54 protein-coding genes and 2 tRNA genes (2 of these 56 running past the window's edge) are annotated in these 56,131 nt (G+C 66.3%); 11 read left to right on the top strand and 45 right to left on the bottom strand.

Annotated elements, in window-relative coordinates:
- From JGR78_RS03690 to JGR78_RS03670, 5 genes are all read right to left on the bottom strand, one after another.
- Nucleotides 1-668 carry the 5' portion of a hydroxymethylglutaryl-CoA lyase gene (locus JGR78_RS03690; protein ID WP_182792320.1) on the bottom strand. Its footprint begins 184 nt before the window's first position, so only the first 668 of its 852 coding nucleotides appear in the window; its start codon is at nt 666-668; its stop codon lies beyond the left edge, outside the window.
- Nucleotides 661-1,365, bottom strand: coding sequence for a glutathione S-transferase family protein (locus JGR78_RS03685; protein WP_182803062.1), 705 nt, complete (start codon nt 1,363-1,365; stop codon nt 661-663). Before JGR78_RS03685 ends, JGR78_RS03690 begins: the two co-directional genes overlap by 8 nt.
- Nucleotides 1,365-1,571, bottom strand: coding sequence for a molybdopterin-binding protein (locus JGR78_RS03680; protein ID WP_182803059.1), 207 nt, complete (start codon nt 1,569-1,571; stop codon nt 1,365-1,367). Before JGR78_RS03680 ends, JGR78_RS03685 begins: the two co-directional genes overlap by 1 nt.
- A gap of 28 nt (nt 1,572-1,599) precedes the next feature.
- Nucleotides 1,600-3,531 carry an acetyl/propionyl/methylcrotonyl-CoA carboxylase subunit alpha gene (locus JGR78_RS03675; RefSeq protein WP_182803057.1) on the bottom strand — a complete coding sequence of 644 codons (1,932 nt, stop codon included), beginning with the start codon at nt 3,529-3,531 and terminating at the stop codon, nt 1,600-1,602.
- Between the two features lie 100 nt (nt 3,532-3,631).
- Entirely contained in the window at nt 3,632-5,236 is a 1,605-nt protein-coding gene (locus JGR78_RS03670; RefSeq protein ID WP_182792316.1) for a carboxyl transferase domain-containing protein, read from the bottom strand.
- 140 nt (nt 5,237-5,376) lie between these two features.
- Between JGR78_RS03670 and JGR78_RS03665 the strand changes: the two genes are divergently transcribed.
- Nucleotides 5,377-5,985, top strand: coding sequence for an OmpW family protein (locus JGR78_RS03665; protein ID WP_182792315.1), 609 nt, complete (start codon nt 5,377-5,379; stop codon nt 5,983-5,985).
- A 26-nt stretch (nt 5,986-6,011) separates the two neighbouring features.
- Here JGR78_RS03665 and JGR78_RS03660 read toward each other — a convergent pair whose 3' ends face one another.
- From JGR78_RS03660 to JGR78_RS03605, 12 genes are all read right to left on the bottom strand, one after another.
- Complete coding sequence (locus JGR78_RS03660; protein ID WP_182803054.1) at nt 6,012-7,559, bottom strand: AMP-binding protein; 1,548 nt, start codon at nt 7,557-7,559, stop codon at nt 6,012-6,014.
- Nucleotides 7,556-8,092, bottom strand: a complete 537-nt coding sequence (locus JGR78_RS03655) for a lysozyme inhibitor LprI family protein (protein ID WP_182792313.1) — start codon at nt 8,090-8,092, stop codon at nt 7,556-7,558. Before JGR78_RS03655 ends, JGR78_RS03660 begins: the two co-directional genes overlap by 4 nt.
- Entirely contained in the window at nt 8,089-8,541 is a 453-nt protein-coding gene (locus JGR78_RS03650; protein ID WP_182792312.1) for a lysozyme inhibitor LprI family protein, read from the bottom strand. Before JGR78_RS03650 ends, JGR78_RS03655 begins: the two co-directional genes overlap by 4 nt.
- The gene (locus tag JGR78_RS03645) at nt 8,538-9,698 is read right to left on the bottom strand and encodes an isovaleryl-CoA dehydrogenase (RefSeq protein ID WP_182803050.1); all 1,161 of its coding nucleotides are present in this window, start codon (nt 9,696-9,698) and stop codon (nt 8,538-8,540) included. The genes JGR78_RS03650 and JGR78_RS03645 overlap by 4 nt, the downstream gene beginning before the upstream one ends.
- 191 nt (nt 9,699-9,889) lie before the next feature.
- Nucleotides 9,890-10,252, bottom strand: coding sequence for a YigZ family protein (locus JGR78_RS03640; protein ID WP_234450846.1), 363 nt, complete (start codon nt 10,250-10,252; stop codon nt 9,890-9,892).
- On the bottom strand, nt 10,253-11,917 hold the full coding sequence (locus JGR78_RS03635) for a formate--tetrahydrofolate ligase (protein ID WP_182792310.1): 1,665 nt from the start codon (nt 11,915-11,917) through the stop codon (nt 10,253-10,255).
- 153 nt (nt 11,918-12,070) lie between these two features.
- Nucleotides 12,071-12,337 carry a hypothetical protein gene (locus tag JGR78_RS03630; RefSeq protein ID WP_182803219.1) on the bottom strand — a complete coding sequence of 89 codons (267 nt, stop codon included), beginning with the start codon at nt 12,335-12,337 and terminating at the stop codon, nt 12,071-12,073.
- A gap of 64 nt (nt 12,338-12,401) precedes the next feature.
- The gene (locus JGR78_RS03625; RefSeq protein WP_182792309.1) at nt 12,402-16,034 is read right to left on the bottom strand and encodes a vitamin B12-dependent ribonucleotide reductase; all 3,633 of its coding nucleotides are present in this window, start codon (nt 16,032-16,034) and stop codon (nt 12,402-12,404) included.
- A gap of 438 nt (nt 16,035-16,472) precedes the next feature.
- Nucleotides 16,473-17,027 (bottom strand): 5-formyltetrahydrofolate cyclo-ligase, encoded by a 555-nt coding sequence (locus tag JGR78_RS03620; RefSeq protein WP_182792308.1) that lies wholly within the window; start codon nt 17,025-17,027, stop codon nt 16,473-16,475.
- On the bottom strand, nt 17,012-18,394 hold the full coding sequence (gene mgtE, locus JGR78_RS03615) for a magnesium transporter (RefSeq protein WP_182792307.1): 1,383 nt from the start codon (nt 18,392-18,394) through the stop codon (nt 17,012-17,014). Before mgtE ends, JGR78_RS03620 begins: the two co-directional genes overlap by 16 nt.
- Before the next feature lie 68 nt (nt 18,395-18,462).
- Nucleotides 18,463-19,269: an inositol monophosphatase family protein gene (locus JGR78_RS03610; protein WP_182792306.1), complete on the bottom strand. Its 807-nt coding sequence runs from the start codon at nt 19,267-19,269 to the stop codon at nt 18,463-18,465.
- 91 nt (nt 19,270-19,360) lie between these two features.
- A complete protein-coding gene (locus tag JGR78_RS03605) occupies nt 19,361-19,714 on the bottom strand; it encodes a helix-turn-helix transcriptional regulator (RefSeq protein WP_182792305.1) in 354 nt (117 codons plus the stop codon).
- 176 nt (nt 19,715-19,890) lie between these two features.
- On the opposite strand from JGR78_RS03605, the gene JGR78_RS03600 reads away from it, so the two are divergent.
- Together JGR78_RS03600 and JGR78_RS03595 are read left to right on the top strand one after the other, a co-directional pair.
- Entirely contained in the window at nt 19,891-20,871 is a 981-nt protein-coding gene (locus JGR78_RS03600; protein WP_182792304.1) for an NADPH:quinone oxidoreductase family protein, read from the top strand.
- A 145-nt stretch (nt 20,872-21,016) separates the two neighbouring features.
- A complete protein-coding gene (locus JGR78_RS03595) occupies nt 21,017-21,760 on the top strand; it encodes a Bax inhibitor-1/YccA family protein (RefSeq protein WP_182792303.1) in 744 nt (247 codons plus the stop codon).
- A gap of 91 nt (nt 21,761-21,851) precedes the next feature.
- Here JGR78_RS03595 and JGR78_RS03590 read toward each other — a convergent pair whose 3' ends face one another.
- The 5 genes from JGR78_RS03590 to JGR78_RS03570 all read right to left on the bottom strand — a co-directional run bounded on the left by JGR78_RS03590 (nt 21,852) and on the right by JGR78_RS03570 (nt 24,729).
- Nucleotides 21,852-22,721, bottom strand: coding sequence for a hypothetical protein (locus tag JGR78_RS03590; protein WP_182803048.1), 870 nt, complete (start codon nt 22,719-22,721; stop codon nt 21,852-21,854).
- Between the two features lie 20 nt (nt 22,722-22,741).
- A complete protein-coding gene (locus JGR78_RS03585) occupies nt 22,742-23,575 on the bottom strand; it encodes a hypothetical protein (protein WP_182803046.1) in 834 nt (277 codons plus the stop codon).
- 112 nt (nt 23,576-23,687) lie between these two features.
- Nucleotides 23,688-23,764, bottom strand: a tRNA-Arg gene (locus JGR78_RS03580).
- A gap of 53 nt (nt 23,765-23,817) precedes the next feature.
- Nucleotides 23,818-24,333 carry a GNAT family N-acetyltransferase gene (locus JGR78_RS03575; protein WP_370576520.1) on the bottom strand — a complete coding sequence of 172 codons (516 nt, stop codon included), beginning with the start codon at nt 24,331-24,333 and terminating at the stop codon, nt 23,818-23,820.
- Between the two features lie 84 nt (nt 24,334-24,417).
- Entirely contained in the window at nt 24,418-24,729 is a 312-nt protein-coding gene (locus tag JGR78_RS03570) for an ETC complex I subunit (RefSeq protein WP_182803043.1), read from the bottom strand.
- A gap of 154 nt (nt 24,730-24,883) precedes the next feature.
- Between JGR78_RS03570 and JGR78_RS03565 the strand changes: the two genes are divergently transcribed.
- On the top strand, nt 24,884-25,579 hold the full coding sequence (locus JGR78_RS03565; RefSeq protein ID WP_182792929.1) for a superoxide dismutase family protein: 696 nt from the start codon (nt 24,884-24,886) through the stop codon (nt 25,577-25,579).
- 115 nt (nt 25,580-25,694) lie between these two features.
- Nucleotides 25,695-27,884: an excinuclease ABC subunit UvrB gene (gene uvrB / locus JGR78_RS03560; RefSeq protein WP_304612824.1), complete on the top strand. Its 2,190-nt coding sequence runs from the start codon at nt 25,695-25,697 to the stop codon at nt 27,882-27,884.
- A 75-nt stretch (nt 27,885-27,959) separates the two neighbouring features.
- Here the strand turns inward: uvrB and JGR78_RS03555 are convergent, their stop codons facing one another.
- A complete protein-coding gene (locus JGR78_RS03555; RefSeq protein WP_182792930.1) occupies nt 27,960-28,691 on the bottom strand; it encodes a methyltransferase domain-containing protein in 732 nt (243 codons plus the stop codon).
- A gap of 48 nt (nt 28,692-28,739) precedes the next feature.
- Nucleotides 28,740-29,411 carry a ParA family partition ATPase gene (parA, locus tag JGR78_RS03550; protein WP_182792931.1) on the bottom strand — a complete coding sequence of 224 codons (672 nt, stop codon included), beginning with the start codon at nt 29,409-29,411 and terminating at the stop codon, nt 28,740-28,742.
- 128 nt (nt 29,412-29,539) lie between these two features.
- Here parA and JGR78_RS03545 point away from each other — a divergent pair, with 128 nt between their 5' ends.
- A complete protein-coding gene (locus tag JGR78_RS03545; RefSeq protein ID WP_182792978.1) occupies nt 29,540-30,589 on the top strand; it encodes a dipeptidase in 1,050 nt (349 codons plus the stop codon).
- Nucleotides 30,590-30,591: 2 nt separating this feature from the next.
- Here the strand turns inward: JGR78_RS03545 and JGR78_RS03540 are convergent.
- A tRNA-Thr gene (locus tag JGR78_RS03540) sits at nt 30,592-30,666 on the bottom strand.
- A 151-nt stretch (nt 30,667-30,817) separates the two neighbouring features.
- On the opposite strand from JGR78_RS03540, the gene JGR78_RS03535 reads away from it, so the two are divergent.
- The gene (locus JGR78_RS03535; protein WP_182792932.1) at nt 30,818-31,693 is read left to right on the top strand and encodes a hypothetical protein; all 876 of its coding nucleotides are present in this window, start codon (nt 30,818-30,820) and stop codon (nt 31,691-31,693) included.
- 192 nt (nt 31,694-31,885) lie between these two features.
- On the opposite strand, the gene JGR78_RS03530 is transcribed toward JGR78_RS03535, so the two are convergent.
- Nucleotides 31,886-32,134, bottom strand: a complete 249-nt coding sequence (locus JGR78_RS03530; RefSeq protein ID WP_182792933.1) for a DUF2312 domain-containing protein — start codon at nt 32,132-32,134, stop codon at nt 31,886-31,888.
- 101 nt (nt 32,135-32,235) lie between these two features.
- Between JGR78_RS03530 and JGR78_RS03525 the strand changes: the two genes are divergently transcribed.
- Both JGR78_RS03525 and dtd read left to right on the top strand, forming a co-directional pair.
- On the top strand, nt 32,236-32,460 hold the full coding sequence (locus tag JGR78_RS03525) for a hypothetical protein (protein ID WP_182792934.1): 225 nt from the start codon (nt 32,236-32,238) through the stop codon (nt 32,458-32,460).
- 9 nt (nt 32,461-32,469) lie between these two features.
- The gene (gene dtd / locus JGR78_RS03520; protein ID WP_182792935.1) at nt 32,470-32,910 is read left to right on the top strand and encodes a D-aminoacyl-tRNA deacylase; all 441 of its coding nucleotides are present in this window, start codon (nt 32,470-32,472) and stop codon (nt 32,908-32,910) included.
- 181 nt (nt 32,911-33,091) lie between these two features.
- Here the strand turns inward: dtd and JGR78_RS03515 are convergent, their stop codons facing one another.
- The 3 genes from JGR78_RS03515 to JGR78_RS03505 form a co-directional block, all read right to left on the bottom strand.
- Entirely contained in the window at nt 33,092-34,186 is a 1,095-nt protein-coding gene (locus JGR78_RS03515; protein WP_200559437.1) for an SPOR domain-containing protein, read from the bottom strand.
- Between the two features lie 70 nt (nt 34,187-34,256).
- Complete coding sequence (upp, locus tag JGR78_RS03510; RefSeq protein WP_182792937.1) at nt 34,257-34,895, bottom strand: uracil phosphoribosyltransferase; 639 nt, start codon at nt 34,893-34,895, stop codon at nt 34,257-34,259.
- 91 nt (nt 34,896-34,986) lie between these two features.
- A complete protein-coding gene (locus tag JGR78_RS03505; RefSeq protein ID WP_182803035.1) occupies nt 34,987-35,379 on the bottom strand; it encodes a cytidine deaminase in 393 nt (130 codons plus the stop codon).
- Between the two features lie 148 nt (nt 35,380-35,527).
- On the opposite strand from JGR78_RS03505, the gene JGR78_RS03500 reads away from it, so the two are divergent.
- Entirely contained in the window at nt 35,528-37,810 is a 2,283-nt protein-coding gene (locus JGR78_RS03500) for an NADP-dependent malic enzyme (protein ID WP_182803033.1), read from the top strand.
- 200 nt (nt 37,811-38,010) lie between these two features.
- Nucleotides 38,011-39,909, top strand: coding sequence for a propionyl-CoA synthetase (locus JGR78_RS03495; protein WP_182803031.1), 1,899 nt, complete (start codon nt 38,011-38,013; stop codon nt 39,907-39,909).
- A 190-nt stretch (nt 39,910-40,099) separates the two neighbouring features.
- Here JGR78_RS03495 and aroA read toward each other — a convergent pair whose 3' ends face one another.
- The 16 genes from aroA to nuoG all read right to left on the bottom strand — a co-directional run.
- Nucleotides 40,100-41,431: a 3-phosphoshikimate 1-carboxyvinyltransferase gene (gene aroA / locus JGR78_RS03490; RefSeq protein WP_182792941.1), complete on the bottom strand. Its 1,332-nt coding sequence runs from the start codon at nt 41,429-41,431 to the stop codon at nt 40,100-40,102.
- A gap of 93 nt (nt 41,432-41,524) precedes the next feature.
- Nucleotides 41,525-42,220: a tRNA (guanosine(46)-N(7))-methyltransferase TrmB gene (locus JGR78_RS03485; protein WP_182803029.1), complete on the bottom strand. Its 696-nt coding sequence runs from the start codon at nt 42,218-42,220 to the stop codon at nt 41,525-41,527.
- A 138-nt stretch (nt 42,221-42,358) separates the two neighbouring features.
- A complete protein-coding gene (locus JGR78_RS03480) occupies nt 42,359-44,032 on the bottom strand; it encodes a ribonuclease J (RefSeq protein WP_182792943.1) in 1,674 nt (557 codons plus the stop codon).
- Complete coding sequence (locus JGR78_RS03475) at nt 44,025-44,804, bottom strand: type III pantothenate kinase (protein WP_182792944.1); 780 nt, start codon at nt 44,802-44,804, stop codon at nt 44,025-44,027. The genes JGR78_RS03480 and JGR78_RS03475 overlap by 8 nt, the downstream gene beginning before the upstream one ends.
- Entirely contained in the window at nt 44,804-45,583 is a 780-nt protein-coding gene (locus JGR78_RS03470; protein ID WP_234450845.1) for a biotin--[acetyl-CoA-carboxylase] ligase, read from the bottom strand. Before JGR78_RS03470 ends, JGR78_RS03475 begins: the two co-directional genes overlap by 1 nt.
- Nucleotides 45,576-47,069 (bottom strand): NADH-quinone oxidoreductase subunit NuoN, encoded by a 1,494-nt coding sequence (gene nuoN, locus JGR78_RS03465; RefSeq protein WP_182803027.1) that lies wholly within the window; start codon nt 47,067-47,069, stop codon nt 45,576-45,578. The genes JGR78_RS03470 and nuoN overlap by 8 nt, the downstream gene beginning before the upstream one ends.
- Nucleotides 47,070-47,081: 12 nt before the next feature.
- Nucleotides 47,082-48,644, bottom strand: coding sequence for an NADH-quinone oxidoreductase subunit M (locus JGR78_RS03460; RefSeq protein WP_182803025.1), 1,563 nt, complete (start codon nt 48,642-48,644; stop codon nt 47,082-47,084).
- A gap of 1 nt (nt 48,645) precedes the next feature.
- A complete protein-coding gene (gene nuoL, locus JGR78_RS03455; RefSeq protein WP_182803023.1) occupies nt 48,646-50,901 on the bottom strand; it encodes an NADH-quinone oxidoreductase subunit L in 2,256 nt (751 codons plus the stop codon).
- A gap of 8 nt (nt 50,902-50,909) precedes the next feature.
- Complete coding sequence (gene nuoK, locus JGR78_RS03450) at nt 50,910-51,215, bottom strand: NADH-quinone oxidoreductase subunit NuoK (RefSeq protein WP_182792949.1); 306 nt, start codon at nt 51,213-51,215, stop codon at nt 50,910-50,912.
- Nucleotides 51,216-51,354: 139 nt separating this feature from the next.
- Nucleotides 51,355-51,960 (bottom strand): NADH-quinone oxidoreductase subunit J, encoded by a 606-nt coding sequence (locus JGR78_RS03445; RefSeq protein WP_182803021.1) that lies wholly within the window; start codon nt 51,958-51,960, stop codon nt 51,355-51,357.
- Nucleotides 51,957-52,364 carry a carboxymuconolactone decarboxylase family protein gene (locus JGR78_RS03440; RefSeq protein ID WP_182792951.1) on the bottom strand — a complete coding sequence of 136 codons (408 nt, stop codon included), beginning with the start codon at nt 52,362-52,364 and terminating at the stop codon, nt 51,957-51,959. The genes JGR78_RS03445 and JGR78_RS03440 overlap by 4 nt, the downstream gene beginning before the upstream one ends.
- Nucleotides 52,361-52,852 carry an NADH-quinone oxidoreductase subunit NuoI gene (nuoI, locus tag JGR78_RS03435; protein ID WP_182792952.1) on the bottom strand — a complete coding sequence of 164 codons (492 nt, stop codon included), beginning with the start codon at nt 52,850-52,852 and terminating at the stop codon, nt 52,361-52,363. Before nuoI ends, JGR78_RS03440 begins: the two co-directional genes overlap by 4 nt.
- Nucleotides 52,852-53,049 carry a hypothetical protein gene (locus JGR78_RS03430; protein WP_182792953.1) on the bottom strand — a complete coding sequence of 66 codons (198 nt, stop codon included), beginning with the start codon at nt 53,047-53,049 and terminating at the stop codon, nt 52,852-52,854. The genes nuoI and JGR78_RS03430 overlap by 1 nt, the downstream gene beginning before the upstream one ends.
- A gap of 3 nt (nt 53,050-53,052) precedes the next feature.
- A complete protein-coding gene (gene nuoH / locus JGR78_RS03425) occupies nt 53,053-54,117 on the bottom strand; it encodes an NADH-quinone oxidoreductase subunit NuoH (protein ID WP_182792954.1) in 1,065 nt (354 codons plus the stop codon).
- A gap of 18 nt (nt 54,118-54,135) precedes the next feature.
- Complete coding sequence (locus tag JGR78_RS03420) at nt 54,136-54,903, bottom strand: hypothetical protein (protein WP_182792955.1); 768 nt, start codon at nt 54,901-54,903, stop codon at nt 54,136-54,138.
- Between the two features lie 3 nt (nt 54,904-54,906).
- Nucleotides 54,907-56,131 carry the 3' portion of an NADH-quinone oxidoreductase subunit NuoG gene (gene nuoG / locus JGR78_RS03415; protein ID WP_182803018.1) on the bottom strand. Its footprint extends 806 nt past the window's final position, so the window shows 1,225 of its 2,031 coding nt (coding positions 807-2,031); its start codon lies off the right edge, out of view; its stop codon occupies nt 54,907-54,909.

The raw sequence follows: 56,131 nt of genomic DNA, 5'->3' as shown, positions 1-56,131 counted from the left end.
CGCGCGAGGCTCGCGTCGATGTTGTCCAGCGCGCGGCCGGACGTGTCGTGGTAATGCCCGGCCAGGATCGTCGCGGGCATCTCCTCCAGCACGGCGGCCAGCATGGCGTCGATCGCCTCGGGTACGGCCTGCCCGATGGTGTCGGCCAGGCTGATCTCATAGCAGCCCATGTCGCGCAGGGCGGTGGCAACGCGGACTACGTTTTCCGGGGGGATCCTGCCGTCGAAGGGGCAGTCGGTTGCGACGCTGACATAGCCGCGCACCGGAATTCCGTCGGCACGCGCGGCCTCCATCACCGGGGCGAAGCGTTCGAGGCTTTCGGCGATGGTGCAGTTCAGGTTGGCGCGGGCGAAGCCTTCCGAGGCGCTGGTGAAGACCGCCACCTCGGAGGCTTTGGCGTCCCGCGCGCCCTGGTAGCCCTTGAGGTTCGGGGTCAGGGCCGCGTAGCTGACGCCGGGGGCACGGGTGATGCCCGCCAGAACCTCGGCGGCGTCGGCCATCTGCGGCACCCATTTCGGGGATACGAAGCTGGTGACCTCGATCCGGCGGAAGCCTGCGCGCGACAGCAGATCCACCAGCGCGATCTTGTCGGCAGCGGGGATCAGGCGCTTTTCGTTCTGCAGCCCGTCGCGCGGGCCCATTTCGAAGATCTCGACGGTTTCAGGCATCTGACACCTCGTAGAAGTCGCGGTCGTAGAGCACCACCTCACCGTCCTTGGGCAAGGCGCGCTGGAAAGCTGGCCGTTCGGCGCAGCGGTCGGCATAGGCTTGCAGCGCAGGCGACAAAGGCACGAAGCGGCGGGCGGTCCAGACCGACCAGCCGACCGCGCAATCGACGCCCGAGAAGCCCCCGGCCATCAGCCAGTCCTGTTCCTCGACCGTCTGTTCGACCAGCCGCAGGGTGCGGGCCAGCCGCGCGGTTTCCAGCTTCATCACCGTCAGCGAGCGGGTTGCCGGATCGCGCAGCATCAGATGGCTCTGGGTGAGATTGGCAATGTGCTGGCCGATGGTTTCCGCAAAATGCAGCCAATCGAGCCAGCCGAGCCGCCCCTCCTCGCCCGGGGCACGTCCCAGATGCGGACCCCGCGTCTCGCACAGGTATTCGACCATCGCCCCGGATTCATGGATCACGCTGCCGTCGATCTGCAGGGCGGGGGCGCGGCCCACAGGGTGGATGGCCTCGTATTCCGCCTCGCGCATGTCCTTGCTGCGCAGGTCCATGACCCGCAGGCTGAAGGGCAGGTCCAGTTCGTTCAGCAGCCACAGGATGCGCATCGACCGCGACAGGGGCACGTGCCACAGGATGATGGCATCCTGATCGGCGTCCTTGACAGGGCCGCCGCTGGCGGGCGGGGTCTCGGCCATCAGTCGCGGCCCACCATGACGTCGCTGGCCTTGATGACGGCATAGGCCTGCTCGCCGACCTTCAGCCCCAGATCCTCGACCGCCGCATTGGTGATCGAGGACGTGATCACCGAACCGCCAACGTCGATGCGGACGATGGCGTTGACGGCGCCCTTGGTGATCTCGGTCACGGTGCCTCTGAGGACGTTGCGCGCGCTGAGTTTCATGGGGTTCTCCCTCGTTGATGCGGCCAGCCTAGGCCGGGGCGTGTTCGTCTTCCAGCCGGATCAGCGGGGCGCCCGCCTCGACCTGGTCGCCTGCAGCGGCCAGCACCTCGGCCACAGTGCCGTCGCGGGCGGCGGTCAGGGTGTGTTCCATCTTCATGGCCTCAAGGATCGCCAGCCGGTCGCCCGCCGAAACCTGCTGACCGGATTCCACGAAGACCGCCTTGACCAGCCCCGGCATGGGGGAAAGCGTGAGTCCGCCCCCCGCCGCCTCGGCCTGCCGGTCCAGCGGGTCCTGCGGCACCAGCGTCAGGCTGCGGCCGCCGAAGACGCTGACGCCCGCCGGATGGGTCACGATGCGAGAACGGCGGGGGGCGCCGTTCACCCACCAGCGTTCACCTTGCCAGAGGACGTCATGGGCGGTGCCATCCAGCGTGACGCGGGCGCGGCCGGGGCCGAGCACCTCGACGACGCCCTCACCGCCCTCCCATGTCACGGTGCGCCTGAGCGGTGACCAGAGCGTGACGCCGCCGCGCACCTTGGGGTCATGCAGTCCAGCCACGCCCAGCGCGGCAAGCGCGCGGGTCTCGGGGGACGGCTCGGCCTGATCGAGCAGTTGGTCGAGATCGCGGGCGATCAGGCCGGTATCGACCTCGCCCTTGCGGAAGCCCTGATGCCGGGTCAGGGCGATCAGGAAGTCGATGTTGGTGACGGTGCCCGCGACCTCGGTATCCACCAGAGCGGTTTCCAAAGCGCGCAGGGCAATGGCGCGGGTGGGGCCGTGGGTGATGACCTTGGCGATCATCGGGTCGTACCACGGGCTGATGCTGTCGCCCTGCCGCACGCCGGTCTCGTTGCGGGCGTTCTCGGCGAACCTGAGGTGCGCGAGCTTGCCCGTCGCCGGCAGGAAGCCTGCAGGCACGTCTTCGGCGTAAAGCCGCGCCTCGAAGGCGTGGCCGGTGATGGTCAGTTCGTCCTGCTGTTTGGGCAGCGGCTCGCCCGAGGCAACGCGAAGCTGCCATTCGACCAGATCGACGCCGGTGATGGCCTCGGTCACGGGATGCTCGACCTGCAGGCGGGTGTTCATCTCCATGAACCAGAAGCCATCGGAGCGCAGGCCGCGGCTTCCGTCCACGATGAACTCGATGGTGCCGGCGCCGGCATAGCCGATGGTCTCGGCGGCGCGGACGGCGGCGGCGCCCATCGCGGCGCGGACCTCGGGGGTCATGCCCGGGGCCGGGGCTTCCTCGATCACCTTCTGGTGGCGGCGCTGGAGGGAACAGTCCCGCTCGAACAGGTGGACGGCGATGGTGCCGTCGCCGAAGACCTGCACCTCGATATGGCGGGGGGCGGTGATGTATTTCTCGATCAGCACGGCAGGGTTGCCAAAGGCGGTCTGCGCCTCGCCCTGTGCGGATGCGAGCGCGTCCGCGAAGTCCTGCGCGCGCTCGACCAGCCGCATCCCCTTGCCGCCGCCACCCGCCACGGCCTTGATCAGCACGGGATAGCCGATCCGCTCGGCCTGATCGGCCAGAAAGGCCGCGTCCTGGTTCTTTCCATGATAGCCGGGGACGACCGGAACGCCCGCCTGTTCCATCAGCGCCTTGGCCGCATCCTTGAGGCCCATCGCGCGGATCGCCTTGGCCGAGGGGCCGATGAAGACCAGCCCGGCGGCCGTCACCGCATCCACGAAGTCGGGGTTTTCGGACAGGAAGCCATAGCCCGGATGGATCGCCTGCGCGCCGGTATCCAGCGCCGCCCGGATGATGGCGTCGCCGCGCAGGTAGCTGTCCTTGGGCGCGGGGCCGCCGATATGGACGGCCTCGTCGGCCATCGAGACATGGCGCGCACCCCGGTCGGCGTCGGAATAGACCGCGACGGTGCCGACGCCGAGCTTGCGGCAGGTGTCGATGACGCGGCAGGCGATCTCGCCCCGGTTGGCGATCAGGATCTTGCTGAACATGCGGTTGTCCCATGCTGCCCGGCCGCACCGGGGGTTTTCCACCCCCGGACCCCCGGAGGATATTTGTGCGATGAAGAAAGACCAGGGATGCTTTGCATCGTCACATCCTGAAGACGCCGAAGCGGGTGGGCTCGATGGGTGCATTCAGGCTGGCGCGCAGGGACAGCGACAGCACGTCGCGGGTCTTGCGCGGGTCGACGACGCCATCGTCCCAAAGCCGGGCCGAGGCGTAGAGGGGGTGCGACTGGCGGTCGAACATTTCGATCGTGGGGCGCTTGAACTCGGCTTCTTCTTCCGCGCTCCAAGTGCCGCCCTTGCGCTCGATCCCCTCGCGGCGGACGGTGGCGAGGACGCCAGCCGCCTGCTCGCCGCCCATGACGCTGATGCGCGAGTTGGGCCAGCTCCAGAGGAAGCGCGGGGAATAGGCGCGGCCGGCCATGCCGTAGTTGCCCGCGCCGAAGGAGCCTCCGACCAACATGGTGATCTTGGGGACCGAGGTCGTCGCCACCGCCGTCACCATCTTGGCGCCGTGGCGGGCGATGCCCTCATTCTCATATTTCCGGCCGACCATGAAGCCGGTGATGTTCTGCAGGAAGACCAGCGGGATCGACCGCTGAGAGCAAAGCTCGATGAAATGTGCGCCCTTGATGGCGGCTTCCGAGAACAGGACGCCGTTGTTGGCGATGATGCCGACAGGGCAGCCCTCGAGATGGGCGAAGCCGGTGACCAGCGTCTCGCCAAAGCGGGGTTTGAACTCGTCGAACCGGCTGCCGTCCACCGTGCGGGCGATGACCTCGCGGATGTCGTAGGGGGTGCGCAGGTCGGCGGGGACGACGCCCAGGATCTCCTCGGGGTCGTAGAGAGGCGCTTCCGGCGACTGCCAGACCACTGTCTGCGGCAGGCGGCGGTTCAGGTGGCTGACGGCGCGGCGGGCGAGCGCGAGGGCGTGGGAGTCGTCCTCGGCGAGATAGTCGGCCACGCCGGACAGCCGCGTGTGGACGTCGCCGCCGCCCAGGTCCTCGGCGCTGACGACCTCTCCGGTCGCGGCCTTCACCAGCGGCGGGCCGGCGAGGAAGATCGTGCCTTGGTTGCGGACGATGATGGTGACGTCCGACATGGCGGGGACATAGGCGCCGCCCGCCGTGCAGCTTCCCATCACCACGGCGATCTGGGGGATGCCCTTGGCGCTCATTTGCGCCTGATTATAGAAGATGCGGCCGAAATGGTCGCGGTCGGGGAAGACCTCGTCCTGATTGGGAAGGTTCGCGCCGCCCGAGTCCACCAGATAGACGCAGGGCAGATGGCAGGCTTCCGCGATCTCCTGCGCGCGGAGATGCTTTTTCACCGTCGTCGGGTAATAGGTGCCGCCCTTCACGGTGGCGTCGTTGGCGACGACCATCACGTCAAGGCCGTGCACCCGCCCGACGCCCGCGATCACGCCCGCGCCGGGGGCCGCGCCGTCATACATCCCGTGCGCGGCCGTCGCGCCGATTTCCAGAAAGGGCGAGCCGGGGTCGAGCAGGTTCGCCACCCGTTCCCGCGGGGGCATCTTGCCGCGCGAGGCGTGGCGGGCCAGCGCATCCGCGCCGCCGCCCTGGGCCGCGGCCTCGGCCGCCTGCCGGATTGTGTCCAGCATGGACAGATGCGCCTGCCGGTTGGTGCGGAAGGCGTCGGACGAGGTCAGGGCCGCCGATTTCAATTTCATGCCGGATGATCCTGTAAGGGCCAAGGGGTGCGGCGCGTTGTCGCGGGGGCGTTCACGCGGCGAAAGGTTTGATCTGGATCATGTGACTGTTCCGCGCGCGGGCGCAGGTCAGCGGCAGATGATCGAACGGGAGAACAGCGATGAAAACGATCAGCCTTGCCGCCCTTGTCGCCGCCCTGGCGATGCCCGCGCTTGCCCAGCAGGCAGGCGACTGGACCATCGGCCTGGGCCTGGGCAGCGTCATGCCCAAGGACGACAACGGCACCGTCGCCGGGAACCTTGACGTCGAGGTCGGCAACGACCTGCGCCCGACTCTGACGGTGGAATATTTCCTGCGCGACAACATCGGCATCGAGCTGCTGGCTGCCACGCCCTTCAAGCATGACATCGACATTGATGGTCTGGGCAAGGTCGGCTCGGTCAAGCACCTGCCGCCGACGCTGAGCGTCAACTATCACTGGGATACCGGTTCGGTCTTCAAGCCCTATGCGGGAATCGGGCTGAACTACACCAGCTTCTGGGATGAATCGACGAGTGGGGCGCTGGACGGCAACGACCTGGATATTGAGCATAGCTGGGGCCTTGCGCTGCAGGCGGGCGCCGACTGGTGGCTGAACGACAAGTCCGCCGTCCGCGCCACGGTCCGCTGGATCGACATCGATGCCGATGTGAAGCTGAACGGCGAGAAGATCGGCGAGGTCGAGATCGACCCCTTCGCCGTGCAGGCCACCTACGTCTTCAAGTTCTGACAGGGACGCATGGGGACTGGCGGAGATCATGTGCCCTCCGCCAGCTTGCGCAACTCGCGCCGCATGACCTTGCCCGTCACAGTCATCGGCAGCGCGTCGAGGAAGACCACCTCGCGCGGGTAGCTGTGCGCGGCGCAATGGGTGCGGGCGTGGTCCTGCAATTCCCTCGCCAAAGCGTCCGAGGGCGCGAAGCCTCGGCGAAGCACGACATAGGCCACGACGATTTCCGTCCGCAGCGGGTCGGGTTTGCCGATCACGCCCGCAGCGGCGACGGCGGGGTGCTTGATCAGCACGTCCTCGATTTCCGACGGGCCGATACGGTAGCCGGCGGATGTGATCACGTCGTCGTCGCGCCCGACGAAGCGGACATAGCCGTCCTCGATCACGCCGCGGTCGCCGGTGACCAGCCAGTCGCCGCGGAACTTCTCGGCCGTGGCTTCAGGGCGGTTCCAGTAACCCAGCATCATGGAGCCCGCGCCGCGGCGGATGGCGATGTCGCCCTCTCCGTCCGTGGGCTGGCCCTGCTCATCGATCACTTGCAGGTCGAAGCCGGGCACCGCCTTGCCGATGGAGCCGGGGCGCGCGGGAAACATCGACGAGGCCGAGGCGGCGACCATGTTGCATTCGGTCTGACCGTAGAACTCGTTGATCGTCAGGCCGAAGGCGCGGCGGCCCCAGTCGAGCATCTCGGCCCCCAGCGTCTCGCCGCCCGAGGCGACGGATCGCAGGCCAGGGACCGTCGCCTCCGCCGCCTTGAGCATCCGCAGCGCGGTCGGCGGCAGGAAAGTCGCCGTCACGCCGCAGTCTCGGATCAGCGCCACGCAGGTATCCACGTCGAATTTGGGCAGGCGCGCGGCCACGACTGGCACGCCGAGGGCAAAGGCCGGCATCGCCACGTCGAAAAGCCCCCCGATCCAGGCCCAGTCCGCCGGGGTCCACAGCACGTCGCGGCCGGGTTCCAGCAGGTCGTGGCTCATTTCCACCCCCGGCAGGTGGCCGGTCAGCATCCGGTGCCCGTGCAGCGCGCCCTTGGGGCTGCCGGTGGTGCCCGAGGTATAGATCATCACTGCAGGGTCTTCCGGGCTGGTCTCGGCTGTCGGGAAAGGTCCGGCGTCGGGCAGGTCGTCCTCCTCGGGGACGATCACGTTGAGGCCGGAGGGGGCCAGCATCGCGCGGCCCTCGGGGTCGGTGATGACCGTTCCGATCCCGGCATCGGTCAGGCGCAGGCGCAGCGCCTCGTCCCCGAACAGCTTGAACAGCGGGACCGAGATCGCGCCGGATTTCCAGACCGCGGCATGGGCGGCGGCGGTCCAGGCGGACTGGGTGCGGAACACCCCGATCCTCTCCCCCCGGATCGCCCCCAGCGCGTGGGCCAGGCGGTCCGCCCGCGCCGCAAGCTCGCCGTAGGTGATGGGGCGCGGCGTGCCGTCATATTCGATGATCGCCGTCCGCCCAGGCTCGGCCCGCGCCCAGTCGCCGACGGCCTGATCCGCCATGTTCAACCGCGCGGGCCAGTTCCAGCGGAACTCGCGGCGAAGCCGATCGTAATCGGTGCTGTCGAGCGTCGGGTTCATCGGGTCCGCTCCGCCAGATAGCCGTCGATCCGCAGGGATTGCAGCGCCGTCTCGCGCGTCAGGCAGGCAGGTCCGGCCATGTCACCTTCGGGCTGGCTCGCCCAGGATCGGGCTTCATAGGCACAAAGCGAATCGCGGAAGGCGATCCAGGCCCGCTCGGCCTGCCGCAAGGCATCGGCGCCCTCTCCCACCTCGGCCGCCATCAGGCGGGTGTAGCCGTCGTTCAGCTGCCCATCCCAATAGTCGCGTTCGGCGCCCAGGCAGGGGCCACGTCCGTCCACCGGGCCGACGTCCTTGTAGACCTGCTTCAGCCGCGCCACGCAGGCTGCCTGCTGGGTGCCGATGCAGGTGCTTGCCGTCACCATGTCGGGTGCCGCTGCGACGCAGGCATTCATCGCTTCGGCATCCACCCTGGCCTGATCGGCGGGCATGGCGATGCCGGGGGCGGCCAACCCGCAGGACAGCGTTGCAAGAACGGCGCGCAGCAGGTGCAGGGGCCACCTGCCCGCCTGCGCGATCTGCGAGCGGATCACCGTCCCCCCTCCTCCACATAGTCGCGCAGTTCCAAGGCGCGCTCGGCGGTGCGCTGCATCCGGCACGTCCCGCCGACTACGCCTGCAAGCGAGCCGCCCTCGTAGGCGCTGGCCTCATAGGTGCAGGCGGCGTCCACAAAGGCGATCCAGGCGCGCTGGGCGTCCCGCAGCGCCACCGCCCGCGCCTCCGGGGACTGGCGCAACTCGGCATAAGCGGCGTTCAGCATCTCATCCCATTGGGCGGTTTCGGGCGACAGGCAGCCGTGCATCCCGGCGGTCGTCTCTCCTCCAGCAGCGTTCATGCAGGCCTGAAAGGCGACGCCGATGCAGGCGCGCCGCGTAGTCTGGTCCGGGGCAGCGCCGAGGCAGGCGGGGATCAGCGCCGGATCATACTGCTGCGCCGAGGCGGGCAGCGCGGCCATGAACGCGAGGGCAAGGGCCCGGATCACTCCAGCGCCATCAGCTCGCGGCCGATCAGCATCCGGCGGATTTCGCTGGTGCCGGCCCCAATCTCCATCAGCTTGGCGTCGCGGAAGAGCCGGCTGACGGTAGAATCGTTCAGGAAGCCCGCGCCGCCCAGCGCCTGCACGGCCTGATGCGCCTGCGCCATCGCCTGCTCGGAGGCGTAAAGCACCGCCCCCGCCGCGTCCTGCCGCGTCACCTTGCCCGCGTCGCAGGCCCGTGCGACCTCGTAGACATAGGCGCGGGCGGTGTTCAGCGCGACATACATGTCGGCGATCTTGCCCTGCATCAACTGGAAGTTCCCGATGAACTGGCCGAACTGCTTGCGTTCACGCACATAGGGCATCACCTCGTCGAGGCAGGCGGCCATGATGCCGGTGCCGATGCCCGACAGGACCAGCCGTTCGTAATCGAGGCCGGACATCAGCACGCGCACGCCCCTGCCCTCCTCGCCCAGCACGTTCTCGAAGGGAATCTCGGCATCCTCGAAGATCAACTCGCCCGTGTTCGAGCCGCGCATCCCCAGCTTGTCGAAATGCGGCCCCTGGGTGAAGCCCTTGGTGCCCTTTTCCACGATGAAGGCGGTCATGCCCTTCGAGCCCGCCTCGGGGTCGGTCTTGGCATAGACCACCAGCACATCGGCATCGGGACCGTTGGTGATCCAGTATTTGCTGCCGTTCAGGACGTAGTAGCCGTTCCGCTTCTCGGCCCGCAGCTTCATGCCGACGACATCGGACCCCGCGCCTTCCTCGGACATCGCCAAGGCGCCGACATGCTCGCCGGAACACAGCTTCGGCAGGTATTTCCGCTTCTGCTCCTCGGAGCCGTTCAGCTTCAACTGGTTGAGGCAGAGATTCGAATGCGCCCCATAGGACAGGCTGACCGAGGCCGAGGCTCGCGCGATTTCCTCGACCGCAATGGTATGGGCAAGATAACCCATGCCGGTGCCGCCGTATTCCTCGGGTACCGTGATGCCCAGCAGGCCAAGCTCTCCCATTTCGCGCCAGAGGTCGGCGGGAAAGACGTTCTCGCGGTCCACCTGCGTGGCGATGGGCCTGATCCATTCCTGCGCCCAGCGGTGGACGAGGTCGCGCAGTGCGTTCACGTCCTCGCCAAGGTCGAATTCCATCCCCCGCGTGAACATTTCAACCCTCCCCCGGTTATTGAACGTTCGTTCAGTTAATTCGCCTTATGCCGCAGAGAGCAGGCGTCGGTCAACAGTAACCGCAATGCGGCGGCAGCGCGCAAGGCTGGTCTCCGGCGCAAGTCGATGGTCGGTGACGGGCGGCCTGCTGCGGCTCTCGGCCGCGACAACGCAAGATGAAGAAGGCCCCCTCAGACCGGCCGATGCGCGAGGTAGTGGCGCACCGCGCCGATCACATGGCGGAAGCGGTCGCCGCCAAGATTCTTGCCGCCATACCAGCGGGTGACGACGACGAGATGATCGTCCAGCCCCTCGCTTTCCAGCATCCGCAGGATGATCGCGCCGGCACCGGATTCGCCGTCATCGGCCTTCAGCCCCTCGCCGCCCAGCCGCGCGGCCCAACTGTTATGGGTGGCCTTGGCAAAGCGGCGGACGGATTTCAGTTCGGCCAGCCGCGCCTCGATCCCGGCCCGGTCGGCGACGGGTCCGCCCGAGACCGCATAGACCGAGCCGCGGTCCGAGATGATGCGGTCGAAGGTGGTAAGCCGGGACACTCAGAACAGCCCTTCGATCCGCCCCTCGGCGTCCAGCCCGATCCGGTTCGCCGCAGGTTCCCGCGGCAGGCCGGGCATGGTCATGATGTCGCCGCAGATGGCGACGATGAAGCCCGCGCCTGCCGCCAGTCGGACCTCTCGGATCGGGATGGTGAAGCCGCTGGGTGCCCCGAGCGCGGAAGGGTCCGCCGAGAAGCTGTAGGGCGTCTTGGCCATGCAGATGGGCAGGTGGCCGTAGTCCTCCTGCCAGGCGATCAGGCGGGCGCGGATGGAAGGCGGCGCCTCGACCCGCGCGGCGCCGTAGATGCGGGTGCAGATCATCTCGATCTTGTCCCACAGGTGCATCTCGTCGGGATAGAGCAGCCGGAAGCCCGAGGGTTCCGCCGAAAGCGCCGCCACCTCATGGGCAAGTTCCTCGGCCCCTGCCCCGCCCTCGGCCCAGTGGTGGCAGAGGATGGCGCGGACGCCTTCGCGGGCGGCTGCGTCTTGGACGGCGGCGATCTCGGCCGGGGTGTCGGTCGCGAAATGGTTGATGGCGACGACGAGCGGCAGGCCATAGGCGCGCAGGTTGCGGATATGGCGGATGAGGTTGGCGGAACCCGCGCGGACGGCACCCACGTCCTCGTTGGCAAGATCGGCGCGGCCGACGCCCCCGTTCATCTTCAGCGCCCGCACGGTCGCCACCAGCACCGCTGCGGCAGGCGCAAGACCGGCCTTGCGGCACTTGATGTCGAGGAATTTCTGCGCGCCCAGGTCGGCCCCGAACCCCGCCTCGGTCACGACGAAATCCGACAGCCGCAGCGCGGTGCGGGTCGCGATCACCGAGTTGCAGCCATGGGCGATATTGGCAAAGGGGCCGCCATGGACCAGCGCCGGGTTGTTTTCCAGCGTCTGCACAAGATTGGGCTGCAGCGCGTCCCGCAGCAGCACGGTCATCGCGCCGTCCGCCTGCAGGTCGCGGGCCGTGACCCACCTCCCGTCGCGGGTCTGCGCGACGATGATCCGCGCCAGCCGTTCCTGCAGGTCCTGAAGGTCGTCGGCAAGGCACAGGATCGCCATGACCTCGGAAGCGACGGTGATGTCGAAGCCCGTCTCGCGCGGCACCCCGTTGGCGGGACCTCCAAGCCCCACAACGGCGTCCCGCAGCACCCGGTCGTTCATGTCCATGACCCGCCGCCAGGTGATCCGGCGCGGGTCGATGTCCAGCGCATTGCCCCAGTGGATGTGATTGTCCAGCATCGCCGCCAGCAGGTTGTGGGCGCTGGTGATCGCGTGGAAATCGCCGGTGAAATGAAGGTTCATGTCCTCCATCGGCACAACCTGAGCGTGGCCCCCGCCTGCCGCGCCGCCCTTGATGCCGAAGTTCGGGCCAAGCGAGGCCTCGCGGATGCAGACGGTGGCAGGGTGGCCGATGCGGTTCAGGGCATCGCCGAGGCCGATGGTGGTGGTGGTCTTGCCCTCGCCCGCCGGCGTCGGGTTGATGGCGGTGACGAGGATCAGCTTGCCCTGCGGACGCCCGGCCAGCCCGTCGATGAAATCGCGCGGGATCTTCGCCTTGTCATGGCCATAGGGCAGAATATCGTCCGCCCCGATCCCCAGCTTTTCCGCGACCTGCCCGATCGGCAGCTTGGTCGCGGCGCGCGCGATCTCGATATCCGTCTTCATCCGCGTCCCCCTGTTGCGCCCCTTGGCCCGGCTTCGGCAAGCCATCAGCAAAAGGCATCGCCGCCCGGTGATACCGGGCGGCGACCTGTCATGTCCCTCGTCTTTCAGTCTTAAGCGCGCACCCATTTTCCGCGACGTTGCAAGTCGAGGCCGCTAGCGGCTGATCTGCTTCTTCTTATCAGGTGCCTGCGACAGTGCAGATCCGGCTGCAGTCTTGGAGTCCTTGCCGGTTCGCCCATCCTTCAACACACGCGATGCGGCGCTTGCCGCTTTCGGACTTTTTTTTCGTCCTTGGCCATTGTTGAAACCTCTCTGGTTATCCACACCATCGAAGTCGTGGATGATTGAGGCAGTTATCACGGCTTCCCGTCCGCTCAGGTTGCCACCGGCATGCGGCCTCTGATCGTAAAGCGCTCCCACGCGGTGCATTCGTGTGAGGCGGCGGGGGTGCAGAGCTTCCACTTCTGCGCCCCGACCAGATCTCTCAGCTGCAGCCCGACGTTCCGCCGCAGGTGTTGCACTTCATGCAGGTGCCGTTGCGGACCAGCGTGTAGTTGCCGCATTCGCCGCAGGGATCGCCCTCGTAGCCCTGCATCTTCGCCTTGGCGCGGGGGTCCAGCGTGACCGTCGCCACGCCGACCTCGAAGCTTGCCTGCGTCTCGGCCAGGCTTGACGCCACCGCCACCGCCGAGGTGCCGCCCTGCAGCACCATCAGGTCGTGCGGTAGGCGCTTTCTCAGGTAGCCGGTCGAGCTGATCTGGCGCAGCAGTTCCACCGACTTCGAGGCGGCGCTTTCATCCGCAGGCTCGGGCCGGCCCTCGTTCGCGCCGCCGCCCAGCGTGTCGAAGCTGGCGCCGTTCGGCTTCACATGGGCAAGGTCGGTGCGGTCCAGGTAGGACACGGCCAGTTCCCGGAAGATGTAGTCTAGGATCGAGGTCGCGTTCTTGATCGAGTCGTTGCCCTGCACCATGCCTGCGGGTTCAAAGCGGGTGAAGGTGAAGGCGTCCACGAACTCCTCCAGCGGCACACCGTATTGCAGGCCCACGGACACGGCGATGGCGAAGTTGTTCATCATCGCCCGGAAGCCCGCACCTTCCTTGTGCATGTCGATGAAGATTTCGCCCAGCCGGCCGTTGTCGTATTCGCCGGTGCGCAGGTAGACCTTGTGGCCGCCGATCAGGGCCTTCTGGGTATAGCCCTTGCGGCGGGACGGCAGCTTTTCGCGCTGGTTGCGGATGGCTTCCTTGACGATGATCTTCTCGACGATCTTTTCGGCAATGACCGCCACACGCTCCTGCGCGGTGCCGCTTTCCAGAATCTCGGCGGCTTCCTCGTCATCCTCGACCAGCGCCGAGGCCAGCGGCTGCGACAGCTTCGATCCGTCGCGGTAAAGTGCGTTGGCCTTGATGCCCAGGCTCCACGACAGTTCGTAAGCCGCCAGCGCGTCCTCGATCGTGGCCGAGTTCGGCATGTTGATCGTCTTGGAGATCGCGCCCGAGATGAAGCTCTGCGCCGCCGCCATCATGCGGATGTGGCTGTCCACCGACAGGTAGCGCGTGCCCTTCTTGCCGCAGGCATTGGCGCAGTCGAAGACGCTGTAATGCTCGGGCTTCAGGAACGGCGCGCCTTCCAGCGTCATCGTCCCGCAGACATGGTCATTGGCCGCGTCGATCTGCGCGCGGGTGAAGCCGAGATGCCGCAGCAGGTCGAAGCTGGGATCGTTGAGCTTCTCGGCGGGGATGCCGAGGGAGCCCTTGCAGAACTCTTCCCCCAGTGTCCACTGGTTGAAGACGAAGCGGATGTCGAAGGCCGAGGCCAGCGCCGCATCCACCTTTTCCAGTTCCCGCGGGCCGAAGCCGTGGCCGACCAGCGCGGCATGGTTGATGCCGGGGCAGTTGCCCAAGGATGCGTGGCCCACGGCATAGGCCACGATTTCCTCGATCTGCGCGCTCGGATAGCCTAATGTTTCCAGCGCCGCCGGCACCGACTGGTTGATGATCTTGAAATAGCCGCCGCCCGCGAGCTTCTTGAACTTGACCAGCGCGAAGTCGGGCTCGATCCCCGTGGTGTCGCAGTCCATGACCAGGCCGATGGTGCCGGTAGGCGCGATCACCGTGGTCTGGGCGTTGCGGAAGCCGTTTTCCTCGCCCAGCGCCAGCGCCTTGTCCCAGGCGCGCTGCGCCATGGTCGCCAGTTGCGGATCGGGGCAGTTGTCGACGTCCAGCGCGACCGGGTTGACGTTCACGGCCTCGTATTCGCCGGTCCCATGCGCCGCCGCGCGGTGGTTGCGGATCACCCGCAGCATGGCATCCGCATTGCGGGCATAGCCCGGGAATGGTCCAAGCTCGCCTGCCATCTCAGCGGACGTCGCATAGGAGACGCCGGTCATCAGTGCCGTCAGCGCGCCACACAGCGCCCGGCCCTCGTCGCTGTCATAACCAAGGCCGAGGTTCATCAAGAGGCCGCCGATATTGGCATAGCCGAGGCCCAGCGTGCGGAAGTCATAGGACCGCTGCGCGATCTCTTTTGAGGGAAACTGCGCCATCAGCACGCTGATCTCCAGCGTGACGGTCCACAGGCGGGTGGCGTGGACATAGCCCGCGGCGTCGAACTGGCCGTTCTGCAGGAAGGTCAGAAGGTTCATCGACGCAAGGTTGCAGGCCGTGTCGTCCAGGAACATGTATTCCGAGCAGGGGTTCGATCCCCGGATCGGCCCGTCCGCCGGGCAGGTGTGCCAGGCGTTCACCGTGTCGTGAAACTGGATGCCGGGGTCGGCGCAGGACCAGGCGGCATGGCCGATCTGGTCCCACAGCTCGCGCGCCTTGACGGTCCTGGCGGTCTTGCCGTCGGTGCGGCGGATCAGCGCCCAGTCGGCGCCGTCTTTCACGGCCTGCAGGAAGGCGTCGGTCACGCGGACCGAGTTGTTCGAGTTCTGGCCCGAAACGCTGGCATAGGCTTCCGAGTCCCAGTCGGTGTCATAGGTCGGGAACTCGATCGAGTCAAAGCCTTGACGGGCATATTGCAGAACCCGGTTGATGTAGGTTTCGGGGATCATCGCCTTCTTGGCGGACCGGATCGCGGATTTCAGCGCCTCGTTCTTTGCCGGATCGGTCGCGTCCCCGGCGCTGCCATCCCACTGTCGGATGGCGGCGAAGATCTCGTTCAGCTTCGTCTCGTGCTGCTTGGAACCGGCCACCAGCGAGGCGACCTTCTGCTCCTCGATGACCTTCCAGTTGATGAAAGCCTCGATGTCGGGGTGATCCATGTCGCAGATCACCATCTTGGCCGCGCGGCGCGTGGTGCCGCCCGACTTGATCGCGCCCGCCGCCCGGTCGCCGATCTTGAGGAAGCCCATCAGCCCCGAGGACTTGCCGCCGCCTGACAGCTTTTCCCCCTCGCCGCGCAGGGAGGAGAAGTTGGTGCCGGTGCCTGAGCCGTATTTGAAGAGCCGCGCTTCCCGGACCCACAGGTCCATGATGCCGCCCTCGTTCACCAGGTCGTCCGCGACGGACTGGATGAAGCAGGCATGGGGCTGGGGATGCTCATAGGCGCTGTTCGACTTGACCAGCTCGCCGGTCTGGAAATCGACGTAGAAGTGGCCCTGCGACGGCCCGTCGATGCCATAGGCCCAGTGCAACCCGGTGTTGAACCACTGCGGCGAGTTCGGCGCGCCCATCTGGCGGGCGAGCATGAAGCGCATCTCGTCGTAATAGGCGCGAGCGTCGGCTTCGGCGGTGAAATAGCCGCCCTTCCAGCCCCAGTAGGCCCAGGCGCCGGCGAGACGGTCAAAGACCTGCCGCGCCGAGGTCTCGCCCACGAAACGCTGGCCCTCGGGCAGCTTCGCCAGCGCGGATTCGTCGGGGACCGAGCGCCACAGGAAATCGGGGACGCCCTTTTCCTTCACGCGCTTCAGCGCGGCGGGGACGCCCGCCTTGCGGAAGTATTTCTGCGCGATGACGTCCGAGGCCACCTGGCTCCAGCCCTCGGGAACCTCGACCGAGTCGTTGCGGAAGACGACCGTGCCATCGGGATTGCGGATTTCCGAGGTGGTCGTGGTGAAGGAGACCTCGCCATAGGCCCCGCCCTTTTCCGTCGTGAAACGCCGTTCGATCTTCATGGTCCCGCCCTCTCTGTCCTTCGTTCCCACTGCGACTTGCGCCTGCCGTCGGACATGCCTCACCGACCCTGCGGATCACATCCGCAGGCCCGGCGAGCTGCCGGACACCCGGCAACATGTCTTGCTTTGTCCCTCGTCCCGTCACCACATCTAGTAGTGCGCGACTTACGCTCACACTAACTGCAGCGTGTCCTGCATGGTTTCAAGCAGTTTATTTGCGCCCGCAAGTTGCGTTAGGCGTTGACAAAAACCGGCTTCGTGATCCGCGCCAGCAAAGCCGGGCCGGGTTCGGGACCGGTCAGGAAATCTGCCGGGTGCGTCTTTTTCCAAGCATGGTGCAGGCTTGCGGCACCACGCCCCCGAGTTGTCCACAGGCTGTCCCCAGAGTCGGTCCGAGTCGCTTCTCGGCCCGGCCTTGCCGCCGGTGTCACCGGATAGTCACAGATCCCGCCGCCACGTTCCGGCGTCCGTGACGATCATGTCGAGCGGCTGGTCGAAGGACTCGGCCGGGATCGTGTCCAGACGCTGCGCTTCCCATGCCAAGCCGATGGCAAGGACCGGCCTGATTCTCCGCAGCGCCTCAAGCGTGCGGTCGTAATAGCCGCCGCCATAACCCAGCCGGTTCAACTGGCCGTCAAAGGCCACCAGCGGCACGATCAGCACCTCGGGGGTGATCTGGGGCAGCGACGCAGGCGGCTGGCTGGTGCCCAAGGGGCCGCGGTCCAGCGGCTCACCGGTCCAGCGACGGAAGATCAGCGGCACCGCGCGGCCCGGCACCACCGGCAGGCAGACAGGGCCGTCATGGCCCGCCATGGCTGGTCGCGGGTCCGGCTCTCCCTTCATCGGCCAGTAGCCGGCGAGGACACGGCCCGCATGGGGCGCCAGCGCCTCGGCCAGCCTGCGGTCCAGCGCCGCCTGATCGCCGCCCTGCGCCCGCGCCGCCAGCGCCTGCGCTCGCAGCGTGCGCTTCTCTTGGTTCAGATCAGTATCCATGTCGCCAGCCCCAGAAACGCAAAGAACCCCATCACATCGGTCAGCGTCGTCACGAATGTCCCCGAGGCCAGCGCCGGGTCCAGCCCCAGCCGGCTGAGCAGCAGCGGGACCAGCACGCCTGCAAGGGCCGCGACGATCTGGTTGACGATCATTGCCGAGCCCAGCACCACTCCCAGCAGCGGATCCCCGAACAGCAGGAACGCCCCCGAGGACAGCAGGAGCGCCAGCCCGATGCCGTTGAGCATCCCGGCCAGCAGTTCGCGGATGACCACGCGACGGGCATTGCCCATGTTCAGATCGCGCGTCGCCAGACCGCGCACAGCCACCGCCAGCGACTGCGTTCCGGCAATGCCCCCTGTCGAGGCGACGATGGGCATCAGGGCCGCCAGTGTGACCAGCGCCGCGATGGTGTTCTCGAACATTGTGATCACCATCGCCGACAGCGAAGCGGTGAACAGGTTGGCCACCAGCCACGGCAGGCGCTGGCGTGCGGTGCGGAGGGCGGTGTCGCTGACGTGGCTTTCCTCGCCGACGCCGGCCAGCCGCAGCACGTCCTCCTCATGCTCCTCGTCCAGCACGTTCATCGCGTCGTCGATGGTGATGACGCCGACCAGCCGCCCGTCGGCATCGACCACCGGGGCCGAGATCAGGTGATACTGGTTGAAGGCATAGGCCACATCGCCCTCGTCCTGCAGCACGTCGATGCTTCGGAAGCTGTCCTCGGCGATGTCGGCCAGCCGCGTGGCCCGCTGCGAGGACAGAAGCCGCCCCAGCGTCACATAGCCGATGGGATGGCGGCGCGGGTCCACGAGGATGACATGGTAGAACTGGTCGGGCAGCCATTCCTCGGACCGCAGGAAGTCGATGGTCTCGCCCACGGTCCAGTGCTCGGGCGCGGTCACGACCTCGGACTGCATGAGGCGGCCGGCGGAATATTCAGGGTAGTTCAGCGACTGCTCGACCGCGACCCGGTCGGTTTCGTCCAGCGCCGATAGGATCGTCTCGCGTTCGGGGCCTTCCAGGTCTTCGACCAGATCCACGACGTCGTCGCTGTCCATCTCGCGCACGGCATCGGCCAGGACCTCGGCCGGGAGTTGTTCCAGAACCTCCTCGCGGATGGATTCGTCGATCTCGGACAGGATCTCGGCGTCGAACTCGCCGGAATAAAGGCGGACAAAGCGGATGCGCCGCTGGGGCGTCAGCTGCTCGATCACGTCGGCGATGTCGGCGCCGTGCAGGGGGTCCAGCAGTGCGTGCAGGCGCGGGCCGTCGCCCGCGTCGATGGCCTCGGCGATCTCGGCGACAAGGCCCCGGCGGGGGACGAAATCGTCCTCGATCCCGTCGGACTCGGGGCGGTTCTCGGTCATGGGGCACCTGTCAGGCTGAGGCGCCGCGACCATAGGCGCGCCGCCCCGCCGCGGCAACCAGCCCGCGATCAGCCGGCGAGCAGGCTCAGCACGGCCGCGTGAAGCTCCGGGGTCGCGGCGGCGATGACCCGCCCGCCTCCATGCGCCGGGCCGCCCTGCCAGTCGGTGACGATGCCGCCCGCGGCCTCGATCACGGCGATGGGCGCCACGATGTCATAAGGCTGCAGCCCGGCCTCGATCACCAGATCGACCTGCCCCATCGCCAGCAGCGCATAGGCATAGCAGTCAAAGCCGTAGCGGGTCAGCCGCACGCGCGCGGCCACGCGGCGGAAGGCGGCGCTGTCGGCCTCGGTCCCCACTTCCGGGTAGGTCGTCATCAGCGTTGCCTGTTCCAGCCCCACGCCCTGCCTGACGCCGAGCGGGCGGTCGCCCTGCGGCGCAGTCAGGCAGGCGAGACCCAACCCACCCTCGAACCGCTCGCCGGTCCAGGGCTGGTCGATCATGCCGTAAACCGGACCCTGTGGGTCGGTGACGCCGATCAGCACGCCCCAGGTCGGCGCACCGCATAGATAAGCCCGGGTGCCGTCGATGGGGTCCAGAACCCAGGTCATGCCGCTGGTTCCCGGCGACGGGCCATATTCCTCGCCCAGAATGGCGTCATCCGGCCGCCGCTCGGCCAGGATGGCCCGCATCGCGCGTTCGCAGGCGCGGTCCGCTTCGGTGACGGGATCGAAGCCGGCCGCCGCCTTGTTGTCCGGCGCAAGCAAGGGGCTGCGGAAATATCGCAGCGTCTCGGCGCGGGCCACATCGGCCAGCGCACCCGCGGTCTGCAGGATCGCGGCGGCGGCAGGCGTCCGCGCAGAGAATGAGGTCATCGGCAAGTCCGGGTCCGGGCCGCGCAACGGCGGCGATCAGACCCAAGCCTATCCGGGCGCGCGGGGCATGACCAGCGCGCCCGGACCGGGTTCACGCAGGCTCGGACAGGACCCGTGCCAGTTCGAAGATCTGGCGGCGCTGCGCCTCGGGCATGGCATAATATGCCCGCACGAGCTGAAGCGCCTCCTTGTCGGCCAGAAGATCGACCCCAGCGGCCTCGGCGGTCTGGCCCAGCCCCTCGAAGAAGAAGGCGACGGGGACGTCCATCGCCGCGGCGATGTCCCACAGGCGCGAAGCCGAGACGCGGTTCATGCCGGTTTCGTACTTCTGGATCTGCTGGAACTTGATGCCGACGGCATCCGCCAGCTGCTGCTGGGTCATCCCGATCGTCCAGCGGCGGTGACGGATTCTCTGTCCGACATGGGCATCGACAACATGCTTCATCGTTAAAACCTCACACAATCTATCCGCGCACTACCGCGCCCCAGCGCAATCAGCGAGCATTATCCGCGGGCAACTTGCCTGATTTGACCAAAAAGACAGGTCGGATCGTCCGGTTTACCCCTATTTGTCGCCCGTATAGAGATCACGCAGACAGCACGGGCAGAGAGAGCGGACGCATGACTCGAATCATCAGCATAGCCGGGCCGGGGGCAGCCCCCAGCCTGACAGAGGCCGAAAGCCGTGATCCGGGTGCGGGCGAGGTGAGATTGCGCCTGCATGCCGCCGCGCTGAACTTTGCCGACCTGCTGATGGTCGAGGGCAAGTACCAGGACACGCCCCCCTATCCCTTCGTGGCGGGGATCGAAGGCGCGGGCGTCGTCGAGGCCGCAGGGCCGGGTGTCGGGCTTGCCGCAGGAACGCGGGTCAGCGTTTCGGGAAGGGGGACCATGGCCGACCACGGCGTGTTCGCCGCCGATGACTGCATCCCCATCCCGGACCGGATGTCCTGGTGCGAGGCCGCTGGCTTTCAGGTGGCCTACGGGACCAGTCACCTCGCCCTGACCGGACCCGCGCGGCTGCAGGCGGGAGAAACGCTTGCCGTGCTGGGTGCGGGGGGCGGCGTCGGCCTGACGGCGGTCGAGATCGGCGCGGCCTTGGGCGCCCGCGTGATCGCGGTCGCTCGCGGGGCAGACAAGCTTGATGCGGCACGGCAGGCGGGTGCGGCCGAGACCATCGACAGCGTCGGGACGGATGACCTCAAGGCAGCCCTGCGGAGCCTTGGCGGAGTCGATGTCGTCTATGATGCAGTGGGCGATGCGCCGGGGCTTGCCGCCTTTGGCGCTCTGCGGACGGGGGGGCGGCATCTGCTGATCGGCTTTGCCGGAGGGCGGCCCCCGGCCCTGCCGCTGAACCATGCGCTGGTGAAGAATATCGCGATCCTCGGTTTCTACTGGGGCGGCTACCGCCAGCTTGACCGTCCGGCCATGCGCGGCAGCCTAGAAGCGGCTCTGCGGATGTACGACGAGGGACGGCTGCACCCCACTACAGGCGCCGTCCTGCCGCTGGAGCAGGCGGCGGCAGCCTATGATCTTCTGAAGACGCGAAAAGCCGTCGGCAAGGTCGTCCTGACCATGACTCAGGAGGCCGCCGCCGGGTAAGAGCCGGCAGTGGTCAAGAATGTGTCAAGCACTTGGCAACAGAACCGCTTTTCATGCCCTGACGGTTGAAATTCCGGAGTGATTGCCGATATTCCGCAGATGAGGGACCGGTCCGTCAGGCCCGGCCCAGCGAGAGGGAGAGCTTATGGTCGACTACAACACGATCCGCCGCCCGGCCACGACGGCCAACCGTGCTGCGGTCATTGACGAGGGCCTGCGGGCCTACATGAACAAGGTCTACGGCCTGATGACCGTGGGCATGCTGGTGACGGCCGCCGTCGCATACGGCTTTGCGCAGATGGCCGGCGGGCCGGGCGCCTGGACCGAGTTCGGGCGCGTCGTCTATACCACCCCGCTGCGCTGGGTGCTTCTGTTCCTGCCGCTGCTGATGGTCTTCGGCTTTGGCGCAGCGCTGAACCGCCTGTCCACGCAGGGCGCGACGATCCTGTTCTACGCCTTCGCGGCGGCAATGGGCGCATCGGTCAGCTCGATCTTCCTGCGCTACACCGACAGCTCGATCGCGCTGACATTCGTGGCGACGGCCGGCGGCTTTGCGGCGCTGTCGCTATATGGCTACACCACCAAGCGCGATCTTTCGGCCATGGGCCGCTTCCTGATGATCGGCCTTGTCGGCCTGATCATCGCGATGGTGGTCAACCTGTTCGTCGGCTCGGGCGCGGTCAACTTCGCCATCTCGGTGATCGGCGTGCTGATCTTTGCGGGCCTGACCGCCTATGACACGCAGAACATCAAGAACACCTACCTGGAACTGGTGAACTCGGACGCCGACTTCATCGGCAAGTCAGCGATCCTAGGCGCGCTGACGCTGTATCTGGACTTCCTGAACCTGTTTACCTTCCTGCTGAGCTTCATGGGGCAGCAGGAGTAAGGGTTTTGCAACGCGCTTGGAAAACGGAACGGGCCAGCTTTTCGCTGGCCCGGTTCCTTTCAATTATCAACGTAATCCAGAATTTTGATCCCTAGAAAACATTATCAAATCTCTCCGGTATTCTATGTAGTTGCTTATGCGATCGCCCGGAACGTCTCCAGACCCCAGATCTTCTGTTGAATTTTGCGCTCTCGAGCCATTTCTTGCGTGGCCTTCTGAAGTCTATGTTGTTTATGGGTTGGCGACTCTCGATTGTATATTCATGAAATTCGTCAGTGCGCATCCATTCCTTGCCGCCAGGACCCATGATCAGTTCGCCAGTTTCTGGATCAGTAACCATAGCCTTCCGCTTGGCGGCTCGTTCGCGATACGTCAACTTATCAAATAACTTCAGGTGAAAAAGAACAAGAGCGTCCGACAAATAAATTTCTTCGCGGTTAATAAAGTGACCTCCGGTTCCCCATATGACCGGGTCACTTATGATGCAGGGTTTGGAGTATGGCGGATTGCAAGCGACGAACGATCTTTGGGACAGTATCGGGCGGGACAGATCGATCGCAGGGAGATCGAGTTCAATCGGTTCTACCAGATCGACACCAAAAGGTGATACCACTGGCTCAGGCCTGTCTAAGATATAATCGATTGGATTATTTCCGTGCTTTGGATCAAGCGCGATTATCTCATCTACATCCGTGTAGATGACCCGATCGAACATAAGTGTCAGACCAGAAGCCAAACTGGACAACATCTTCCACCTGCTGACCTCAGAGCCGGCGTGCATTGGCGGTCGGGCGATCCTGATCGTATTGCAGCCACTCGCCATCTGTTCGTAGTGTCCATAATCCGCATGGATCAAAACATAGAGATTACTGCGGGGAACAAATTTTTCCCAGTAAGAAAGCCAGATTTTCAGGTAAATGTCGTCATCATAGACCATTGTCAGAATGGCAACAGACTTCATGGCGGACTAACCTCTGCAACTCACGCGGATGGCGCTGTGTATCGCTGGTGAAAGGTCAGGTTTGAAAATGCCTGTTTCAGCGATGCTTCATAGATCGAATTATTCTTGAAATAGGAATTGGCGTAAAGATGAACCCGCCGTCCCATCATCGCGGCGGCAATCGAAACATGCAGGCGGTTGGTATGTATCGTCCCGAACCGGGCGATGGCATCCAGGAAACCCGACATCGGTGTGCTCTCTTTGCCCTCTGTCGAGATGTCACGATTGCCCTCGGGGACAGGCATGTCCTCGATCTTTTCCACATCGCCGCGGAAGAAATATCCTACTCCTGAACCATTGCCGGATGTCGTGATCCGCCCAAGGCTGAGCGCCATGTCGTGGCAGAAGATTGACCGAGGAGCGAACTCTTTCGATCCGCCTTCATCCCGGCGGAAAAGGATATCCGTTCGTCGGAATCCCAGGCTTCTACGCGGAACTGCAAAAGTATTAGGAAGAACCAGCATCCGTTCTGATCGCTCGATCAGTGCGGGCATTTTTTTATGCATTCGATATTTATTCAGAAACGCTCCGCCCCCACCGTAAACCATTCGAACCTTCGAACTGGATGATAGTTGACGCAGGTCATCGGGCGACATTGACATGGCGCGACCTAGAGGAACACTGACATACCGAAAAGCATTGTGCCGGAAGAATTTCTCTGTGGCATATCGGATCAGCCCGTCGCCCCAATTTCCCGTATTGGCAACGAAGATGAAGGTTTCATCTTCTGCAAATTCTTGAAGGGTTTCCTCAAGCCTGATGAACTCGATGGACCCGGCAAGGCCTGCCGGCTGACGATGATCACAATGTTGCACTTGCGTTCTCCGTTTGCTGGGGCGGTGCCCGTGCCCCGCCTGTTGCGTTCGGTTTCCCAATTGAAACCCGCGCAGACATCCCGAAAACAACGCCAACTCTGCAACAACACCGTGGCGACCCCGGGAGGGCTCGAACCCCCAACCTTGGACTTAGAAGGTCCCTGCTCTATCCAGTTGAGCTACGGGGCCGCGCCCGTTGTGATTGCGGCAAAGCCCGGCCCGGTGCAAGGGGCGAGGCTGCGTCAGACCTCGCTGGTCATGAAAACGCTGTTCGGGTCGGGGGCGTAGCCCGCGAACGGCGCGCATTCGGTGAAGCCTGCGCGGGCGTAAAGGACGCGCGCCGGGCCGAAGCTGTCCTGAGTTCCGGTTTCCAGCGATACGCGCCGGTAGTCCCTTGCTTTCGCCTGGTCGATCAGTGCCTGCAGCAACCGGCGGGCGTGCCCCTCTCCCCGCTGCTCGGAGAGGATGTGCATGGACTTGATCTCGCCATGATCCGGCGCGATCCGCTTCAGTGCACCCATGCCCACTGGCGCGCCCTCTGCCCGCAGCACAAGGAAGTCGATCAAGGGCGAGACAAGATCCTGGCGCGGCAGCATGTGGATCGACTCGGGCGGGGTGTCGGCGTGCATCGCCTGAACGTGGCGGGCGAACAGAAGATCCAGATCGGAAGAAAGCGGGCTTTCCATCGCAATGGTCACGCCTGCCATGGCCTGCAGCGCAACGGGAACTGGACGCGGATCGCTGCCCTGTTTGTTCATGTCAATGAACAGGGCCCAGCGCGGACCTTTGCCCGGCAGACGCATCCACCTTCCGCCTGCGGCAACTCCGGCACGATTTTCCGGTCAATGCGTCCACGGCGCCTTGCGGTCCGTGGCGAAGTTTTCACCATAGCCACGCGGGCGGATGTTGTGGGCGCGGGGTTTCGGCTCGGTCACGATATATTCCAGCCCCTTGGCCTTGGCGTAAGCCTCGGCCTCGGCACGGCTGTCAAAGCACAGGCGGACCTGCGACTGGGTGTCATCGGAACTCGTCCAGCCCATCAGCGGGTCCAGGTCCGGCCGGTCGGAATGAGAGAATTCGAGCACCCATTCCTTGGTGCGGGCAACACCGGACTGCATGGCGTTGCGGGCGGGCTTGTAGATGCGGACGCGCATGGCGGAACCCCTTGACGGCTGAAGACGGGCCGGCCTCTTGTGGCGCAGGCGGCGCCGACGATCAAGCGCCACTGTCCGGCAAGGGCGAAACAGGGGGGAACGGCTGCCGCCCTCGGGCGTTGACGCCAGGCAAGGACAGACAGGAGTGCCCTCGATGACCCGATCCCTTAACGCGACACGTGTTCTGCCCCAGCCTCATGCCCTCGGCGCCCTGCTGCTGGGCGCGGCTCTGGTGCTGGCCCCGCATCCAGGCCATACGCAGGATTCGGCACCTGCCGCGGCAGATGCCCAGCCCGCGCAGGCGGCGCCGGTCGAGAATGCCTCTCCGGCAGCAACAGGCGCGGATCAGCCGGATGCGCCCGCAGCAGGCGATGCCACGGCAGCGGCAGGTGGCGAGCAGTTCCGCCAGGCAGGCGGCGTTCTTCGCAATGGCGAAGGAGCGGATGTCGGCAGCGTCCTGATCACCGAAACCACCTCGGGCGTGATGCATTTCGTGCTGGACATCAGCGAGGGCGCGGTGTCCGCCGCACAGCACGGGCTGCATATCCATGAGGCCGGCCTGTGCGAAGGCCCCACCTTTGAAAGCGCCGGCGGCCATATGGCAGGCGACCGGGAACATGGCGTCCATTCGGCGAATGGCCCGCATCCGGGCGACCTTCCGAACATCACGATGGGGACGGCAGGCGCGCTGCATGTCGAATATTTCCTGCCCGGTATCCTGATGGATCAAATCCTCGATGAGGATGGTTCGGCCGTGATGATCCATTCCGATGTGGACGATTACACGAGCCAGCCTGCCGGCAACGCGGGCGACCGCATCGCCTGCGCGGTTCTCGAACTGTCAAGCTGAACCACGCCTGCAGCAGCATGGGGCCGCCCGCGACAGGGCGGCCTTTTCCTTGAAAACGGGCACTTTCCGCACCACCTAACGGCATCCTTCGCACCACCTTCCCTCAAGGATCGTCATGGCCCATAACAACACCAACGCTCCCATGCCGATGCTGCTGCAGCCCGAGCGGCGGGTGAAGCTGGAAGGCGGCAAGCACTTCGTCATGCACAGCGAGTTCTCGCCGGCCGGCGACCAGCCCGGCGCCATCGCCGAACTGGCCCGGGGGGTGCGTGAGGGCGAGCGCGATCAGGTGCTGCTTGGCGCGACCGGCACCGGCAAGACCTACACCATGGCCAAGGTGATCGAGGAAACGCAGCGCCCTGCCATCATCCTGGCACCGAACAAGACGCTGGCCGCGCAGCTTTACGGCGAATTCAAGGGCTTCTTCCCCGATAATGCGGTGGAATATTTCGTCAGCTATTACGACTACTACCAGCCCGAAGCCTATGTCCCGCGGTCGGATACCTATATCGAGAAAGAATCGCAGATCAACGAGGCGATTGACCGGATGCGCCACTCGGCGACCCGGGCACTGCTGGAACGAGACGATGTGATCATCGTGGCCTCGGTGTCCTGCATCTACGGCATCGGCTCGGTCGAGACCTATTCGGCGATGACGCAGGACATGGTCGTGGGTCAGTCCTACGACCAGCGCGCTTTCATCAACGAGCTGGTGGCGCAGCAATACAAGCGGCTGGACACGGCCTTCCAGCGCGGCGCCTTCCGGGTGCGCGGCGACGTGGTCGAGGTCTGGCCCGCGCACCTCGACGACCGCGCCTGGCGATTCAGCTTCTTCGGCAACGAGCTTGAGGCCATTGTCGAGTTCGACCCGCTGACCGGCGCCCGCGATGGCGACTACAAGCAGATCCGCATCTATGCCAACAGCCACTATGTCACGCCTCGGCCGACCTTGCAGCAGGCCAGCAAGGGGATACGAGCGGAACTTCAGATGCGGCTGAAGCAACTGACCGACGAGGGCAAGCTGCTGGAAGCCCAGCGGCTGGAACAGCGCACCAACTTCGACCTAGAGATGCTGGAGGCCACTGGCGTCTGCAACGGCATCGAGAACTACAGCCGCTACCTGACCGGCCGCGCGCCGGGCGAGCCTCCGCCCACGCTGTTCGAGTTCATCCCCGACAACGCCATCGTCTTCGCCGATGAATCCCACGTCAGCGTGCCGCAGATCGGGGGCATGTATCGCGGCGACTTCCGGCGCAAGTTCACGCTGGCGGAACACGGTTTCCGCTTGCCCAGTTGCATGGACAACCGCCCCCTGAAGTTCGAGGAATGGGATGCCATGCGCCCGCAGTCGGTCTTCGTCTCGGCCACCCCCAGCCAATGGGAAATGGATCAGGCCGGCGGCGTCTTTGCCGAGCAGGTGATCCGCCCGACCGGTCTTCTGGACCCTGTGATCGAGATCCGCCCCGTCGAGACGCAGGTGGACGACCTGCTGGACGAGGTCCGGCTGGTTGCAAAACAAGGCTATCGCACGCTGGTCACGACCCTGACCAAGCGCATGGCCGAGGACCTGACCGAATACCTGCACGAACAGGGCATCCGCGTCCGCTACATGCATTCCGACATCGACACGATCGAGCGGATCGAGATCCTGCGCGACCTGCGCCTTGGCGCTTATGATGTTCTGGTGGGCATCAACCTGCTGCGCGAAGGCCTTGATATTCCTGAATGCGGCCTCGTCGCGATCCTCGATGCCGACAAGGAAGGGTTCCTGCGGTCCGAAACCTCGCTGATTCAGACCATCGGCCGAGCCGCCCGGAACGTGGACGGGCGGGTCATCATGTATGCCGATCGCATCACCGGCAGCATGGAACGCGCGATGCGGGAAACCGAACGCCGCCGTGCCAAGCAGCAGGCCTATAACGAGGCGCATGGCATCACCCCGACAACCGTCCGCAAGAACGTCGATGACGTGCTGGCCGGGCTGTGGCAGGGCGACACTGACCAGTCGCGGATCACGACAAAGATCGACAAGCCCCTGGTCGGCGCCAACCTGCAGGCGCATCTGGACGCCCTGCGGACGCAGATGCGCAAGGCCGCCGAAAATCTCGAGTTCGAGGAAGCCGCCCGCCTGCGTGACGAGGTCAAGCGGCTGGAGGCGGTCGAACTGGTGGTGGCCGACGATCCCTTGGCTCGGCAGACGGCGGTCGAGGAAGCAGCCGAGGCCGCTGTCCGTTCGCAGGGCCGCTCGACCGCCGGTCGCGCAGGCCAGCGCGGAGGCAACAAGCGCAGCAAGCGGCGGCATTGAAAAGCCGCTGCTGAACTGATCAAGGGCAGGCTGTCTGCATCGTGGGTCTTGCGACCGCTGCCCTCTGGAAAGGCTTCAGCGCCGCGCCATGAAAGAGCCGCGGTTGGGTGTCGGGTCGGGGATGTCCTCGATCATGGTGAACCTGCACTCCTCCAGCATGTCGCGCACGCAGGCGCGGGTCGGAAACCATTTTCGGACATGGTGGACGCCCTCGGCCGGCGGCTTGAAGTAGAGAAAGCTTTCCTCGCCCTCGTGCAGCGTCGTTTCCAGCCACAGCAGGTCCGACGCGCGGGAGATGATCTCAAGGTCGTGGAAGGGATGGCGCAGGTGGTAAAGCAGCCCCAGCGCCAGCACCGCGTCATAGCGTTCGCCGGGCTGGATGGCGGTCACATTTCCGATCCGGGTCCAGATCCGGTCCTGCAGACCCGTGACCTGCGCCGCAAAGCGCAGCCGCCGGATCATCGCGCCCCAGAAATCCTGCGCCAGCACGAAGGCGCCCCTGCGCGCCATCTCCAGCGCAAAGAACCCCTCGGCCGAGCCGAGGTCCAGCACCCGCATCCCGGTCATGTCCTGCGGCAGCACGTCTTCGTAAACCTGCCAGCGCCGCAGCGGATGATCGACGGGCTGAGGTCCGGCCGAGGGTGCGATCCCGCGCGTGGACAGGCCGGGCGCAAGATCGATGTTGTGAAACCACGGTCCCAGCGCGACGACCTGTTCGCGCAAGGCATCGGGGGCAAGCGGCGTGGCCAGTGGCTCGATGGGCGTGGCACCGGAAATGCCGCTGAAATCTGCCGTTTCGGCCATCATGTCCCCTTTCCACTGCCGGGCTGGTTCTTGATCGGCAGCATCAGGCCGTCAACTGCGGCTCGGACCGCCGATGGTTGCTGCGCCCTCGATCCCGGCATGGGCCATGACCTCATCCGCCAGCACCGCCATCTCGTCGCGCGCCGGACCGGACGGCCCCTCGGCCACGGCGCTGCCGTGCCCGAGCGTCTCGGCATAGGCCACGCGGTTCGCGATCTCGGCGCGGGCCACGTCCACCCCAAGCGCCGCCGCACCTGCAGCCACTTCGGCCCCCAGCCGGGTGTTCGGCCGGGTGCGGTTCAGCACGATCAGCACCGGCCGTTTTTCCCGGTCGGCAAGGTCCAGCACGCCTTCCGTCGCCCACAGGTCCACCTGGCTGGAAGCCACCGGCACCAAGATCAGGTCGGCCACCCGCAGCGCCGGGCGCAGGTCGCTTTCGATCTTCGGCGGCGTGTCGATCAGCACCACGTCAAAGCGCCGCTTCAGCTTCTCGCTTTCATAGCTTGCCCCCCAGGCCGACGAGGTCGAGAACTCCAGCCCCGCATCCTCGCCGATGCGGTTCAGCCGTTCCATGAACCAGCGCCCGAGGCTGCCCTGCGGATCGGTGTCCAGCACCGCGACCGAAAAGCCCTTGCGGCGCAGCGCCACGGCAAGGTTCACCGTCAGCGTGGTCTTGCCCGAGCCGCCCTTCTGCTGAGCGACGGTGATGATGCGTCCCGCCATGTCGTTCCTGTTTCCCGCCGCCGATAGAAATGCGTTGCATGCAGCCCGCCGAAGGGCAAGCCCGGCGCGCTTGCATCGGCGCCGCCGGAATGATCTTCGTGCAGGCGCAAATCTTGGGACTGGGCCGGATGATCCCCGTATTCGATGGACATAACGATTTCCTGCAGCGCGCCGTGGCCGCTGGAACCGATGCCGCCCGGCTGTGGCAGGAAGGGGACGGCACTGGCCACATGGACCTGCCGCGGCTGCGGCAGGGTGGCATGGCCGGCGGCTTCTTCGCCATGTGGGTGCCCGACGCCCAGACCGGGGACATAGCCGAACTGCTGCGCCAGAAGGAAAACCCGCCCTTCGACCTGCCCCTGCCGCCCCAGGTCGCCTGCGACGCGGCCCTGCCGCTGGCCTTCGCGCAGGCCGCGGCGCTGTTCGGGCTGGAACGCACGGGCACGCTGTCGATCTGCCGCAGCGCCGCCGACATCCGCGCAGCGATGGATGCAGGCCGCGTCGCCGCGATCCTGCACATGGAAGGGGCCGAGCCGCTGGCCGACCTTGATGCGCTGCACCTGTGGCACGCGATGGGGCTGCGCTCGATGGGGTTCGTCTGGTCGCGGCCGACGGCCTACGGGCATGGCGTGCCCTTCGCCTTCCCCTCGGCCCCCGATCGTGGCGAGGGGTTGACAGAACGTGGCCGAGCCCTGGTGCGCGAATGCAACGCGCTGCGGATCATGATCGACCTGTCGCACCTGAACGAGAAGGGCTGCGACGACGTGGCGCGGCTGACCGACGCGCCGCTGGTCGCCACCCATTCGGGCGCCCATGCGATCTGCCCCAGTTCCCGCAACCTGACCAACCGGCAGTTGCGCCAGATCGCCGATACCGGCGGCGTGGTGGGGCTGAACTTCAACACCGGCTTCCTTGCCCCCGACGGCCGGCGGGAACAGTTCCGCGGCTTCGACATCCTGCTGCGCCATCTCGACCATATGCTGGCAATCCTGGGCGAGGACGGCGTGGCGCTGGGTTCCGATTTCGACGGCGCGGTGATGCCGGCGGACCTGCCCGACGCGGCCGCGCTGCCCCGGCTGACTGACGCCATGCTGGCGCATGGCTATGGCCGCGACCTGGTTGAGAAGATCGCCTGGCGGAACTGGCTGTCGGTGCTGGAACGCAGCTGGGGCGGGTAAGCTGGTGCCGGCTGAGGGATTTGAACCCCCGACCCCCTGATTACAAATCAGACGCTCTACCACTGAGCTAAGCCGGCATGACGCCGGAATACGCGCCCGTCGCGGGTGGCGCAAGCACCACGCCCCCGCAACCCCGCCCAAGTTTTTCCATGACAATCCCGGCCGGCCCCTTGACCCCGCGCCCGCGCAGGGCGACGGGACGGCCAGCAGCAGGACGAGGGTTCTTCCATGCAGGTCGCGATCCATTTCGGCACCCACGGCACCGAGCCCGAGCGGATGATCCGCACGCTGATGGAAAACCGCGACTGGCTGCTCGCCAATGGCGTCGAGGTGGTGCCGCCCGGCCGCTACAAGGGCGTTCTGGACGAGGCGCTGAACTCGCTGAAAGGCGGCGATGCGCCGGCCGAGATGGAGGAGGTCATCTACGACGCGATGCTGGAATCCGAAAGCGCGCAGAGGATGGTGATCTCGCAGGCCTCGCTGATCGGGGCGCCGGTGCGCTGCCTCAGCGAAAAAGGGCTGTTTCCACAGGCGGGCACCCGGATGCGGGCAGTGGCCGGCCTGTTCCCCTCGGCCGAGGTCGAGGTGTCGCTGGCGATCCAGAACCCCGCGCTGCAGATCCCGCATCTCGCCTCGCGCGTGCCGGATGGCTCGGTCGAACGCCTGCTGAAAGGCTGCGACCCCCGCCAGTTGCGCTGGGGTCCCGCAATGCAGCGCATCATCGAGGCGATGCAGGGCCGGCGCGTGATCGTCTGGTGCTACGAGGACACCCCCCTGATCTGGCCCGAGGTGGTGCGGCGCATCGCCCGGATGCCCGCGGACGTGCCCCTGAAATCCGGCCTCGCCGTCCTGGGCGACCTGCTGCCGCCCGAGGGGATGGCGGACCTGAAGGAGGCCATGACCCGCGCCGCCCCGCTGACCGTCGAGGCGCGGCGCCGGATCTTCGCCGAGATGCTGGGCCGCCACGCCCGCGCCGACCTGGTGCGCGAAACCGTCACCGTCCCCGGCTGGACGCAGGACCTGGTGGACGAGATCACCGACGCCTATGAGGAAGACGTCGGCCGCATCGCCGCCCTGCCGGGGGTGGAGTTCCTGAGCCCCTGAGGCCGCAAGAAGGCTGCGCTGCGCCTTGCGTCACCGCTGGCCTATTCTTCGCCGTCTTTGATAACGCTGCTGCGTGCCGCATGATCGGTGACAAGCTCGGCTGGAGGCCGACCTGCCAGACATCCATCGGCTTCCAGATGCCGCCCTCTGGGAATCAGCGGGTGAGCGGCAGTTCCGGCCTGCCCGGTCCGCTCACATCCCCAAAGCGGATTTGTACATTTCCAGGATCGCCTCTTCCTCGGCCACGTCGTCCTTGTCGCGTTTGCGCAGGGCCACGATCTTGCGCATCACCTTGGTGTCGTAGCCGCGTGCCTTGGCCTCGGCCATCAGTTCCTTCTGGCGCTCGGCCACGTCGTTCTTCTCGGCGTCGAGCTGCTCGTATTGCTCGATGAACTGGCGCAGCTCTCCGGCTGCGATGCCATAGGCCTGATCGTCGCTCATGTCGCTGTCCTTCGCCGCGGAAATGAGGCGCTGCAATAGGCCGTCTTGCCGGGACGCGCAATCGCCGCTAGGCCCGGAAGCGACTGGTTGACGGAGGCCGCATGACCATCCACGACATCCTGATCTGGTGCGGCGCGGCGCTGACCACCGCAGGTCTGGCGGGCATCGTCTGGTGCATCGTCGCCGTGGCACGGGCAAAGCGCATGGGCGGGGATGACGCCGCCATGCGGGCCACCATGCATCGTGTGGTGGCGGTGAACATGGGCGCGCTCGCGGCCTCGATGCTGGGGCTGATGGCGGTAGTCCTCGGGATCATGCTGCGCTGAGGGACGGTCATGCGGGTGCTGATCCAGCGGGTGAGCGAGGCAGAAGTCACCGTCGATGGCCGGTCCGTCGGCCGGATCGGTCCCGGGCTTCTGCTGCTCGTCTGCGCGATGCAGGGTGACGACCAGGCAGCGGCCGAACGCCTTGCCGGCCGGGTGGCGCGCCTGCGGATATTCCGCGACGATCAGGGCCGGATGAACCGGTCCGTGCAGGATACCGGCGGCGCGGTTCTGGTTGTCAGCCAGTTCACGCTTGCCGCCGACACGCGCAGCGGGAACCGCCCCGGCTTCTCGACCGCCGCACCGCCAGAGGAAGGCAAGCGCCTGTATCTGGCCTTTGCCGAGGCGCTGAGGGCGCTGGACCTGCCCGTCGAGACAGGCGAGTTCGGCGCCGACATGAAAGTGGCGCTGGTCAATGACGGACCCGTGACGATCTGGATGGATAACGGGTGATCCCGCGCTGCCGATGGCCGGGTATCCTACGGGATGACCCTGATGATGCAGCCGCCACCCGGAAGAACTGAGATCACGCGCAGAAGGTCCGTCCTTATGCCGGTCTGACATCGATCCGCGCAATGGCGCGTCGGAGAAACGATCCCTACGGCTGCTGCTCGCACGTCGCGCCTTGGCCCTGTCAGCGGCGGGCCACGACATCGCGGAACCCGGCGCGGCCGAGGCGGTCGATCATTCGCACGATCGCCTCGCGGCCGTCGAGCGGCCCGACAAGGATCATTTGCTGCCCTCGCCCTGCATCCCGCGAACGCGCTACCGGCAGGCCCAGCCCGGCAAGCTTCCTCGCCATGCGATTCGCTTCTTCCGTTTCGCTGAAAACCCCGACCTGCAGATAGCGCGCTCCCGGAGGGATCATTCCCCGAGACGCCCGGGGCAGCGATGGGGTCGGGCGAGCCTTGGTTGCGGCAGAGTCCACGCTGACGATCTGTCTGCCAGGCTGCCGGGTGCCGCGTTCAGCCCGCTCGTCGGTCGCGATCCGACGCGCAGCCGGCTTGGCTTCCGACACCTGGCGCCCCGGCGGCGCGGCAGACAAGGCAGTTCCCGATCCGCATAATCCCAAGCCGGCAGCACCCGTGTCATGCGCCGGCTTGCCGATCAGGGCACAAAGCCGGTCGGTGTGGTTCGCACGGGTCATGCCAGCGGCCAAGCCGGGCGCACGGGCCATCATTTTGCCCAGTTCGCCTTGCGTTCCGCCTTCGTCGGCCATTGCCAACCGCGGGGGAATGGCGGCGCCATGATCGGCACCGACTCTGGCAGGGTCCGCCCCGGAAGTTGCCAGATCATCCTGCGTTCCCGGAACCTGCAGCAACTCGCCCGCCTGCAGGTTCGGAATGATCGCTTCGGCAAACTCGCGGTGGATTCTTTCCGCTGCCGGCTCATCAGGTTTGGGGAACAGCGCCCCCTCGTTGCCGAAAGCGGTGCGCCTTGCGGACAGTGTCGGGGGAAAGCCGCAAAGTGGCGCGCCATCGGGATCCGCCCGCACAAGCCATCCGCCGTCCGCCCGCTTGAAGACGCAGCCCGCCGAGTCGATATACTGTTCCGCCGTGAAATCCGGGGGCGGGATCTCGGCCGGCTGCCGCACCGTCAGGGCCAGTGAGGCACCAAGGGCGGAGGTTGCAGTCGCAGGCGTTTCCGCATGAACCGGCAGGGCAATCCCTGCCAATCCGGCCAGCGCCGAGGCCGCCGCAAGCAGCAAAGAGAAACCCGTGACAGCCATGACCGGCCCCTTGATTCGGTTCGTGCGGAGCCGGGTCTATCCCGGGATGCTCTAAGGACCGGTTAACGCCCTACTTGGTGCCGAACATCCGGTCCCCCGCGTCGCCCAGTCCCGGCACGATGTAGCCGTGCTCGTCCAGTCTTTCGTCGAGCGCCGCGGTATAGACCGGCACGTCGGGATGGGCTTCCAGCATCCGCCGGACTCCCTCGGGGGCGGCCAGCAGGCAGAGGAAGCGGATGTTCTTCGCGCCTCGCGCCTTCAGCAGGTCGATGCTGGCCACCGCGCTGTTCCCCGTGGCCAGCATCGGGTCCACCACGATCACCATCCGCGCATCAAGATCGCCCGGAACCTTGCAGTAATACTGCACCGGCTGCAGCGTGTCTGGGTCTCGATAGAGGCCGAGGAACCCCACCCGCGCCGCCGGGATCAGTTCGAGGATGCCGTCCAGAAGCCCGTTCCCCGCCCGCAGGATCGAGATCAGCGCGAGCTTCTTTCCTTCCAGAATCGGCGCGTCCATCTCGCAGATCGGGGTCTGGATGCGGGCGGTCGTCACCTCAAGTTCGCGCGTGACCTCGTAGGCCAGAAGCAGGCTGATCTCGCGCAGGAGCCGCCGGAAGCTGTTGGTCGATGTCTCGTGCTTGCGCATGATCGTCAGCTTGTGCTGGACCAGCGGGTGATCGACGAGCGTGAGGTTGGGGAACTGGGTCATCGGGCAGCGTCCGCGTTCAGGGATCGGTAGGGATGTCGTGCCATGAAGGGGACGGCCGGGCGAAGCAAGCGCAGAGTGGCCCTGCGGTCCCTCATGCGCCGCCCATGTGGCCTGCGTCGAAGCGGCCCGGCAGCAGCTCGGCCACGGTCGTGGCCAGCTTCTCGCCGCCGACCGTCGCCAGAAGGACGGGGGTGTCGGCGCGGGCGAACTCGGCCAGCTTCTGGCGGCAGCCGCCGCAGGGGGGCGTGGGGCGGGCGCTGTCGGCGACGACGCAGACCTCGATGATCTCGGTCTCACCCGCCGCGACCATGGCGGCGATGGCGCCGGCCTCGGCGCAGGTGCCCTCGGGGTAGGCCACGTTTTCCACGTTGCAGCCGGCATAGATCACGCCGGATGCGCCGCGCACCGCCGCGCCGACCTTGAAGCCGGAATATGGCGCATAGGCAGCCTCGCGCACGCGGCGGGCGGCGTCGATCAGGGACATGGGCGCACCTTCGGTTTTGCCCCATCATCCGCAGCGTCGCGACCCGGCGCAACCCCGCCCCTTTCGCCATGCGCAAAGCCGCGCGCCAGCCGCTTGTGACGCGGCGTCGCGGGGGCTACGACGAAAGGACGGTCAAGGGAGACGGGCAATGGACGAGCGGCAAAGGGAAAATCTGCGGCAGGCGGCGCTGAAATATCACGAGCATCCGCGACCCGGCAAGCTCGAGATCCGCGCGACCAAGCCGCTGGCGAACGGACGCGACCTGAGCCTCGCCTATTCGCCGGGCGTGGCCGAGGCCTGCCTGGAGATTCAGGCCGATCCCGCCTGCGCGGCGCGCTATACCGCGCGGGGGAACCTCGTCGCGGTGGTGACGAACGGAACGGCGGTGCTGGGCCTTGGCAACATCGGCGCGCAGGCCTCGAAGCCGGTGATGGAAGGCAAGGCCGTCCTGTTCAAGAAATTCGCCAATATCGACTGCTTCGACATCGAGGTGAACGAGACCGATCCGGTGAAACTGGCCGAGATCGTCCGCGCGCTGGAACCGACCTTCGGCGCCATCAATCTCGAGGATATCAAGGCGCCGGAATGCTTCGTGGTGGAAAAGCTCTGCCGCGAATCGATGAACATCCCCGTCTTCCACGATGACCAGCACGGCACCGCCATCGTCGTGGGCGCCGCCGCCACCAATGCGCTGCGCGTCACGGGGCGGCGGTTCGACGACATCAAGGTCGTGTCCACCGGCGGGGGCGCGGCGGGAATAGCCTGTCTCAACATGCTGCTGAAGCTGGGGGTAAAACGCGAGAACGTGTGGCTCTGCGACATCCATGGGCTGGTTTACGAGGGCAGGGCCGAGGACATGAACCCGCAGAAGGCCGCCTTCGCGCAGGCGACCGAGTTGCGAACGCTGGGCGACGTGATCGACGGGGCCGACCTGTTCCTCGGCCTCTCCGGCCCCGGCGTGCTGAAGCCCGAGATGGTGGCGCGCATGGCGCGGCGGCCGATCATCTTCGCGCTGGCGAATCCCTCGCCCGAGATCCTGCCCGAGGATGTGCGCGAGGTCGCCCCCGACGCCCTGATGGCGACCGGACGCAGCGACTATCCCAACCAGGTCAACAACGTCCTGTGCTTTCCCTTCATCTTCCGGGGCGCGCTGGACGTGGGCGCGACCGAGATCAACGACGCCATGCAGATCGCCTGCATCGAGGGGATCGCTGCGCTGGCCCGCGCCACCACCAGCGCCGAGGCCGCCGCGGCTTATCGCGGCGAGACGCTGACCTTCGGGCCGAACTATCTGATCCCCAAGCCCTTCGACCCCCGCCTGATCGGCGTTGTTGCTACCGCCGTCGCCCGCGCGGCGATGGAATCGGGCGTGGCGACACGCCCCCTGCCCGACATCCACGCCTACAAGCGCAAGCTCGACGGCTCGGTCTTCCGGTCCGCCCTGATCATGCGGCCGGTGTTCGAGGCCTCGGCCACCGCAGAGCGGCGCATCGTCTTCGCGGAAGGAGAGGACGAGCGGGTGCTGCGCGCCGCCAATGCCATGCTTGAGGAGACCAACGACGTTCCGATCCTGATCGGCCGCCCCGAGGTGATCGAGACCCGGGCCGAACGCGCTGGCCTGCCGATCCGCCCGGTCGTCGATTTCCAGATCGTGAACCCCGAGGACGACCCCCGCTACCGCGACTATTGGGAAACCTATCATTCGCTGATGGCGCGGCGCGGCGTCACCCCCGACATCGCCCGTGCGTTCATGCGCACCAACACCACGGCAATCGGCGCAGTGATGGTGCATCGGAACGAGGCCGACAGCCTGATCTGCGGCTGCTTCGGCCAGTATTCCTGGCATCTGGGCTATGTGCGCGAGATCCTGGCGCGCGGCGGGCTGCATCCGGTCGGCGCCCTGTCGATGATGATCCAGGAGGAAGGACCCCTCTTCATCGCCGACACCCAGGTCCACCACGACCCCACCCCCGCCGAGGTCGCCGACACCGCCACGGCCTGCGCCCGCCACGTCCGCCGCTTCGGCCTGACGCCGCGGATCGCACTCTGCAGCCATTCGCAGTTCGGCAATCTCGACACCGCCTCGGGCCGCAAGATGCGGGAAGCAATGGACATCCTGACCGGACGCGAGGTCGATTTCCTCTTCGACGGCGAGATGCACGTGGACGCCGCGCTCGATCCTTCCGTCCGCGCCCGCCTGCTGCCCAAGTCACGGCTGGGGGACGAACCCGCGAACGTGCTGGTCTTTGCGGGCACCGACGCAGCGTCGGCGGTGCGCAACATCCTCAAGACGCGGGCATCAGGGCTGGAGGTCGGGCCGATCCTGATGGGGATGGGGAACAAGGCGCATATCGTGACGCCCTCGATCACCGCGCGGGGCTTGCTGAACATCAGCGCGCTGGCCGGGACCCCGGTCGCGCATTACGGCTGAGGCGAATCGGTCCGGGCCGGGATTTGCAAAGACCCGCAATTCTTGCCCGTCAGATCGCAAGGTATTTCATCGCTTTGCAAATGCCAGAGCCGCCTGCCGGGACATTCCGCCACATCGGCGGGGTGTTCCGGGCAATATTGTTGATTTGCCTGCCCCCTCGCCTCTAGGACAAGAACAGGACGTAAGGGGGAGAGACGGGTATGGGTTATCAGGACATCTACAGCGCGTGGAAGACCGATCCCGAAGGCTTCTGGATGGAGGCCGCCAAGGGCATCGACTGGATCGAATCGCCCAGCCGCGCCCATTTCGACCAGGGCCCGGCCGGCGAGTGGTTCGCCGACGCGAAGGTAAACGCCTGCTGGAACGCCGTTGACCGCCATGTCGAGGCCGGGCGCGGCGATCAGCTTGCCGTGATCCACGACAGCCCGATCACCCATTCTTATCGTGGCATCACCTACCGCGATCTGCGCGACCGCGTGGCGCGTCTTGCCGGCGCCCTGCGCGACAAGGGCGTGCAGAAGGGGGACCGCGTCATCATCTATATGCCGATGGTTCCCGAGGCGATCGAGGCGATGCTGGCCTGCTCGCGCCTCGGCGCCATCCATTCCGTCGTCTTCGGCGGCTTTGCCGCGCATGAGCTGGCCGTCCGCATCGACGACTGCACCCCCAAGGCGATCATCGCGGCGTCCTGCGGGTTGGAACCCGGCCGCGTCGTCCATTACAAGCCGCTGCTGGACCGCGCCATCGAGGAAGCGAAGCACAAACCCGAGTTCTGCGTGATCTTCCAGCGCGAACAGGAGGTCGCGGAACTGATCGAGGACCGCGACTTCGCCTGGCACAGCTTCCAGTATGGCGTCGAACCTGCCGAGTGCGTCCCGGTCGAAGGCAACCACCCGCACTATATCCTGTATACCTCGGGCACGACCGGCCAACCCAAGGGCGTGGTGCGTCACACGGCGGGCCACATCGTCGCGCTGAACTGGACGATGAAGAACATCTACGGCATCGATGCGGGCGATGTCTTCTGGGCCGCGTCCGACGTGGGCTGGGTCGTGGGCCACAGCTACATCTGCTACGCCCCGCTGCTGGCGGGCGCGACCACCATCGTCTTCGAGGGCAAGCCCGTCGGCACCCCCGACCCCGGAATCTTCGGCCGCATCATCCAGAACCACAAGGTCAAGGTCTTCTTCACCGCGCCGACCGCCATCCGCGCCGTCAAGCGCGAGGACCCGGCCTGCGTCTATATCCGCGACTACAGCCTCAAGTCGCTGAAGGCGGTGTTCCTCGCGGGCGAGCGGGCCGACCCCGACACGGTGCAATGGGTGGAACAGAACCTCAACGTGCCGGTGATCGACCACTGGTGGCAGACGGAAACCGGCTGGGCCATCGCCGCCAACCCATTCGGGATCGAGGTGCTGCCGGTCAAGCACGGCAGTCCCTCGGTGCCCATGCCCGGCTATGAGGTGCAGATCCTGGACGAGGCGGGCCATCCCGTGCCACCCGGCACGCTGGGCGCGGTCACGATCAAACTTCCCCTGCCCCCCGGCACGCTGCCGACGCTGTGGAACGCCGAGGACCGCTTCCGCAAGTCCTACCTGACCGCCTTCCCCGGCTATTACGAGACCGGCGATGCCGGCTACATCGATGAGGACGGATACCTTTACATCATGGCCCGCACCGACGACGTCATCAACGTCGCGGGCCACCGGCTTTCGACCGGCGCGATGGAGGAGGTGCTGTCCTCGCATCCTGCCGTCGCCGAATGCGCGGTTATCGGGGTGGCGGATGCGCTCAAGGGCCAGACGCCTCTGGGGTTCCTCTGCCTCAAGAAGGGCGTGGACACGACCCCCGAACAGATCGGGCGCGAGGTGGTGAAGATGGTCCGCGACCGCATCGGCCCTGTCGCCGCCTTCAAGGACACGGTCGTCGTGGACCGTCTGCCCAAGACCCGTTCGGGCAAGATCCTGCGCGCGACCATGGCCAAGATCGCGGATGGCGAAGAGTTCAAGATGCCCGCCACCATCGACGATCCGGCAGTTCTGGACGAGATCCGCGAGGCACTGAAAGCGACCGGACAGGCGACCGCTGGTCGGGCCTGACGATCCTTCCGCCAAGGGGCGCAGTCATGAGGCTGCGCCTTTGCCAAGTAGCGGGAGCCACGGGTTGTGATCGCGACGACAAAGGCAGGTAAAGCGCCATTCCAGCACTTCCTGCCGGGTCAGAAGAGCTGTGGCATCGCCGCGCCTCTCGCAAGAGAGAGCGCTGCGATCACCGCAAACCCTCCGCGTCTCAGCCGATCCGAGCGCCCAGGCGAGTCATCAGCGGCACGAAATCGGGGAAGCTCGTCGCGATCGGCCCGGCGTCATCCACGCTGATCGGCTGGTCCGAGGCAAGCCCTGCCACCAGAAAGGACATGGCGATACGATGGTCAAGATGCGTGGCGCAGATGGCCCCGCCGCTCAGACCGCCGGTCCCGTGGACCGTCAGGCTGTCGCGAGTTTCCTCAAGGCGCGCTCCGTTCGCCTCAAGCCCCCGCGCCATGGCGTCGATCCGGTCGCTTTCCTTCACGCGCAGTTCCGCCACGCCGTTCATCACGGTCGTCCCTTCCGCAAAGACCGCCAAGACGGACAGGATCGGGAACTCGTCGATCATGCTGGCCGCGCGCTCGGCCGGAACGGTCACGCCGCGCAAGGGGCCGTGGCGCACAATCAGGTCGGCGACCGGCTCGCCGCCTTCCTCGCGCTGGTTTTCCCAAGTCAGGTCGGCACCCATGTCCTCCAGCGTCACATAAAGCCCGTCCCGCGTCGGGTTGCGGCTGACACCGGGCACGCGGATCTCGGACCCCGGCACGATCAACGCCGCCGCCACCGGGAAGGCGGCGGAGGACGGGTCGCGCGGCACCGCCACCGTGCAGGGGTGCAGTTCGGGGCGGCCGGTCAGGGTGATGACGCGGCCCTCATCGGTCACTTCGGTCGTGACGGTTGCGCCGAAGCCAGCAAGCATCCGCTCGGTGTGGTCGCGCGTGGGTTCGGATTCGATCACCACTGTCTGCCCCGGCGCGTTGAGGCCCGCCAGCAGCACCGCGGACTTGATCTGGGCGCTGGCGACCGGCGTGCGGTAAAGCACCGGCAGCGGGTCAGCCGCGCCCCGGATCGTCAGCGGCAGCAGCCCGCCCTCGCGTGCCGTGACCTGCGCGCCGAAAAGCTCCAGCGGGTCGGTGATCCGCCGCATGGGGCGGCGCGACAGGCTCGGGTCGCCGGTGAAGATCGCGGTGATGGGCGTGGTCGCCATCGCGCCCATGATGAGGCGAACGCCGGTCCCCGAGTTGCCGCAGTCGATCACGCCCTCGGGCTCGGCAAAGCCGCCGACGCCGACGCCGTGGACGATCCACGTGCCCTCGCCCACACGCTGCACGTCGGCGCCGAATGCCTGCATGGCCTTCGCGGTATCCAGCACGTCCTGCCCTTCCAGCAGGCCGGTGATGCGCGTCTCGCCTACCGTCAGCGCAGCGAGAATCAACGCCCGGTGGCTGACCGACTTGTCGCCGGGCACAAGCGCCTCGCCACGCAGCGGGTCCGATCGGCGGGCGGACATGGGCAGGGGTGCGGCGCTGTGCGACATGGGGCTCTCCTTCATTCGGGCGAGACCTTAGCGCGGGGCGCGCGGCCCTGCCATCATCCGTCTGAAAATATCCCGGACCCGAGGCCCGGGGCGTCAACGCCGGAAGGTCGCGTAATGCGGCACCCGGCCCTCGCGCAGGGCCTTCTGCTCATAGCGGGTGGAGTGCCAGTCATCCCAGGCCTGCGGCCCGTCGTGGACCAGGGTGAAGCCGGCCTTCGGCACTTCCTCCAGCGTCTGGCGCATGTAGTCGGGGATGTCGGTCGCGACACGGAACTCGGCGCCGGGGGCCATGATGCGGTGCAGCGGGATCAGGTGCTCGGGCGTGACGAAGCGCCGGCGATGGTGGCGCGCTTTCGGCCAGGGATCGGGGTAGTTGAGGAAGGCCTTGCTGATCGCGCCGTCCGGCAGCACGTCCATCAGGTCGCGCGCATCGCCCGGATGGACGCTGACATTCGTCACGCCCGCCGCACGGATCTTGCCCAGCAGCATGGCCACGCCGTTGATGAAGGGCTCGCAGCCGATGATGCCGATCTCGCGGTAACGGGCTGCCATGGCGACCATGTGCTCGCCGCCGCCGAAGCCGATTTCCAGCCAGACGGGACGGCCGTCCCCGAAGATCGCGGCAGGGTCGATGGGCGCACGGTCGGGGTTGTCCGCAACGGTGATCCCGCGCGGGCGCAAGGTGCCAAGGTCTTCGGACAGGTAGCCCTTCTGGCTCTGCCGCAGGGTCTTGCCGTGGCGGCGGCCATAGAAGTTGCGGTGCGTGGGGGTGGGGTCGAACTCGGTCATGCGGGGGCGATGCCAAGGCGGCAGCGGAAGGTCAAGCGGCAAGGTCGGACGGGGGCGCTGCCCCCGCCGCACTTCGTGCGCCCCCGGGATATTTTTCCGAAGAAGAAGGTCAGGGCGCCCGGCTGCGGCGCCCTGCGCTCAGTCGGCGGCGAGGCGGCTGATGATGACCTTGACCTCGGGCTTCTTGCCGATCTCCTCCATCGAGACCTGGCGGGTGATGCGGCGGATGCCCTCGTCAAGCTTGCGGTCGTTCATCACCGTCGCATCGTCCACGCGGTCGAGATACTCGGCCAATTCGCTTTCGATGCGGTCGGCCAGCGGCACCCCGGCGCGGCCCTGTGCCGGCAGGCCCATTGTCTCGACCCAGGCGTCGGGCAAGACCTCGTCGTTCTCGTCCACGATCACCGAGACCGTCGCATGGCCGTTCAGCGCCATGCGGATGCGGTCGCGCACCACGCCGTCCATCGCCCCGATCAGGACATTGCCGTCGAGGTAGATGCGGCCGGTCTCGATCTGGTCCACGACGCGTGGCTTGTCGCCCGCAAGGTCGATCATCGTCCCGTTGGTCACGATTTCCGAGATCAGCCCCTTGGCGCGGGCGAGCTTCGCATGTTCCCGCAGGTGCATGTGCTCGCCATGCATGGGGATGACGATGCGCGGCTTGAGCAGATCATGCACCGCCTCGAGATCCGGGCGGTTGGCATGGCCCGAGACGTGGTAAAGGCCCGAGTCGGCATCGAACACATTCACCCCCAGACGGCTGAGGTTGTTCTGGATGCGGCCAACAGGGCGCTCGTTCCCGGGGATGGTCCGGCTGGAAAAAAGGAAACTGTCACCCTCTTTCAGCTGCAGGCCCAGATACTTGCCCATCGAGAGCTGCATCGATGCGGCGCGGCGTTCGCCCTGGCTGCCGGTGACGATCAGCAGCACCTTGTTGCGGGGCAGGTCGGCGGCTTCCTCGGGGCCGATCACGGCGGGGAAGTCACGCAGGATGCCCGTTTCGACCGCAGCCGTCGTCATCTTGCGCATTGCGCGGCCGAGCAGGCAGATCCGGCGGCCCGCGGCCGTACCGGCATTGGCCAGCGTCTTCAGCCGCGCCACGTTCGAGGCGAAGGTCGTCGCCACCACCATCTGCTTCTGCGCCACCACCCAGTCGAGCAGCGGATTGGCCAGCACGGCCTCGGACCGGCCGGGGTGGGTGCTGAAGACATTGGTCGAATCGCACATCAGCGCGGTGATCGGGGTCTCGCCCGCGATCTCGTGCCACTTGATGGGGTCGAAGGCCTCGCCCACCACGGGGGTGCCGTCCAGCTTGAAATCGCCGGAATGGACAATACGGCCTGCGGGCGTGTCGATGATGAGGGCCGCGCTTTCGGGGATCGAGTGGCTCACGGGGACGAACTGGACGCGGAAGGGACCGGCCTCGACCATCTCGGGTCGCGGCTCGACGATGCGCAGCTTGTCGATGGGCTGGCCCGCTTCCTCCATCTTCATGCGGGCGAGCGTGCCGGTGAAGCGGCGGGCATAGACCGGGGCGCGCAGGCGGTTCCACAAGAGGCCGAGCGCGCCGACGTGATCCTCGTGCCCGTGGGTGATGAAGATCGCCTCAAGCCGGTCGCGGTTGTCCTCCAGCCAGCGGACATCGGGCATGATCAGGTCGATCCCCGGCGCGCTGTCCATGTCGCCGAAGGTCACGCCCAGGTCCACGAGGATCAGGCGTTCCCGTCCCGGCTGGCCATAGCCGTAGACATAGGCGTTCATGCCGATTTCGCCCGCGCCGCCCAGCGGCAGATAGATCAGGCGCTCAGACATTGCCCATCTCCTTGTTGTAGTCGTTGATGAGCCGCAGCCCGTGCATGGTCAGATCGTCGTCCCAGGTGTCGAACAGATCCTCGATCTGGTCGAACAGCGCGGCAAGCCCCCCGGTTGCAATGATCTTCATCGGACGGCCACGCTCGACGGCGATGCGGGCGCAGATCTCGCGCACAAGGCCCGCATAGCCCCAGAAGACGCCGGACTGGATGCATTCTACGGTGTTGGTGCCGATGACCTGCTGGGGCCTGGTGACATCGACATGCGGCAGCGAGGCTGCGCCCATGTGCAGCGCCTCAAGCGACAGGTTCACGCCCGGAGAGATCACGCCGCCGACATAGGCGCCGTCCGTGTCCACCACGTCGAAGGTCGTGGCGGTGCCGAAATCGACCACCACGAGGTCGGGGCCATAGCGGTCGAAGGCCGCCCAGGTGTTCACGATCCGGTCAGGGCCGACGACGGTGCCGGGATCGACACGCGGCGGCGCGGGCAGCAGGCAGTCGGGCTTGCCCACGACCAGCGGCCTTGTGTCGAAATAGCGGTTGCAGAGGACGCGCAGGTTGAAGACCACCCGCGGCACGGTCGAGCTGATGATGCAGGCATCCACCTCGACCTCCAGCCGGCTCAGCGACATCAGCGAGCGCAGCCAGACGAAATATTCGTCGGCGGTGCGGCGGTGGTCGGTGGCGATGCGCCAATGGCTGATGAACCGCTCGCCATCCCAGATCGAGAACAGCGTGTTGGTGTTACCGGTGTCGATGCACAGAAGCATCAGGCAACCTCGTGGAAGAAGACGTCGGCGGCGGGGATGACCTCGCGCCCGGCGGCGGTGGTCAGAACCAGCGCGCCGGTCTCGTCGATACCCTCGAAGCGGCCGGTGCGGATGGCATTGCCGGTGCGCGCGGTGATGGTCTCGCCCAGCCGGGCCGCGCGGGCGGTCCATGCGGTGCGGATGGGGGCGAAGCCCCAGGTCATCAACTGCCGCTGCCAGCGGTCGAAGGCTGGCGCGAGCAGGTCTAGGAAATCATCCGGGCTGACGGCATGACCGGTTTCACCCAGCACCGAGACCGGGTGAACCGCACCCGCCTCGATGGCCTCCGGTTCCGGTGCAGCGGCAAGGTTGACGCCGATGCCGACGGCCAGCGCCGAGACCGCCCCGCCCTGCCCCGCGCTTTCCAGAAGGATTCCGGCGACCTTGCCGCCATTCAGCAGCACGTCGTTCGGCCACTTGATCGCCAGCCGGGTTGTGGGGCCGCATACAGCCGTCAGCGCTTCATGCAGCGCCAGGGCGGCAACAAAGCTGTAAAGCGACACATCGGAGGGAGAGCCCTGCGGCCGCATCGCCAGCGTTGCCGCGAAATTGCCCTCGGGCATCGACCAGCTTCGTCCGCGACGACCCCGCCCTGCCGTCTGCTGCCGGGTCATGATCCAGGCCGGACCGCTCAGGCCGGGGGCGAGGCGCAATGCCTCGGCATTGGTGCTTTCGGTCCGCGCAAGGACGTGGCGCGCCACGCCCTCGGGCCAGGCCACCGGACGGGGCGGCTCAGTCAACGGCGGCAGTCGCGACGGCGACCGGGTCCGCCACCGCCACATTCGCCGTCACCAGCGAGGCCGCCGCACGTTCTGCCGCAGCCTCGGTGCCCAGCATGGTGAAGGCGCCAAGGATCATCACCGCGGCCGAGCCCATCAGCGCCAGCCACTGCACGCCGCCCATGCGGGTTTCCACCGGCACCTCGCGCGCGCTGCCGAAGTAGATGTAATAGACCATCCGCAGGTAATAATAGGCGCCGATCACCGAGGCGATGACGCCCAGCAACGCCAGCCAGCCCATGTTTGCGTCCACCGCCGCCTTGAGCACGCCGAACTTGGCGAAGAAGCCCAGCATCGGCGGAACGCCCGTCAGGCTGAACAGCAGCACGGCCATAGCCAGCGCCTTCAGCGGCTCGGACCGCGCCAGCAGGTTCAGGTCGTCGATGGCGGTGACGGGACGGCCGTCGCGTTCCATCGACAGGATGAAGGCAAAGGTGCCAACGTTCATCACCACATAGATCGCCATGTAGATCAGCATGGTCTGCACGCCATAGACGGTGCCCGCCGCCAGGCCGATCAGCGCAAAGCCCACATGGGCGATCGAGGAATAGGCCATCAGCCGCTTGATGTCGCGCTGTCCGATCCCGGCGATGGAACCGAGGAACATCGACAGCACCGCCATGACCGCCAGCACCTGCGTCCATTCCCCCGGCACGCTGCCGAAGGCGCCCCACATCAGCCGCGCGATCAGAGCCATCGCCGCAACCTTGGGCGCGGTCGCGAAGAAGGCCGTCACCGGCGTGGGCGAGCCCTCATACACGTCCGGCGTCCACATGTGGAAGGGAACCGCCGAGACCTTGAAGGCAAGGCCAACCAGCAGGAACACCAGACCGAACAGCAGACCCAGCGACAGCCGCTCGCCGCCCACTGCCTGCATGATACCGGCAAGGTTGGTCGTCCCCGAATAGCCATAAACCAGCGCCGCCCCGTAAAGCAGCATCCCCGAGCTGAGCGAGCCGAGGACGAAATACTTCAGCCCCGCCTCGGACGACCGCGCGCTTTCGCGCCGCAGAGCCGCCACGACGTAAAGCGCCAGCGACTGCAGTTCGAGCCCCATGTAAAGCGTCAGCAGGTCGCCCGCCGAGACCATGACCATCATGCCAATGACCGCCAGGACCACCAGGATCGGCAACTCGAACCGCATCAGCCCGTTGCGGGCCAGGTAAGATGCACTCATCGCCAGCACGGCGGCGGCGCCCAGCAGCATGACCACCTTGGCGAAGCGCGCGAATGCGTCGTCGATGAACATCCCAAAGAAGGCCTGCGAGTCCGTGCGCCCGCCCCAACCGAGGGCAAAGGCGGCGGCCAGCATGGCGATGACCGACAGCCACAGCACCGGCACGGCGGTCCGGTCCTTGCCGAAGAAGGCACCGAACATCAGCGCCACCAGCGAGAACAGGGCCAGCGCCGCCTCGGGCATGAGGGTGTTAAAGTCGAGAGACGTCATGGCGGGTGCCCCTTACTGTCCGGCCACGGGCGCGACGGCGACTTGCGTCGTGTCGTCGGCGGCAGGCAGGCTGGCGTGATAGTCGTTCAATAGCGCGGCCACCGAGGGGCCGGTGATGTCGGTCACGACGCGCGGATACACGCCCAGCAGGATCGTCATCGCGATCAGCGGCACGAAGATCCAGCGCTCGCGCGGGGTCATGTCGCCCATGGTCCGCAGGCTCTCCTTCACCAGTGCGCCAAGCGTCACGCGGCGGTAGAGCCACAGCGCATAACCCGCCGACAGGATCACGCCCGAGGTCGCGACGACCGCCACCCAGGTGTTGACGTGGAAGGTTCCCAGCAGCGTCAGGAACTCGCCAACAAAGCCCGAGGTGCCGGGAAGTCCCACGTTCGCCATGGTGAAGAACAGGAAGATCAGCGCGTAAAGCGGCATCCGGTTCGCCAGCCCGCCATAGGCGTCGATCTCTCGCGTGTGCATCCGATCGTAGATGACGCCGACCAGCAGGAACAGCGCACCCGAGATGAAGCCATGCGACAGCATCTGGAAGATCGCGCCATCGACGCCCTGCTGGTTCGCGGCAAAGGTGCCGAGCGTCACATAGCCCATGTGGGCGACCGAGGAATAGGCGATCAGCTTCTTCATGTCGGATTGCGCCAGCGCCACGAGGCTGGTGTAGACGATGGCAATGGCCGACAGCCAGAAGATGAAAGGCTGCGCGGCGTTGGAAGCCTCGGGGAACATCGGCAGGCTGAAGCGCAGGAAGCCGTAGCCGCCCATCTTCAGCAGCACCGCCGCCAGCAGGACCGAGGCCGCCGTCGGCGCCTGCACGTGGGCGTCCGGCAGCCAGGTATGGACCGGCCACATCGGCAGCTTCACCGCAAAGGACGCCAGGAAGCACAGGAACAGCAGCATCTGCAGGCCCGTCGCGACCGAGATGCCGAGAACGCGCATCGGCTCGGACGGGAAGTCGAAGCCCAGCAGCGTCGGGATATCCGTCGTGCCCGAGACCCGGTACATCACGATCATCGCCACCAGCATCAGCACCGAGCCGAGGAAGGTATAAAGGAAGAACTTGAAGGCCGCGTAGATGCGGTCGCGGCCGCCCCAGATTCCGATGATCAGGAACATCGGGATCAGCCCGGCCTCGAAGAACAGGTAGAACAGCACAAGGTCCAGCGCCACGAAGACGCCGATCATCAAACCTTCCAGCACCAGGAAGGCGATCATGTAGTCCTTGGCGCGGTCCGTCATGGTCCAGGTAGACAGGATCACCAGCGGCATCAGGAAGGTGGTCAGCATCACGAAGAGGATCGAGATGCCGTCCACGCCCAGCTTGTAGCGCAGCCCCATGATCCAGGGCTGGTCCTCGACGAACTGGAAGCCGGTGTTCTGCGGATCGAAGCCAGCCATCACCACGCAGGAGACCGCGAAGGTCGCGACAGTTGCGACCAGCGCCAGCCACTTGGCATTGCGCCCCGCAGCCTCGTCATTGCCGCGCAGGAACAGCGCGAGGATCAGGCCCGCGACGATCGGCAGGAAGGTGATGATCGAAAGAAGCGGATAGGTCGTCATGTCAGCTCATGCTCCGCGCCGTCACCCAGAGCAGCAGGGCAACAAGGCCCAGCACCATCCCGAAGGCGTAGTGGAAGAGATAGCCGGACTGAACGCGGCCGGCGAAACGGGTCAGGCGCGGGATCAGGCCCATGGCGATGCCGTTGATCGTGCCGTCGATTGTGCGCTGGTCGCCGCCCTTCCACAGCGCCCGGCCGATCCATTGCGCGGGACGGACAAAGACCCAGTCGTACAGCTCGTCGAAATACCACTTGTTCAGCAGGAAGCGGTAGAGCGGCCGCTGCGTCGCGGCCAGCCGCGCGGGGGCGGCGGGGTTGCGGATATACATCGCGTAAGCCAGCCCGAGGCCGATCAGCATGGCGATGAAGGGCGAGACCTTCACCCAGACCGGCGAATGGTGCGCTTCGTCCATCACATGGTTGTCGGGGTGCATGTAGATCGCGCCTCCGACCGGGGCGGCGACCACCGCAACCTCGCCATCAGCGGGCGCGCTCTCCGGGTTGGTGGCCCCCGTCGCCGGGTCGACGGCGGCATGGTCGGCCGCCACTTCGGCCGGAGCCGTCGGGGCCGCAGCCTCGCCCGGCGCCGCCACGTGGTCGGCGGGATCGGCGCTGGCATGCTCGGCACCCGCCGCATGATGCGGCATGTGGAAAAACTGCGTCACGCGGTCATGGTCGCCGAAGAAGGGGCCATACCAGACCATCCCAGCGAAGACCGCGCCGACCGCCAGCACGCCCAGCGGCACCAGCATGACGGGCGGGCTTTCATGGGCATGCTCATGCGCGTGCATGGGATCGTGGTGATGATGCGCGTCGTGGACATGGGCGTGGGCGGGCGAAGGCTGGACCTCCTCCTCGGCCTTGATCTCGGGGTCCCAGACCTGCTGCGGGCGCGGCTGCCCCCAGAAGGTCAGGAACATCAGGCGCCAGGAATAGAAGCTGGTGAAACAGGCGGCGATGACCAAAAGCCAGAAGGCATAAGCCTCGCCCGAGGCATAGGCGCTTTCGATCACTGCATCCTTGGACAGGAAGCCGGCAAAACCGATGGTGGTCAGCGGGATGCCGACGCCGGTGATGGCAAGGGTGCCGATCAGCATCGCCCAGAAGGTATAGGGCACCTTCTTCCGCAGCCCGCCATAGTTCCGCATGTCCTGTTCATGGTGCATCGCGTGGATGACGGAACCGGCGCCCAGGAACAGCATGGCCTTGAAAAAGGCGTGGGTGAGCAGGTGGAACATCGCCACCGAATAGACGCCCACGCCCGCCGCCACGAACATGTAGCCAAGCTGCGAGCAGGTCGAATAGGCGATCACCCGCTTGATGTCGTTCTGCACGAGGCCGACGGTCGCCGCGAAGAAGGCGGTCGCCGCGCCGATGAAGACGATGAACTGCTTGGCCTCGGGCGCAAATTCGTAAAGCGGCGACATCCGGCAGACGAGGAACACGCCCGCCGTCACCATGGTCGCGGCGTGGATCAGGGCCGAGACCGGCGTCGGGCCTTCCATCGCGTCGGGCAGCCAGGTGTGCAGGCCAAGCTGCGCCGACTTGCCCATGGCGCCGATGAACAGCAGCACGCCCAGCAGATTGGCGGCGTTCCAGGTGGTCCAGAGGAAGGGTACCTCGGTCGTGGCGATGGTCGGCACCTGCGCGAAGATCTCGTCGAAGCGGACCGAGCCGGTCAGCCACCACAGCCCGAAGATCCCCAGCAGGAAGCCGAAGTCGCCCACGCGGTTGACGATGAAGGCCTTCATCGCCGCCGCATTCGCGCTGGGTTTCTTGTAGTAGAAGCCGATCAGCAGGTACGAGGCGAGGCCCACGCCCTCCCACCCGAAGAACATCTGCAGCAGGTTGTCGGCCGTCACCAGCGCCAGCATGGCGAAGGTGAAGAAGGACAGATAGGCGAAGAAGCGGGCGCGGTAAGGCTCGTCCTCGGTCCAGTTGTCGTCATGGGCCATGTAGCCGATCGAATACAGGTGCACGAGCGCCGAGACGGTCGTCACCACGATCAGCATGATCGCGGTCAGCCGGTCGATGCGGATGGTCCAGGTGGCGGCGAAATCGCCCGAGACGATCCAGTCCATCATGTGGATCGAATATGGCTGGCCGTCGAAGCCGAGGAAGATGATCCAGCTGAACAGGGCGGCAAGGAACAGCACGCCTGTCGTCAGGACCTGCGCGCCCTTTTCCGAGATCACCCGCCAGCCGAAGCCGGCGATGACCGAGGCAATCAGGGGGGCAAGGAGGATGAACTTTTCCATGAACTGCCTCAGCCCTTCATCACGTTGACGTCTTCGACCTCGATGGTGCCGCGGTTGCGGAAGAACACCACGAGGATGGCAAGGCCGATGGCCGCCTCGGCCGCGGCGACGGTCAGCACGAACATGGTGAAGACTTGCCCCGCGAGATCGCCCAGATGCGCCGAAAAGGCGACGAAGTTGATGTTCGCCGACAGCAGGATCAGTTCGATCGACATCAGGATGACGATGACGTTCTTGCGGTTCACGAAGATGCCGAACACGCCGGTGACGAACAGGATCGCCCCCACGACAAGATAATGTGTCAGTCCGATCATCTGCCTTCGTCCCTTCCGGTTCGTGGTCCGGTCTTCTTGCGCGCGACTCTCTTGGGCCGCTGTTTAGATCACGCCGCCGCGAGTGAACAGACGCGAGCCGCGAAATCCGCCGCCTGCATCGGGGATGCAGGCGGACGTCTTATTGCAAGCCCTGCCCCGGCTTGGGATTGGTCATCCGCATCGCCTTGGCCGGGTCGCGCCACATCTGCTGCAGCACGTCCTGGCGCTTGATGTCGCGGCGGTGACGCAGGGTCAGCAGGATGGCCCCGATCATGGCCACCAGCAGGATCAGCCCGGCCAGCTGGAAGGGCAGCAGGTAGCGGTCGTAAAGGATGCCGCCAAGCGCATGGGTGTTCAGCGTGTTTTCCACGATGGGCGCGATCCGCGCCCCCTCGGCCGTGGCGGCGCTTTCCCAGGCCCCGAAGGCGATACCCAGTTGCGCCAGCACGACCAGCCCCATCAGCAGCGCCAGCGGCAGATAGCGCGCCAGTTCCCCTTTCAGCGCGGCGAAGTCGATGTCGAGCATCATCACCACGAAGAGGAACAGCACCGCGACCGCGCCCACATAGACGATGATCAGCAGCATCGCCACGAACTCGGCCCCCTGCAGGACGAACAGCCCCGCCGAGGACAGGAAGGCGAGGATCAGCCACAGCACCGAATGGACCGGGTTGCGCGAGATCACCACCATGAAGCCGGCGATGCAGACGGAGATCGCGAAAAGGTAGAAGGCGAAAGCCATCATGACGCGTCGTCCTCCTCGGCAAAGACCGACTGCGCCAGTTCCAGCGCCTTCTGCATCGCCGGCAAGCCGCCGAACATGCTCATCTGCCAGATCGTTTCGGCGATCTCGCGCTTGGTGGCACCGGATTCGCGGGCGTGGCGCACGGCAAGCCGCAACTGCGGCTCGGCCATCGCGCCTTGCACGGTCAGCGCGCCGATGGTCAGCAGCAGGCGGGTCTTGGCGTCCAGCCCCTCGCGGTTGAAGGTGCGGCCGAACCACATCTCCATCATGTCGGCGGACATGGTGGGGAACATCTTTTCAAAGGCGCGGGGATCGAATTTTTCCAGCGCAGGATTGAAGGCCTGCGCCATCTCCTGCCCGGACTGCAGCATCTGCTGGAACAGCTTGGTGAAACCGTCGCTCATCTGTAGGGCGCATCCAGTTGAAGGTTGCGGGCGACCTCGGCCTCCCACCGCTCGCCGTTGGCGAGCAGCTTGGCCTTGTCGTAGAACAGTTCTTCGCGCGTTTCCGTGGCGAATTCAAAATTCGGCGTCTCGACGATGGCATCGACCGGGCAGGCTTCCTGGCAGAAGCCGCAATAGATGCACTTGGTCATGTCGATGTCATAGCGCGTGGTCCGGCGCGAGCCGTCCTCGCGCGGCTCGGCGTCGATGGTGATGGCCTGCGCCGGGCAGATCGCCTCGCAAAGCTTGCAGGCGATGCAGCGTTCCTCGCCGTTGGGATAGCGGCGCAGGGCGTGCTCGCCCCGGAAGCGCGGCGACAGCGGGCCCTTTTCATGCGGATAGTTGATCGTGGGCTTGGGCGCGAAGAAGTATTTCATCGCAAGGCCGAAGCCCTTGATGAAGTCCCACATGAAAAAATACTTGGTCGCGCGGACGAAATCGACGGCCATTACAGGGTTTCTCCGACTGCTTCCACGCCGCCCTCCGGGGCGGCATAGCGGTCCATCGCGCCCACCAGGATGCGCTTGACCGAGCCGTCCGGCGTGATCCCGTGCGGTGCCAGCGCGTCCAGCAGGAACTGGGCGAACTCGGCCTTGTCGTTTTCCGTGGCGTCGCGCAGGGCAACCGCGATTTCATTCGTGATCAAGGCTTATCCTCCGACAATGGTCTGGCCGATCGGCACCAGATGATCCCAGCGGGCCCAGAAGCCGTCCAGCGCCTGGAAGCGGGCGAGGAAGGCGATCAGCACGACCCAGCCCAGCGACAGGGGCAGGAACACCTTCCAGCCGATCCGCATCAACTGGTCATAGCGATAGCGCGGTACCATCGCCTTCACCATGGCGATCATGAAGAACCAGAATACCATCTTCAGGAACATCCACAGCGCGCCATCGGGCAGGCCGGGGATCGGCGACAGCCAGCCGCCGAAGAACAGCAGCGACATCAGCGCGCACATCAGCCAGATCGAGATGTATTCGCCCGCCATGAACAGCAGGTAGGGGGTCGAGGAATATTCGACCATGTGGCCGGCGACCAGTTCGGATTCCGCCTCGGCCAGATCAAAGGGCGGACGGTTCGTTTCGGCCAGGGCGCTGATGAAGAACAGCACCATCATCGGCAGATGCGGCAGCCAGTACCAGCTCAGCATCCCCCAGCCGCTCCGCTGGCTTTCGACGATCGCCGACAGGTTCATCGACCCTGCCGAGATGATGACGCCGATGATGATGAGGCCCATGCTGACCTCGTAGGAGATCATCTGCGCCGCCGATCGCAGCGAGGCGAGGAAGGGGTATTTCGAGTTCGAGGCCCAGCCGCCCATGATGACGCCATACACATGCAGCGAGCTGATGGCGAAGATGAACAGGATGCCGACGTTGAGGTCGGCCATCACCCAGCCGGGCGCGAAAGGAATCGCCACGAAGGCGAACAGCGCCAGCATCATCGACAGGAACGGGGCGAGGAAGAAGACGAACTTGTCCGCACCCGACGGGACGACGATCTCCTTGAGGACGTATTTGATCGCGTCGGCGAAGGTCTGCAGCAGGCCCCAGGGGCCGACCACGTTCGGGCCGCGCCGCAACTGCACGGCGGCCCAGATCTTGCGGTCGCCGTAAACCAGCCAGACCAGCGACAGCATCACGAAGGCGATCAGCGCCAGACCCTGCGCCAGCAGGATGACCGTGTAGCCGAGGGGGGATGCCCAGAATTCAGTCATGTGTTCGTTTTCCCCTCGTCAAGCGGCGGGAATGCCGCGGTCCTTGCAGCTTCGCAAGGTCTGGTCGGTTTCCATCACGCGCAGCCCCATGGGCTTCTTGTCCGACAGGGTGAAGACCGAGCCGGTCATCAGCTTGCCGTTCCGCTGGTTCTGCAGCGTGCGGATATGCCGGCCGTAGTCCTTGCCCTGCGTCTTGGCCCAGCCGGCCAGCGCGCAGGTGGCATAGGCGAAAGCAACCTCGGGGTCCACACCGGCCGCAAGGTTCGCCGTCACCTCGACAAGCTCGTTCTTGCGGTCGCCCTGCACGGGATCGACCCGGACGGCGATGAAATTCGCAGGCTCCGCCTTGAAGCCCTCGGGGAAGTCAGGCAGCGCCGGGCGGGTGCGGGCGGCGAATTCCTCCAGCGCCTTCTGCTGGGCGGTCGGCATCCGGCGGCGTTCCGGCGCCACGACATCAAAGCCGGCGATGTCGGCCGCCGACAGGTCAAGCCCCAGATTGACCTCCAGCGCGGCCAGATCGGCTTCCGTGACCTCGAAGGCGTCGCGGCCTGCCGGGCTGTCCAGCGCGACGGGCGTGACCGAGCCGTCAGGCTCGAGGATCAGGATCTCGCCCGACTTGGTCGAAACCCGCGCCAGCCCGAGCCTGGGCTGGGCCTTGCCGCGTTCGGCCCCGGCCTGTGCCACAGCGCCCGGCGCAACCAGGTTCTGGCTTTCTGTCTGGGCCGCGCAGCCGGTCAGCCCGGCCATGCCGGCTGCCGCGATCAATCCCGTGATGAGCGCCCGCATCAATTACTCCGCTGCCAATGCCGGTGCCCGGCGTGCCGCTGCCATTGCTGAAAGCTCGGCCATCAGCGGCGATGACCGGGCGATAGGGTTCGTCAGGTAGAAATCGCGGACCGCGTTGCGGAAGCTCGCGCGGCCAAGCTGGCCGGGTTCGACCGGCTGCCACGCATTCGCGGGCACCGCGTCGATCTGCGCCAGATGCGGCACGGCGTCGATCAGCGCCCGGCGAAGCTCGGCGAGGCTGTTCCACGGCTGGGTCAGGCCCAGTTCGGCCGACAGGGCGCGCAGGATCGCCCAGTTCTCCTTGGCCTCGCCGGGGGCAAAATTGGCGCGCATGGCAAGCTGCGGGCGGCCCTCGGTGTTGACGAACAGCCCGCTTTCCTCGGTGTAGCAGGCGGCGGGCAGGATCAGGTCGGCGCGGTGCGCGCCCCGGTCGCCGTGGCTGCCCTGATAGATGACGAAGGGCCCGCCCTCGACGCGCGGCGCGATCTCGACCTCGTCAGCGCCGAGGCTGTAGATGACCTCGGCCCCCTCGATGGCCGCGTTCAGGCCGCCTTCGGTCACGGCGCCCACGTCCATCGACCCTACGCGGGCAGCGGCGGTGTGCAGGACCAGCAGCTTGCAATCGCCAAGTTCGCAGATCCGCATCGCATGGCCGAGAACAGCCGCGCCGTCTGCCTCGCGCAGCGCGCCCTGCCCGATGATGACGATACCGGGCGTGCCGGCCGTGTTCGTCAGGTCATCGTCCAGCAGCTTCGCCAAGGCATCGCGGTCGCTGCCGAGATGGTCGTAGTCATAGGTCAGGTCGGCAGCCTCGCCCAGCAGCGCGATCTGCGCCCCATGCGCCCAGGCCTTGCGGATGCGCGCGTTCAGGACCGGCGCCTCGACGCGCGGATTGGTGCCGATCAGCAGGATGCGGCGGGCGCTGTCGATCTCCTCGATCATGGCGGTGCCGACATAGCCCGCGCGGTTGCCTGCGGGCAGCCTGGCCCCGTCGGTGCGGCACTCGACCGAGCCGCCCAAGCCCTCGACAAGCTGCTTCAGCGCGAAGGCGGCCTCGACCGGGGCGAGATCGCCCACCAGCCCGGCGACCCTGCGGCCCTTCATCGCCGAGGCCGCGGCCTCAAGCGCCTCGGACCAGCTTGCGGGACGCAGCCGGCCGTTCTCGCGCAGGTAAGGCTTGTCCAGCCTTTGCCGGCGCAGCCCGTCCCAGACGAAGCGGGTCTTGTCG

It is taken from the genome of Paracoccus sp. MC1862 (genome assembly GCF_016617715.1).
GTDB lineage: Bacteria > Pseudomonadota > Alphaproteobacteria > Rhodobacterales > Rhodobacteraceae > Paracoccus.
Note: the sequence above shows the minus strand (reverse complement) of the source record. Positions and strands in the feature narration are given on the sequence as shown.

Coding starts and splice junctions, on each gene's coding strand:
- JGR78_RS03545 (WP_182792978.1), top strand. CDS start 29,540: ATGATCCCCGTATTCGATGGACATAACGATTTCCTGCAGCGCGCCGTG.
- nuoH (WP_182792954.1), bottom strand. CDS start 54,117: ATGACTGAATTCTGGGCATCCCCCCTCGGCTACACGGTCATCCTGCTG.
- mgtE (WP_182792307.1), bottom strand. CDS start 18,394: ATGACCGAGAACCGCCCCGAGTCCGACGGGATCGAGGACGATTTCGTC.
- JGR78_RS03590 (WP_182803048.1), bottom strand. CDS start 22,721: ATGAAGTCTGTTGCCATTCTGACAATGGTCTATGATGACGACATTTAC.
- JGR78_RS03605 (WP_182792305.1), bottom strand. CDS start 19,714: ATGAAGCATGTTGTCGATGCCCATGTCGGACAGAGAATCCGTCACCGC.
- nuoL (WP_182803023.1), bottom strand. CDS start 50,901: ATGGAAAAGTTCATCCTCCTTGCCCCCCTGATTGCCTCGGTCATCGCC.
- JGR78_RS03530 (WP_182792933.1), bottom strand. CDS start 32,134: ATGAGCGACGATCAGGCCTATGGCATCGCAGCCGGAGAGCTGCGCCAG.
- JGR78_RS03555 (WP_182792930.1), bottom strand. CDS start 28,691: ATGATGGCCGAAACGGCAGATTTCAGCGGCATTTCCGGTGCCACGCCC.
- JGR78_RS03485 (WP_182803029.1), bottom strand. CDS start 42,220: ATGACCGAGTTCGACCCCACCCCCACGCACCGCAACTTCTATGGCCGC.
- JGR78_RS03670 (WP_182792316.1), bottom strand. CDS start 5,236: ATGAAATTGAAATCGGCGGCCCTGACCTCGTCCGACGCCTTCCGCACC.
- JGR78_RS03445 (WP_182803021.1), bottom strand. CDS start 51,960: ATGATGGCTTTCGCCTTCTACCTTTTCGCGATCTCCGTCTGCATCGCC.
- JGR78_RS03535 (WP_182792932.1), top strand. CDS start 30,818: ATGCAGGTCGCGATCCATTTCGGCACCCACGGCACCGAGCCCGAGCGG.
- JGR78_RS03480 (WP_182792943.1), bottom strand. CDS start 44,032: ATGTCTGAGCGCCTGATCTATCTGCCGCTGGGCGGCGCGGGCGAAATC.
- JGR78_RS03495 (WP_182803031.1), top strand. CDS start 38,011: ATGGGTTATCAGGACATCTACAGCGCGTGGAAGACCGATCCCGAAGGC.
- JGR78_RS03525 (WP_182792934.1), top strand. CDS start 32,236: ATGACCATCCACGACATCCTGATCTGGTGCGGCGCGGCGCTGACCACC.
- JGR78_RS03610 (WP_182792306.1), bottom strand. CDS start 19,269: ATGACCTCATTCTCTGCGCGGACGCCTGCCGCCGCCGCGATCCTGCAG.
- JGR78_RS03680 (WP_182803059.1), bottom strand. CDS start 1,571: ATGAAACTCAGCGCGCGCAACGTCCTCAGAGGCACCGTGACCGAGATC.
- nuoI (WP_182792952.1), bottom strand. CDS start 52,852: ATGGCCGTCGATTTCGTCCGCGCGACCAAGTATTTTTTCATGTGGGAC.
- JGR78_RS03595 (WP_182792303.1), top strand. CDS start 21,017: ATGGTCGACTACAACACGATCCGCCGCCCGGCCACGACGGCCAACCGT.
- JGR78_RS03515 (WP_200559437.1), bottom strand. CDS start 34,186: ATGGCTGTCACGGGTTTCTCTTTGCTGCTTGCGGCGGCCTCGGCGCTG.
- JGR78_RS03625 (WP_182792309.1), bottom strand. CDS start 16,034: ATGAAGATCGAACGGCGTTTCACGACGGAAAAGGGCGGGGCCTATGGC.
- JGR78_RS03600 (WP_182792304.1), top strand. CDS start 19,891: ATGACTCGAATCATCAGCATAGCCGGGCCGGGGGCAGCCCCCAGCCTG.
- JGR78_RS03685 (WP_182803062.1), bottom strand. CDS start 1,365: ATGGCCGAGACCCCGCCCGCCAGCGGCGGCCCTGTCAAGGACGCCGAT.
- JGR78_RS03440 (WP_182792951.1), bottom strand. CDS start 52,364: ATGAGCGACGGTTTCACCAAGCTGTTCCAGCAGATGCTGCAGTCCGGG.
- JGR78_RS03475 (WP_182792944.1), bottom strand. CDS start 44,804: ATGCTTCTGTGCATCGACACCGGTAACACCAACACGCTGTTCTCGATC.
- JGR78_RS03665 (WP_182792315.1), top strand. CDS start 5,377: ATGAAAACGATCAGCCTTGCCGCCCTTGTCGCCGCCCTGGCGATGCCC.
- uvrB (WP_304612824.1), top strand. CDS start 25,695: ATGGCCCATAACAACACCAACGCTCCCATGCCGATGCTGCTGCAGCCC.
- nuoN (WP_182803027.1), bottom strand. CDS start 47,069: ATGACGTCTCTCGACTTTAACACCCTCATGCCCGAGGCGGCGCTGGCC.
- JGR78_RS03575 (WP_370576520.1), bottom strand. CDS start 24,333: ATGAACAAACAGGGCAGCGATCCGCGTCCAGTTCCCGTTGCGCTGCAG.
- aroA (WP_182792941.1), bottom strand. CDS start 41,431: ATGTCGCACAGCGCCGCACCCCTGCCCATGTCCGCCCGCCGATCGGAC.
- JGR78_RS03645 (WP_182803050.1), bottom strand. CDS start 9,698: ATGTTCACGCGGGGGATGGAATTCGACCTTGGCGAGGACGTGAACGCA.
- JGR78_RS03570 (WP_182803043.1), bottom strand. CDS start 24,729: ATGCGCGTCCGCATCTACAAGCCCGCCCGCAACGCCATGCAGTCCGGT.
- JGR78_RS03660 (WP_182803054.1), bottom strand. CDS start 7,559: ATGAACCCGACGCTCGACAGCACCGATTACGATCGGCTTCGCCGCGAG.
- JGR78_RS03460 (WP_182803025.1), bottom strand. CDS start 48,644: ATGACGACCTATCCGCTTCTTTCGATCATCACCTTCCTGCCGATCGTC.
- upp (WP_182792937.1), bottom strand. CDS start 34,895: ATGACCCAGTTCCCCAACCTCACGCTCGTCGATCACCCGCTGGTCCAG.
- nuoK (WP_182792949.1), bottom strand. CDS start 51,215: ATGATCGGACTGACACATTATCTTGTCGTGGGGGCGATCCTGTTCGTC.
- JGR78_RS03565 (WP_182792929.1), top strand. CDS start 24,884: ATGACCCGATCCCTTAACGCGACACGTGTTCTGCCCCAGCCTCATGCC.
- parA (WP_182792931.1), bottom strand. CDS start 29,411: ATGGCGGGACGCATCATCACCGTCGCTCAGCAGAAGGGCGGCTCGGGC.
- JGR78_RS03505 (WP_182803035.1), bottom strand. CDS start 35,379: ATGTCCCTGATCGACGCCGCCCGCCGCGTGCGCGAGGCTGCCTATGCG.
- JGR78_RS03635 (WP_182792310.1), bottom strand. CDS start 11,917: ATGAAGACGGATATCGAGATCGCGCGCGCCGCGACCAAGCTGCCGATC.
- JGR78_RS03675 (WP_182803057.1), bottom strand. CDS start 3,531: ATGTTCAGCAAGATCCTGATCGCCAACCGGGGCGAGATCGCCTGCCGC.
- JGR78_RS03420 (WP_182792955.1), bottom strand. CDS start 54,903: ATGCGGGCGCTCATCACGGGATTGATCGCGGCAGCCGGCATGGCCGGG.
- JGR78_RS03500 (WP_182803033.1), top strand. CDS start 35,528: ATGGACGAGCGGCAAAGGGAAAATCTGCGGCAGGCGGCGCTGAAATAT.
- JGR78_RS03620 (WP_182792308.1), bottom strand. CDS start 17,027: ATGGATACTGATCTGAACCAAGAGAAGCGCACGCTGCGAGCGCAGGCG.
- dtd (WP_182792935.1), top strand. CDS start 32,470: ATGCGGGTGCTGATCCAGCGGGTGAGCGAGGCAGAAGTCACCGTCGAT.